42 protein-coding genes and 1 pseudogene (2 of these 43 only partly in view) are annotated in these 57,671 nt (G+C 67.5%); 17 read left to right on the forward strand and 26 right to left on the reverse strand.

Going from position 1 to position 57,671, the window contains the following annotated elements:
• The 6 genes from HGI30_RS22130 to HGI30_RS22155 all read right to left on the reverse strand — a co-directional run.
• On the reverse strand, positions 1–175 hold the 5' portion of the coding sequence (locus tag HGI30_RS22130; protein WP_168909486.1) for a lysophospholipid acyltransferase family protein. The gene continues 587 nt to the left of window position 1, outside the view; 175 of the gene's 762 nt are visible here — the first part of the coding sequence; it begins with the start codon at positions 173–175; its stop codon lies beyond the left edge, outside the window.
• Positions 144–944 (reverse strand): carotenoid biosynthesis protein, encoded by an 801-nt coding sequence (locus tag HGI30_RS22135; protein ID WP_235680250.1) that lies wholly within the window; start codon positions 942–944, stop codon positions 144–146. The genes HGI30_RS22130 and HGI30_RS22135 overlap by 32 nt, the downstream gene beginning before the upstream one ends.
• Positions 941–1,900 carry a phytoene/squalene synthase family protein gene (locus HGI30_RS22140; RefSeq protein ID WP_168909487.1) on the reverse strand — a complete coding sequence of 320 codons (960 nt, stop codon included), beginning with the start codon at positions 1,898–1,900 and terminating at the stop codon, positions 941–943. The genes HGI30_RS22135 and HGI30_RS22140 overlap by 4 nt, the downstream gene beginning before the upstream one ends.
• Positions 1,897–3,351 carry a phytoene desaturase family protein gene (locus HGI30_RS22145; protein ID WP_168909488.1) on the reverse strand — a complete coding sequence of 485 codons (1,455 nt, stop codon included), beginning with the start codon at positions 3,349–3,351 and terminating at the stop codon, positions 1,897–1,899. Before HGI30_RS22145 ends, HGI30_RS22140 begins: the two co-directional genes overlap by 4 nt.
• On the reverse strand, positions 3,348–4,997 hold the full coding sequence (locus HGI30_RS22150) for a phytoene desaturase family protein (RefSeq protein WP_235680251.1): 1,650 nt from the start codon (positions 4,995–4,997) through the stop codon (positions 3,348–3,350). The genes HGI30_RS22145 and HGI30_RS22150 overlap by 4 nt, the downstream gene beginning before the upstream one ends.
• 378 nt (positions 4,998–5,375) lie before the next feature.
• Positions 5,376–8,051 (reverse strand): ATP-dependent DNA helicase, encoded by a 2,676-nt coding sequence (locus HGI30_RS22155; protein WP_168909489.1) that lies wholly within the window; start codon positions 8,049–8,051, stop codon positions 5,376–5,378.
• Positions 8,052–8,182: 131 nt separating this feature from the next.
• On the opposite strand from HGI30_RS22155, the gene HGI30_RS22160 reads away from it, so the two are divergent.
• From HGI30_RS22160 to HGI30_RS22170, 3 genes are all read left to right on the forward strand, one after another.
• The gene (locus HGI30_RS22160; RefSeq protein WP_168909490.1) at positions 8,183–9,010 is read left to right on the forward strand and encodes an alpha/beta fold hydrolase; all 828 of its coding nucleotides are present in this window, start codon (positions 8,183–8,185) and stop codon (positions 9,008–9,010) included.
• 978 nt (positions 9,011–9,988) lie between these two features.
• On the forward strand, positions 9,989–11,557 hold the full coding sequence (locus tag HGI30_RS22165) for a histidine kinase N-terminal 7TM domain-containing diguanylate cyclase (protein WP_168909491.1): 1,569 nt from the start codon (positions 9,989–9,991) through the stop codon (positions 11,555–11,557).
• A gap of 168 nt (positions 11,558–11,725) precedes the next feature.
• Complete coding sequence (locus HGI30_RS22170) at positions 11,726–12,085, forward strand: hypothetical protein (protein WP_168909492.1); 360 nt, start codon at positions 11,726–11,728, stop codon at positions 12,083–12,085.
• 299 nt (positions 12,086–12,384) lie between these two features.
• Here HGI30_RS22170 and HGI30_RS22175 read toward each other — a convergent pair whose 3' ends face one another.
• Both HGI30_RS22175 and HGI30_RS22180 read right to left on the reverse strand, forming a co-directional pair.
• Positions 12,385–12,537, reverse strand: coding sequence for a hypothetical protein (locus HGI30_RS22175; protein ID WP_168909493.1), 153 nt, complete (start codon positions 12,535–12,537; stop codon positions 12,385–12,387).
• A gap of 84 nt (positions 12,538–12,621) precedes the next feature.
• Entirely contained in the window at positions 12,622–13,731 is a 1,110-nt protein-coding gene (locus HGI30_RS22180; protein ID WP_407945000.1) for a GTPase, read from the reverse strand.
• 429 nt (positions 13,732–14,160) lie between these two features.
• Here HGI30_RS22180 and HGI30_RS22185 point away from each other — a divergent pair, with 429 nt between their 5' ends.
• The 8 genes from HGI30_RS22185 to HGI30_RS22220 all read left to right on the forward strand — a co-directional run bounded on the left by HGI30_RS22185 (position 14,161) and on the right by HGI30_RS22220 (position 22,807).
• On the forward strand, positions 14,161–14,688 hold the full coding sequence (locus HGI30_RS22185) for a cupin domain-containing protein (RefSeq protein WP_168909494.1): 528 nt from the start codon (positions 14,161–14,163) through the stop codon (positions 14,686–14,688).
• 462 nt (positions 14,689–15,150) lie between these two features.
• The gene (locus tag HGI30_RS22190; protein WP_168909495.1) at positions 15,151–15,909 is read left to right on the forward strand and encodes an ABC transporter ATP-binding protein; all 759 of its coding nucleotides are present in this window, start codon (positions 15,151–15,153) and stop codon (positions 15,907–15,909) included.
• Complete coding sequence (locus HGI30_RS22195; protein WP_168909496.1) at positions 15,906–17,045, forward strand: ABC transporter permease; 1,140 nt, start codon at positions 15,906–15,908, stop codon at positions 17,043–17,045. Before HGI30_RS22190 ends, HGI30_RS22195 begins: the two co-directional genes overlap by 4 nt.
• Positions 17,046–17,085: 40 nt before the next feature.
• The gene (locus HGI30_RS22200; protein ID WP_168909497.1) at positions 17,086–17,745 is read left to right on the forward strand and encodes a TetR/AcrR family transcriptional regulator; all 660 of its coding nucleotides are present in this window, start codon (positions 17,086–17,088) and stop codon (positions 17,743–17,745) included.
• A gap of 101 nt (positions 17,746–17,846) precedes the next feature.
• Positions 17,847–19,340, forward strand: a complete 1,494-nt coding sequence (locus HGI30_RS22205) for an alpha-amylase (RefSeq protein ID WP_168909498.1) — start codon at positions 17,847–17,849, stop codon at positions 19,338–19,340.
• Positions 19,341–19,366: 26 nt separating this feature from the next.
• Positions 19,367–19,876, forward strand: coding sequence for a DinB family protein (locus tag HGI30_RS22210; RefSeq protein ID WP_168909499.1), 510 nt, complete (start codon positions 19,367–19,369; stop codon positions 19,874–19,876).
• Positions 19,877–20,156: 280 nt separating this feature from the next.
• Positions 20,157–21,518 (forward strand): lytic polysaccharide monooxygenase, encoded by a 1,362-nt coding sequence (locus tag HGI30_RS22215; protein WP_168909500.1) that lies wholly within the window; start codon positions 20,157–20,159, stop codon positions 21,516–21,518.
• A 320-nt stretch (positions 21,519–21,838) separates the two neighbouring features.
• Positions 21,839–22,807: a methylenetetrahydrofolate reductase gene (locus tag HGI30_RS22220; protein WP_168909501.1), complete on the forward strand. Its 969-nt coding sequence runs from the start codon at positions 21,839–21,841 to the stop codon at positions 22,805–22,807.
• A 198-nt stretch (positions 22,808–23,005) separates the two neighbouring features.
• Here the strand turns inward: HGI30_RS22220 and HGI30_RS22225 are convergent, their stop codons facing one another.
• The 6 genes from HGI30_RS22225 to HGI30_RS22250 all read right to left on the reverse strand — a co-directional run bounded on the left by HGI30_RS22225 (position 23,006) and on the right by HGI30_RS22250 (position 29,831).
• Entirely contained in the window at positions 23,006–24,118 is a 1,113-nt protein-coding gene (locus tag HGI30_RS22225) for a DNA alkylation repair protein (protein WP_168909502.1), read from the reverse strand.
• A 3-nt stretch (positions 24,119–24,121) separates the two neighbouring features.
• A complete protein-coding gene (locus HGI30_RS22230) occupies positions 24,122–25,147 on the reverse strand; it encodes a hypothetical protein (RefSeq protein ID WP_168909503.1) in 1,026 nt (341 codons plus the stop codon).
• A 342-nt stretch (positions 25,148–25,489) separates the two neighbouring features.
• Positions 25,490–27,073, reverse strand: a complete 1,584-nt coding sequence (locus HGI30_RS22235; RefSeq protein ID WP_168909504.1) for an HD-GYP domain-containing protein — start codon at positions 27,071–27,073, stop codon at positions 25,490–25,492.
• Between the two features lie 120 nt (positions 27,074–27,193).
• Positions 27,194–27,526: a YjcN family protein gene (locus HGI30_RS22240; protein ID WP_168909505.1), complete on the reverse strand. Its 333-nt coding sequence runs from the start codon at positions 27,524–27,526 to the stop codon at positions 27,194–27,196.
• Positions 27,527–27,610: 84 nt separating this feature from the next.
• Positions 27,611–28,525: a polysaccharide deacetylase family protein gene (locus HGI30_RS22245; RefSeq protein WP_168909506.1), complete on the reverse strand. Its 915-nt coding sequence runs from the start codon at positions 28,523–28,525 to the stop codon at positions 27,611–27,613.
• Complete coding sequence (locus HGI30_RS22250) at positions 28,494–29,831, reverse strand: MFS transporter (RefSeq protein WP_168910050.1); 1,338 nt, start codon at positions 29,829–29,831, stop codon at positions 28,494–28,496. Before HGI30_RS22250 ends, HGI30_RS22245 begins: the two co-directional genes overlap by 32 nt.
• Before the next feature lie 289 nt (positions 29,832–30,120).
• Between HGI30_RS22250 and HGI30_RS22255 the strand changes: the two genes are divergently transcribed.
• Together HGI30_RS22255 and HGI30_RS22260 are read left to right on the forward strand one after the other, a co-directional pair.
• Entirely contained in the window at positions 30,121–31,581 is a 1,461-nt protein-coding gene (locus tag HGI30_RS22255; RefSeq protein ID WP_168909507.1) for a catalase, read from the forward strand.
• Positions 31,582–31,878: 297 nt separating this feature from the next.
• Positions 31,879–32,493: a DedA family protein gene (locus HGI30_RS22260; protein WP_168909508.1), complete on the forward strand. Its 615-nt coding sequence runs from the start codon at positions 31,879–31,881 to the stop codon at positions 32,491–32,493.
• 126 nt (positions 32,494–32,619) lie between these two features.
• On the opposite strand, the gene HGI30_RS22265 is transcribed toward HGI30_RS22260, so the two are convergent.
• The 5 genes from HGI30_RS22265 to pruA form a co-directional block, all read right to left on the reverse strand.
• On the reverse strand, positions 32,620–33,594 hold the full coding sequence (locus tag HGI30_RS22265; protein ID WP_168909509.1) for an aromatic ring-hydroxylating oxygenase subunit alpha: 975 nt from the start codon (positions 33,592–33,594) through the stop codon (positions 32,620–32,622).
• Between the two features lie 27 nt (positions 33,595–33,621).
• Positions 33,622–34,800, reverse strand: a complete 1,179-nt coding sequence (locus HGI30_RS22270; protein ID WP_235680252.1) for a BMP family ABC transporter substrate-binding protein — start codon at positions 34,798–34,800, stop codon at positions 33,622–33,624.
• Positions 34,801–34,921: 121 nt separating this feature from the next.
• Positions 34,922–35,977, reverse strand: a complete 1,056-nt coding sequence (locus tag HGI30_RS22275; RefSeq protein WP_206109973.1) for a helix-turn-helix domain-containing protein — start codon at positions 35,975–35,977, stop codon at positions 34,922–34,924.
• A 249-nt stretch (positions 35,978–36,226) separates the two neighbouring features.
• Positions 36,227–37,558 carry an RNA polymerase factor sigma-54 gene (gene rpoN, locus HGI30_RS22280; protein ID WP_168909510.1) on the reverse strand — a complete coding sequence of 444 codons (1,332 nt, stop codon included), beginning with the start codon at positions 37,556–37,558 and terminating at the stop codon, positions 36,227–36,229.
• A gap of 59 nt (positions 37,559–37,617) precedes the next feature.
• Entirely contained in the window at positions 37,618–39,165 is a 1,548-nt protein-coding gene (gene pruA / locus HGI30_RS22285) for an L-glutamate gamma-semialdehyde dehydrogenase (protein ID WP_168909511.1), read from the reverse strand.
• Between the two features lie 1,248 nt (positions 39,166–40,413).
• Between pruA and HGI30_RS22290 the strand changes: the two genes are divergently transcribed.
• Both HGI30_RS22290 and HGI30_RS22295 read left to right on the forward strand, forming a co-directional pair.
• Positions 40,414–41,337, forward strand: a complete 924-nt coding sequence (locus HGI30_RS22290; protein WP_168909512.1) for a proline dehydrogenase family protein — start codon at positions 40,414–40,416, stop codon at positions 41,335–41,337.
• Positions 41,338–41,567: 230 nt separating this feature from the next.
• Positions 41,568–43,754 (forward strand): sigma 54-interacting transcriptional regulator, encoded by a 2,187-nt coding sequence (locus HGI30_RS22295; RefSeq protein WP_168909513.1) that lies wholly within the window; start codon positions 41,568–41,570, stop codon positions 43,752–43,754.
• A gap of 728 nt (positions 43,755–44,482) precedes the next feature.
• Here HGI30_RS22295 and HGI30_RS22300 read toward each other — a convergent pair.
• From HGI30_RS22300 to HGI30_RS22310, 3 genes and pseudogenes are all read right to left on the reverse strand, one after another.
• Entirely contained in the window at positions 44,483–45,829 is a 1,347-nt protein-coding gene (locus HGI30_RS22300) for a sugar phosphate nucleotidyltransferase (protein ID WP_168909514.1), read from the reverse strand.
• A gap of 2 nt (positions 45,830–45,831) precedes the next feature.
• Positions 45,832–47,385 (reverse strand): glycosyltransferase family 4 protein, encoded by a 1,554-nt coding sequence (locus HGI30_RS22305; RefSeq protein WP_168909515.1) that lies wholly within the window; start codon positions 47,383–47,385, stop codon positions 45,832–45,834.
• A 233-nt stretch (positions 47,386–47,618) separates the two neighbouring features.
• A pseudogene (locus tag HGI30_RS22310) lies at positions 47,619–48,413 on the reverse strand (DUF6492 family protein); the annotation flags it as partial.
• Positions 48,414–48,764: 351 nt separating this feature from the next.
• Here HGI30_RS22310 and pepT point away from each other — a divergent pair.
• On the forward strand, positions 48,765–49,997 hold the full coding sequence (gene pepT, locus HGI30_RS22315) for a peptidase T (RefSeq protein WP_168910053.1): 1,233 nt from the start codon (positions 48,765–48,767) through the stop codon (positions 49,995–49,997).
• A 254-nt stretch (positions 49,998–50,251) separates the two neighbouring features.
• Complete coding sequence (locus HGI30_RS22320; protein WP_168909516.1) at positions 50,252–51,442, forward strand: glycosyltransferase family 4 protein; 1,191 nt, start codon at positions 50,252–50,254, stop codon at positions 51,440–51,442.
• A 113-nt stretch (positions 51,443–51,555) separates the two neighbouring features.
• Here HGI30_RS22320 and HGI30_RS22325 read toward each other — a convergent pair whose 3' ends face one another.
• The 4 genes from HGI30_RS22325 to HGI30_RS22340 form a co-directional block, all read right to left on the reverse strand.
• Positions 51,556–54,594 (reverse strand): efflux RND transporter permease subunit, encoded by a 3,039-nt coding sequence (locus HGI30_RS22325; RefSeq protein WP_168909517.1) that lies wholly within the window; start codon positions 54,592–54,594, stop codon positions 51,556–51,558.
• 647 nt (positions 54,595–55,241) lie between these two features.
• The gene (locus HGI30_RS22330) at positions 55,242–56,150 is read right to left on the reverse strand and encodes a LysR family transcriptional regulator (protein WP_168909518.1); all 909 of its coding nucleotides are present in this window, start codon (positions 56,148–56,150) and stop codon (positions 55,242–55,244) included.
• A gap of 143 nt (positions 56,151–56,293) precedes the next feature.
• Complete coding sequence (locus HGI30_RS22335; RefSeq protein ID WP_168909519.1) at positions 56,294–56,725, reverse strand: DUF6526 family protein; 432 nt, start codon at positions 56,723–56,725, stop codon at positions 56,294–56,296.
• A 3-nt stretch (positions 56,726–56,728) separates the two neighbouring features.
• Positions 56,729–57,671, reverse strand: the final stretch of a protein-coding gene (locus tag HGI30_RS22340) for a catalase (RefSeq protein ID WP_168909520.1). The gene runs 1,118 nt beyond the window's last position; 943 of the gene's 2,061 nt are visible here — the last part of the coding sequence; the start codon falls outside the window, past its right edge; it ends in the stop codon at positions 56,729–56,731.

Raw genomic sequence — 57,671 nt, forward strand, 5'->3', positions numbered from 1 at the left:
CCCACCAGGACACATGGTTGGCAGCATAGACGACGGGCAGCTTGCGCGCTCCAGGCGTGGCCGGCTCCAGCTCGCCCCATACATAGACGCCGTGCAGATGCCGGGGGAACAGATAGAGGCTCTGGTAGAGCGCGAACAGCCGTCTAAACGGAACGCTCTTGGCGGCGGGAATCAAGGCGGACCCTCCCTTCGGCGAGCGCGATCCAAAAGAGGGAGAGGACGAACGCGGCGGCCAGTCCCGCGCGCAGCGCGAGCAGGCCGAACAGCAGCAGCATGAGCTGGTACAGCCGCAGCGCGAGCCGCCGCTCCCGTGGGCCGTGCGAGACGTTCGGCAGCAGCAGGCTGAGCAGCGCGCCGACGATGAACCAGCTGATGAAGTTGGCGGTCGGGATGCCGTAGTAGAAGCCGCCGCCGGCCCAGTCCCAAAAGCCGCGCGCCTCGGCGACCGGGTCGAGCACGAGGTCGAGCAGCACGACCCACAGGCCTGTCTCCAGCGCCCGCGACAGACGGCTCGTCTGCCCGGACAGCAGCGCGCCGCCGGCGATGACGCCGATCCAGGCCAGTCCCATCGTCCACGGCACGCCGGAGAGCATGCGGCCGAGCTCGTCCGTGTAGGCATACTCGCCGAACGGGAATCCCGTATGCGTGCCGACCCACTCGACCGCGAACGTGCCGGCGGCGATGAGCAGCGCCGGCGCGGCCAGACGCCGCCAGCCCGTCCGCACCGCGAGCAGCTCCAGCCCGCTGAGCGCGTACAGGACGAGGAACACGCCGCTCGCGAACGACAGCGCGGGCGGCACCTCCGCGAACACCTGCAGCACGAAGCCGACGGCGTACCAGACGAGGAAAAACGCGGTCAGCGGCAAGCCGCCGAGGCCGATGCGGGCGAGAAGCGGCGCGCCCGACCGCAGCGGCGCCGCTTTCGCCTCCCTCCCGCCGCTCACAGCGCCACCTGGGACGGCCCGTCTTCGTCTCCATCCCGTCGGCTGGCGCTTCGCCCGGCCTCGTCCGCGACGCCACGCTCGCCGCCGCGCGCCGTCTCGGCCGTCGCCATGTCGAGCAGCACGGCTCTCAGCAGCCGCTTGCGCCCGTCGTCATCGACGTAAGCCCGCTGCGTGAACACCTGGCAGCCGATCGCCCGCACCGCCTCGACGATCTCGCCGTAGTAGGCGGCCGCCAGCCGGATCGAGAACGCGCTGTCGGCCGGATACGTATGGATGCCCTCCAGCCCTCGGCGGAACCACTCCCCCGCGATGGATGCGAGCTCCTCCGCTACGCGCAGGAACGCCTCGTTGACTTCGCCCCGCTCGAACTCCTCCTCGCTGTAGCCGCAGCGCGCCATCAGCTCCAGCGGCACGTAGCGCCGGCCGAGCCGCTGGTCTTCTCCGACATCGCGCAGGATGTTGACGATCTGCATGCCTTTGCCGAGCCAGACGCCCGCCTCGGTGATGGCCGCTCCGGGCCGCTCGTGCAGCACCGGCAGCAGCATCTCGCCGACCGAGCCCGCGACGCGGTAGCAGTAGTCCTCCAGCTCCTCCAGGCTGCGGTAATGCGTGCGGATCCGATCCATCCGCTGGCCGCTCATCTGCGTGCGGAATGGCTCCTTGCCGATCGGGAAGCTCGCCAGCAGCCAGCGCAGCGCCGGCCAGATGAAGTGGCCCTCGGCGCGCTCCAGCCGCTCGAAGCGCTCCTCCAGCTCATCCAGCGTATACGGGCTCGTGTCGGGCTCGTCCACGCTGTCGTCGATCATCCGGCAAAAGGCGTACAGCACGTACACCGCCTCCCGGCGAGGGGAGGACAGCAGCCGGAACGCCTCGTAAAAGCTGGCGGAGCTTCGCTTCATGACCGCCTCGCATTCGGCGGCGAGCGCCGCATCCAAAACCGTCGTGCCGTTGTTCATGTCCCCAACTCCTTCGCGATGATTCGCCCGAGCAGGCGGGCTCCCTGCATGACGATCGGGATGCCTCCTCCCGGATGGACCGACGCTCCGACCGCGTACAGCCTCTCGATCGGGAGCGGCTTCACTTGCGGGCGGAACCCTCCGGACTGGCCCAGCACCGGCGCGATGCCGAAGCTGCCGCCCCGGTACAGGCCGGAGCGGGCCGCCTCGCGCGGCGTGCGCACGCGCCGCCAGCGGATCGCCTCCCGCAGGCCGGGGAAGCGCAGCGCTTCGGCGCGCTCCAGCACCCTTTCGACCAGCTCGGCTCCTGCTCCTTCCCAGTCCAAGCGCTCGTCCGCAGGCACCGGGATGAGGACGTACAGCACGCTCTCCCCCGGACGGGCCGCGTCGGAATCCACCGCGACGGGGTTGAACGCGTAGAACGACGGCGTCTGGCTGAACCGTCCGTGCCGGAATACGTCCTCCATATGATCCAGATGCCGCTCCGGCAGGAAGAACTGATGCGCGCCCGCCTCCTCCCAGCGCCGGTCGAGGCCGAGGTAGACGAGCAGGCAGCCGGATGACGGCTGGTAGCGCTTCGGCCGGGAACGCCATCCGTCCAGCAGTCCCGCCATGCCCGGATAGTCGCCGTTGTAGACGACCGCGTCGAACGTCCGCCGCTCTCCGGCCGCCGTCAGCCCGGTGCAGCGTCCTTGCTCCACCTGCACGCTTTCCACGGGACAGGACAGATGGACGCGCACGCCGGCGCTGCGGCACGCCTGCTCCAGCACCTCGGCCAGACGTCCGTATCCGCCCTTCACGTACCAGATGCCGTGCTTATGCTCGCTGTAGGGGATGAGGCCGTACAGGGCCGGCGCCTGCAAGGGCGAGCCCCCGATGTACAGCGACTGCAGCGAGTAGGCGTCGCGGATGCGCTCGTCGCGGAAATAGGCCGACGTCCACGGGCGCAGGCCGCGCCAAGCGCGGGAGCGGAGCAGGAAGCGCAGGTTGGCGGGCGTTAGGAACGAGCTCGGACGGCTGAACGTGCGCGAGAGGAATGCCTCGAAGCCGTAGTCGAACAGTCCCTCCATGTCGCGCATGTACCGGCGGAAATCGGCTCCTCCGCCGGCATAGGCGGCCTCCAGCTCCTGCTCCTGCCGGCCGGCGTCCTGATGCTTGGTCCAGCGGGTGCCGTCCGGATAGTAGAAGTCGTACAGCGGATCGACGCGCGTGAGCTCGATCGCCTCCGGCGGCACGCCGGCTTCCACCAGGATGTCCCGCAGCAGATCCGGCAGCAGCACGATCGTCGGCCCCTGGTCGATGCGGAACCGGCCGGTGCCGTCCTCCTCATAGCCGAGCCGCCCTCCGGCGCGGGCTTCCTTCTCGTAGACGTCCACCTCCAGCCCTTGCCGCCGCAGCAGCAGCGCCGTCACGAGGCCGCCGACGCCGGCTCCGACGATCGCGGCCTTCATGGGCGGACCTCCGGCGGAGCGGCGGCAGGACCGCGCGTCCCGCGAGCGGGCGAGCCGCCGGGAACCGGGGCTTCGGCGGCTCGGACCGCCTCGCCGGTGCGGCCGGACCGCCTCCAGCCGCTCCAGCCGCGGCCGCCCTTTTCGGACCGGCCGAGATGCTCCTCCTCCAGCAGCTGCGCGCTGATGATCGCCGACTGGATGATCGTCGGCAAGCCGCTGCCGGGATGCGTTCCACCTCCGACGAGATAGCAGCCCTCCAGCTCCTCGAAGCGGTTGCGGGGACGCAGATGCATCATCTGATCCAGGCTGTGCGCGAGATTGAACGTCGCGCCTTGATAGACATACGCTTGCTTTTCCCAGTCCTCCGGCGTATACATCCGCTCCTCCTCGATCAGCGCCTCCACGGCAGCCGCGCCGGGGAGGCCGCATTCGGCCGCCAGCCGCTCCAGCATGAGGGCGCGGACCTTCGGCGCTTCCTCGCGCCAGTCGAGGCCGGAGCGGTTGTTCGGGACGGGCAGGAGCAGATAGAGCGCCGACTTCCCCGGAGGAGCGAGCGTCGGATCGAGCCGCGACGGATGATGGATGTAGAGGGAAGGATCGTCCGACAGCGTCATCCGCTTCGTCATGTCGTCGACGTTGCGCCGGTAGTCGGCCGCGAAGACGATCTTGTGATGAGGCAGCATCGGCAGCTCCGCCCCGATGCCGAGGTAGAGCATGAAGGTGGACAAGGACAGCTTTTTCTTCTTCAGCTTGGCCGGCGTGTAGGACTTCAGCGTGCCGGGGTCGAATAACGTGGACATCGCATGGCCGAAGTCCGCGCCGATGACGACCGAGTCGGCCGCGATCCGCTCTCCGCCCTCCAGCTCGACGCCGACCGCGCGTCCGCCGTTCGTCAGCACGCGGCGCGCGCCCACTCCGGTGCGGATGACGGCGCCGTGCTCGCGGGCGACGTCCGCCATCGCCTCGCTGATGCGGTTCAGCCCGCCGATCGGATGGTAGAGCCCGTATTCATGCTCGAGGAAGCTCAGCATCGTGAACGTGCCGGGACACTCCCAGGGCGACATGCCGAGATACTTGGATTGGAACGAGAACGCCCAGCGGAGCCGCTCGTCGGTGAAATAGCGCGAGAGGCGCTTATGTACGGTATCTGCGGCGTCCAGCTTGGGCAGCGCCCGCAGCACGTCGGCCGCGAGGTAGCTGCCGATAGAGCCGAACGGCCGCCGCAGCAGCGGCAGCACGCGGCTGAGCTTGTCCCGCTCCCGGGTCATGAAGCGCATATACCGCTCGCCGTTGCCCGGGAACAGCTCCTCTACCCGGCGGGCCGTCTCTTCGTGGCTGCCTCCGGGAGAGAACTCCAGATCGCCGAACTTCAGCGTATACAGCGGATCGACCCGCTTCAGCTCCAGATAATCCTCCAGACGGCGGTCCGACCGCTCGAACAGCTCCTCCAGCACCGGCAGCATCATCAGGAACGTCGGCCCCCGGTCGAACGTGTAGGCTCCGAGACGGAGCGCGGAGGTCCTGCCTCCGACATAGGGCTGCTTTTCCAGCAGCGTCACTTCATGGCCGCGAGCCGCCAGCAGCATCGCTGCAGCCAGCCCTCCCGGACCGGCGCCGATGACGGCCGCCTTGATTCGTTTCCCCACTTCTCGCACCTGCTTCCTGCTTGGCGTCTACGGGCTGATCCCCGTTCCCCGGCCGGAAAGGGACAGAGGCCGTCTCCTAATATTAACCCAGCGGTATAATTATTGAATCAAGTTGCCTTGTCCTTTATTTCTATGCGGCCAGGCCGTCCGGACAGAACGGGGATTCGTCCGCTTGCAGCAAGCAGAAAAACCCCCTTCCCGCCGAAGCAGGACAGGGGGGTGGAGAGGCCGTGCGGAGCGGGTCATAGGCCGATGGCCCTGATCTGCTGCTGCAGCCTGTTGCCGCTGAATCGTCTATGGCTCCAGAGGCTGCGCGCAGACTCTCCCGCGAAGCCGGCTTCTCAGAAAATCGCTATGATCTTCTGTCGATCCCTCCGCTCATAGGACCGGGCCTCCATCATCCGGAATCCCTCCTCCGCCGTCAGGTATGACAGGCGATTCCCTCCGTGGACATGCCAGCCATTCTTCCGGCAGCAGCCGCCGGTAGCGGGGCTGCGCGTAGCGGTCGTCGACGAGCAGCAGCGTGCCGCGGTCCGTCTCGCTGCGGATGAGGCGGCCTCCGGCCTGCAGCACCTTGCTGATGCCGGGGTAGACGTAGGCGTAGTCGAATCCGCTGCGTCCCCGGCGCTGCTCGTAGGCGGCCAGCAGGTCGCGCTCCGGCCCGAGCTGGGGCAGCCCGACTCCGATGACGGCGACGCCGGTGAGGCGGTCGCCCGCCAGATCGACGCCCTCGGAGAAGATGCCGCCCATGACCGCGAAGCCGAGCCGGATCGGCCCCTTCTCTCCGGGCGGGTCGGCATAGGCGGCCAGGAATCGGTCCCGGTCCTCCTCCGTCATGGCCGGCCGCTGAAGCTGCAGCCGCAGCTCCCGGCCGTCCGGCAGCGTGATCGCCCGCTCTCCGCCGAACGGCTCCGGCTGTACGCCGCCCTCTCCGCCAGCCGCCGGGGACGGCGGAGCTTCCGCCGGACCTGCAGGGCCGGCGGAGGGGGCGCGGCCGGAATCCATGCTCCGGCCCCCGGCCTCTGGGGCGGGCCCATCGGCCCTGCCGGAGCGGCTCCCCTCCCCGCCGAGCTCTGCCAGCAGCTGCCCGTAGGCCGCGTTCAGATAGGCATAGGACGGGAAGAAGGCGAGCCAATGCCCTTGCTGCTCCAGCACGGTGCGCAGGAGCTCGCGGGCGAGCGGCGACAGCGTATGCGCGCGGTCGGCGTACCTCGTGGACAGCGGCAGCACCCGCACGTCCAGCTGCGCCGGATCGAACGGCGACGGCAGCGTCAGCGAGCGGTCCTCCTCGTCCGCTCCGAGCTGATCCATGTAGAAGGGCAGCGGCGACAGCGTCGCGGAAAACAACACCCGCCCGCCGTACTGGCGGCCGGTCTGGCGCAGCAGCGCCGACGGGTCGAGGCATCGGAGCGTCGCCTGCACCGACGAGCCCCGCTGGCGCTCCAGGACGAGCGTGAACCGCTCGTCGAACCATTCGCCGGCCGCGGCGAACGCCTTGGCCGCGTAGTACGCGTCGAGCAGCCGCCGCTGCCCGTCCGCGTCGCCGCTTGCCTCGCCGGCGGCCAGCAGCTCTCCCGCCGCTTCGACGAAGCCGCGCGCCGCCGCCAGCAGCTCCGCCGGCGCTTCGTCGGCGGCGAACGCGCCGCCGCCGGCCGGCCGCAGCCCTGCCGCGCCTCCTCCGCCGGCGTCCATCTCCTTGCGCAGCGCGATGAACGCGGCGTTCACGGCCTTGGCTGCCGCGGCGAGCGCCGGCGCCGACGACTTGCGCTCGCGCTGCAGCGCGAGGAACGGGTCCTTCTCCAGCGCGGCGGAGTACATCGCGCGGGCGCGGTCCGGCAGGTTGTGCGCCTCGTCGACGAGCAGCGCGCTGCGGCGCGCCTGCTCCGCCGGCAGCCGCTTGAGCGAGACTTTGGGATCGAACACGTAGTTGTAGTCGCCGATGACCGCGTCCGCCGCGTAGGCGGCGTCGAGCGAGAACTCGAACGGGCAGACGCGGTGCTTGAGCGCATACCGCTCCACCGTCTCGCGCGTGATGAGCGTCTCGCGGCCGAGCAGGTCGAGCACCGCTCCGTTGATGCGGTCGAAGTATCCGTCGGCGAACGGGCATTCCGCCCCGTCGCAGCGCATTTCCTCCTGCGGGCAGATCTTCTCCTTGGCGGTGAGCGTCACCGCATGCAGCACGAGCCCTTGGGCCTCCATCCGCCGCAGCGCGTCCTCCGCTGCCGCACGGGTCGTCGTGCGCGCCGTCAGATAGAACAGCCGCGAGACGCCCGAGCCTGCGCCCTTGCCCTCGTCCGTACCCTCCTCGGCCTCGCCGAGCGCCCGTACCGCCGGCCAGAGCACGCTCATCGTCTTGCCGATGCCCGTCGGCGCCTTGGCGAACAGCCCGGCGCGCGTCTCGAGCGTGCGGTAGACGGCGGCGGACAGCTTGCGCTGCCCCGGCCGGAAGCGGCCGAACGGAAAGTCCAGCGCCGCAAGGCTCGCGTCCCGCCGCCGGCGATGCTCCGCCAGCATGCGGGCGTACGGCGCGTACGCCTCCAGCAGCGCAAGCAGCGAGGTCCGCAGCTCCGCCCGCGAACAGACGCGCGCGAAGCGGACCGAGGCTCCGCTGTCCCGATGCACGTAGGTGAGCTGCACGCGCATCTCCGGCCGGTCCTCCCGCTCCGCATAGATGGCGGCGTAGCCCATCGCCTGCGCCCAGTGGACCGTCCAGCCGCCCTCCGGTAGGTCCGCGAGCGGCCGCGAGACGGACTTGATCTCGTCGATCGTCTCCTTCCCGTCCTCCCGCAGCAGGCCGTCGCAGCGCCCCTCCACCGTCCAGGAGACGCCGGCATGCTCCAGCCGCTCCCGCAGGAACAGCTCCCTCTCGTCCTCCTCGCCGTACGCCGCCTGGATCTCCTTATGGATGCGGGCTCCATCGGCGAGCGCGGCCGAGCTGCGGAATCCGTACTCGATGCTGCCGCCTCGGCAAGCGTACTCCGCCAGCGCGCGCACAGCGATGCGCAGCCGGCCTTCGGCCAGCTCCGGCCCGCCTTGCTTTTCCAGCTCTTCCATGCGGGTCCCTCCGAACATTCGTTTGCCTTTCATTGTAGCATGCGCGTCCGAGCGCGTCGATGAAGGCGGGCACGGGTAAGAGGGGGGACAAGGCCGCGATGGTGAGCGGACCCGATCGGAGGATGAGAGCTATGGGAAAAAGGATTGAAGTCGAACCGGGCGTCATGCTGAACGTCGAGGATGTCGGACAAGGGGACGCCGTCGTCTTCCTGCACGGCTGGCCGGCCAGCTCGCGCATGTTCGAATACCAGGCGATGCTGCTGCCGCGCCACGGGCTGCGGTTCGTCGGCATCGACTTCCGCGGCTTCGGCAAGTCCGACGCGCCGTGGGAAGGCTACGGCTACGACCGCATGGCCGACGACGTGCGGGCGGTCGTGGACGCGCTCGCGCTCGAGCGCTTCACGCTGGTCGGCTTCTCGATGGGCGGCGCGATCGCCGCGCGCTACATGCACCGCCATCGCGAGCACGGCGTCGCCCGCTTGATCCTGGCCGGCGCCGCCGCGCCGCGCTTCACGCAGGCGAGCGACTTCACGGACGGCACGCCGGCGCAGCAGGTCGACGCGATGCTCGACGACGCGCACAAGGACCGCCCGGCGATGCTCGAGGCGTTCGGCAAGACGTTCGCCGACAAGAAGCCTTCCGCGCCGTTCGCCCAGTGGATGAGCTCGATCTGCCTGGAGTCGTCGGCGCACGGCACCGTGCGGGCGATGGAATCGCTGCGCAACGAGGACCTTCGGCAGGATCTGCCTGCGATCACCGTGCCGACCGCGCTGCTCCAAGGCATGAAGGACAAGATCTGTCCGCCGGAGCTGGCCGAGCGCACGCATGAGCTCGTGCCGCATGCCGAGCTTTATCGGTTCGAGGAAAGCGGACATGCCATGCTGTTCGACGAGCCGGCCAAGTTCAACGAGACGCTGCTCGCCTTCGCGAAGCCGGACGCGGCGGTGCCGCGCCTGTAAGCGGCGGGCGCCGCGCCGCTCTTGCAGGCAGCCGGCGGAGGCTGTGGCATGCCCGCAGGCGGCCAGGCGGAGGCTGTGGCCATGGCCGCAGGCGGCTAGGCGGCGGCCAGCGCGGCTCGCCGCCAGCCGGCGGCTGGCGCGCGGACGGCACGGCCCGCTCGCGGCCTCCATTCCAGGTTCAGGGCTGTTCCGAAGTGTCCGTGAGTCGGACCTTTGGGACAGCCCCTTTTTGTCATGGCTGCCTGTCTGCGGCTTGCCGGGCGTGCGGAAATTCGCTGACGGGGTCCAGACTGCCTTCATTCGGCTCGCCGGGCGTGCGGAAATTCGCTGACGGGGTCCAGACTGCCTTCATTCGGCTCGCTGGGCTTGCGGAGATGCGCTCACGGGGTCCAGACTGCCTTCATTCGGCTCGCTGGGCGTGCGGAAATTCGCTGACGGGGTCCAGACTCCCTTCATTCGGCTCGCTGGGCTTGCGGAGATGCGCTCACGGGGTCCAGACTGCCTTCATTCGGCTCGCTGGGCTTGCGGAGATGCGCTCACGGGGTCCAGACTACCTTCATTCGGCTCGCTGGGCGTGCAGAGATGCGCTCACGGGGTCCAGACTCCCTTCATTCGGCTCGCTGGGCGTGCGGAGATGCGCTCACGGGGTCGAGACTCCCTTCATGCGGCTTGCCGGGCTTGCGGAAATGCGCTCACGGGGTCCAGACTACCTTCATGCGGCTCGCCGGGCGTGCGGAGATGCGCTCACGGGGTCCAGACTCCCTTCATGCGGCTCGCCGGGCGTGCGGGGAGGCGCTGACGGGGTCCAGACTGCCTTCATTCGGCTCGCTGGGCTTGCAGAGATATGCGCTGACGAGGACTGTCGGCGTTCCCTCCCGCTCCCCCCTTTGACACCAATCGCCGCAATTTTCCGTTTCTAATCCCCAGCCGCTATGCTACCCTGAAGATACGACCAAATTACGACAAGGATGTCATGCGATGCCTGCGTTCACCGCCGTCTATATCGTGCTGTCCTCGCTGAGCGGCGTGCTCAACCTCCTGATCGCGATCTATGCCTTGTTCATCCGCGGCATGGTGTCGCTTCGGCGCATCTACTTGCTGCTCTGCGGCTCCTTTGTCCTCTACACGCTCGGCGCTGCGTTCGAGAAGGCTTCCGACACGCTCACCGGCGTCCTGTTCTGGACCGCCGTCCAATATGCGGGCATGCCGTTCGCCGCTCCCCTCACGCTGCTGATGGCGCTGGAGCTGATCGGCAAGCCCGATCTGCTGCCCCGCTGGGCCAAGCGGCTGCTGTTTGTCATCCCGACCGTCAGCTTCGCGCTCGTCTCCACCAGCTCCTACCACTCCTGGTTCTATCGGGAGATGCGTTTCGAGACGGTCGACGGCGTGCGCAGCATCGCGTTCGACATGGGCCAGTGGTATATCGTCCACGGCATCTTCACGTCCGGCACGCTTATGCTCAGCCTCGTGCTGGTGCTGATCCGGCTCGCCCAGCGCTCTCGCGGCTTCAAGCTGCAGCTGGCGGCCGTCGCGGTCGGCATCGCCGTACCGGTCGCCTCCTCCCTCGCCTATCTGCTCGGCCTGAGCCCTTACGACGTCGATCCCGTGCCGATCGTGCTGTGCCTGACGAGCGCCCTGTACGCCTGGGCCTTCCTGCGGGCAGACCTCATCACGATCGTGCCTGTCGCTCGGGACAGCGTCATGGAAAGCATGGGCGAGGGCGTGCTCGTCATGGATGCCGACTGGCGGCTGCTCGATACGAACCGCTCCGCGCGCCTGCTGCTGCCCGAGCTGGAAAACGCCGCCGTCGGCGGCAGCTTCCGCGAGTTCGGCTTGCCCGCGGAAGCGTCGGCCGCCTTCCACGCGGCGCTGGCGTCGGCCGGTCAAGCGGTTCCGTTCTCCCGAGGCCAAGGCGACGACGCGCTGCACTACGAGGTGTATTCCGCGCCCGTGCCGCGCGGAGCCGGACGCAGGGGCGGGCATCTGCTCGTGCTGCGGGACACGACCGAGCGCCGGCGGCTGCAGGAGGAGCTGCATCGCCTGGCCTCGGTCGATTCGCTGACCGGCATCCTCAACCGCGGCGCTTTCCTGTCTCAATCGGCGGAGGCGCTGGCCGGCTGCGTCCGGGCCAAGCAGCCCTGCTCGCTGCTGCTGTTCGACCTGGATCACTTCAAATCCATCAACGACACCTACGGCCACGAAGCCGGGGACATCGTCCTGCAAGGAGCGGCCGCGCTCGTCCGGCAGCGGCTGGAGCCGGGCATGCTGTTCGCCCGCTACGGCGGCGAGGAATTCGTCCTGCTCCTGCCGGGCTGCGGCGAGGAGGAGGCGGTCCAGTTCGCGGAGCGGATCCGCGCCGCCGCCGAGCAGACGCGTCTCGCTCTGCCGGACGGCCGCCAGATCGGCATCCGCGCCAGCTTCGGAGCCGCGGCTTCGCCTGCCGGCAGCCTCCCGGATTACCTGGAGCTGTACCGCCGCGCCGATCAGGCGCTGTACCAGGCCAAGGAGCAAGGCCGCAACCGCGTCGTATCGGCCGGCGCGGTGTAATCGCCCGCTGCGGCGGCGCAGATGCGGCGGCTCCGTCCCAAAGACGTTCTCCCGTCATGCAAGCCTCCGCTTCCGAATAAGATTCAGAGCGGAAGGCATTGCAGGTTTCGTATATCCTAGTATAATAGTAGGTATATAGGGAATTAAAATGAGACGGGAGTGGTAGGGATGGACCGCATCTCCAGGCAAGCCAGATGGACGAACGATTGGCTCGATCTGCTCAATTATGCCTCCTCGATCGGCGACGAGGCTTGGCGGCAGTCCATTATGCACGAGCTTCGCCAAGGCGACGCCCTGCGCGAGCTCGAGGAGCAGGAGGAGCGGCGGCTCCAGCTGCAGCTGGACCTTGAGGAAATCTCCCGTCAGATGGAGGGCATCTACCTGCAGCTGCGCGAGGAGGAGAGCGGCTCCATCCGCAGCAGCCTGTGGAACGCCGCCTGGCAGCTCAAAAAGGAGCGCGCCCGGCTCGTCTCCTTGCTTCGCGGCGACTCCGCCTCCCGTCACAGAGGGCAGCGGCTCGGCGGTTGAGCCAGCGGAGCCGGCCGTCGAGCGAGCCGGCTCCGCTGCCGAAGGGCCGGCTCGCTCGACGGCCGGTGCGCTGCAACGGGCGGCACGCTTGATGACCGTCTCCGTCCTGGCCATAAGCTGATGGGCGGAGCGGCGGCCGAGGGCCGCGGGCTCCGTCCGGCGCCGATCGCCTCACCCTTTCCAGAAAGGCGCGCCTGGCTCTTCCCAGCCCGCCCGGATGCGCCGCTGCCCCCTGCGAAAAGAGGCCGAGCGCGATGCCGGATACCCGGCGCCGCGCTCGGCCTCTTCCACATTTTCCTTTAGCCGCCGAGTCCCGGCTGGCCGCTGGCCTTGCCGCCCTCCGGCTCGGGGTCGTCCTGCTGCTCGACTGCTTCCTCCGGCACCTCGCGTCCGCCTTCCCGATCTTGCTGCTCGCGGATGGCTTTGTCCTTCTCCTCATCCGGCCTTGGCATAGCTTTTCCCTCCCTTCGTTTCCTTCGCTGCTCTAGCTTGCCCGCGCCCGGCTCCTTCGAATCCGCCCCGATGGCGGCCAGGCTCTAGGCCCCGGCCGAGCCCTGCTGCTTGCGGAACATGCCGTACAGCTTCGTCACCGTCGCCGTGCTGATCTCCATGTCATGCTCGTACGCATACTTGACGGCGTAGCCGAGCGCAAGCGTCATCGCTCCTGCGACGGACGCGCCCGCAATCGAGCCCGCTCCCGGGAACAGCTTGACCACCTGCCGGAACACGCTCTTGCCGATGTTGCCGACGACGGTCGCCAGTACGAGCTCGCGGGCCGTCTCCTTGCTGATCGGCCGTCCGTACAGGACGGCGAGCCGAGTCAGCAGGCCGATCTGCACGGCCGTGATCGGCACGATGTCCGCGCCGGGGATCGGCGCGGCCCCGATCGCCCCTGCGGAGGCGGCCGCTCCGAGGATCCACTTATTGGCCGCCGCCGACTTTTCCTTCATGTTGCGGGCGAACAGCAGATCCTTGGACTTTTTTCGCAGCAGCTCCAGGATGGACGCCCGCAGCCGGTCGATATTCTCGCCCGTCCGCGAGGACACCGGCACGACCTCGAAGCGCCCGCCCGTCTCCATCCTTACGCGCTCGACGATCCGCTCCACCTCGTCGGCGGCGTCGATCTTGTTGAGCACGATCACGATGTTCGCGTTCGCGTCGCGGATCGCCTCGAAGCTGCGCTTCTCCGCCTCGGAGTAGACCGTGCCGGCTGCGTTCAGGAAGAACAGGATGATGTCCGCCTTGCGGTAGTAGTCCATCGTCAGCTGGGAATTCTCTACCCGCACGTCGTTCAGCCCGGGCGTGTCGACGAAGAAAATCCGGTCCTTGAACAGGTACGGCTTGATTATGGCCGTCTCTCCCGGCTCCGCGCCGACGCCGGCGACCGGCTCGCCGACGATGCGGTTGAGCGTCGACGATTTGCCGGCGTTGACGTCTCCGACCAGAGCGATGAGGATGTCCTGGTCGAGCTCTCGGCCGATCTCGCCCATGTGCTGGTCGTACTGGGCTTCCGCCGCCCGCCGCCACTCGCGCTCCCAGTCGGAGCCGGACGGCAGCAGCGCTTCGATCCTTCCTTCCCGGGCCGACATGCCGTCATGCGCCGGCCCGTCAAGGGACGGCTCGCGTCCTGCATCGCGCTGAAGCACAACGGGGTCCTTTCCCAGAGAAGTCCCTTCGCTCTGGAGGGCACCCGGCTGGCATCCTTCGGCAGAGGCCTCGCCGTCTACCCTTCCGGGCTTCATGGAGGCCGGCTCAACCTCAAAGGAGGACGCATAAGCGGCCGCCGCCTCCTTTTGGACCGCCTCTGCCCCCGTCGACGCCAAGGCCAAGCTTCCCGATTGCTCCTGCACGCCGCCCTCGTCCCGCTCCTTCATTTCCGCCGCCTCCCTTTCGCCTGCTTCGCTGGAATAGTCGTATTGCTTCCTCTTACCTCCCGGCAGGGGGGCCTGAATCGCGCGGCTGGCCCGGATTCGAGTCCCGATGCCGAGAAGCGATGCTCCAGGCAGGGTTGCGGATAAGGCGCGACGGGTAATCCATACAGACCAACCCATAATCTGAAAGCGAGGCGGCAGACGATGAAGGATCGTGACAAAGCCTCCCCCGGCGGCGTGCAGACCTATCGATTCAAAGACGACGGAACGATGCCGAACCACCCGTTCCTGCCTGTCCTGTATTATGCGGGAGCGATCGACGAGCCGGCCCGAGCGACCGTCCGCTTCGAGGCCAGCGGCTGGGGCAACACCTGGGAGAACGGCGTCTACCCCTATCACCATTACCATAGCAACGCGCATGAGGCGCTCGGAGTCGTGCGGGGCAGCGCCCGCCTCCAGCTCGGCGGCGACGGCGGACGCAGCCTTGAAGTGCGGGCAGGCGACGTGCTCGTGCTGCCGGCCGGCACCGGGCACAAGCGTCTGTCCGCGAGCGAGGATTTCCTCATCGCGGGCGGTTATCCCGGAGGCGCGAAGTACAATGTGAGGACGGGCGAGCCGGACGAGAGACATCGCGACCTGGAGGAGATCCGGCTCGTGCCGATCCCGCAGAGCGATCCGGTATTTGGCCCCGGCGGTCCGCTGACCGAGCTTTGGCGGCCGGACGGCAGGTAGGGCTTGTCAGCCTTTACACCAAAGGAAGCGGCGGACCGCTCCGCTTGCCGAGCAAGCTTCCGGCAACGACCCTTGCGATACGGAGAGACGCTATTTCGCTCAAAAAGCCTCTTTAAAACGTTTAACGATACGCACAGGCGCTATTCCGCCTCAAGAGCTGCTGATTCGGCATTTCAGCCTGCAATAGCGCTCCTCCGTATCGTTACGTTTTTCAATAAGCTCATTTATGGCAAATAGCGTCTCGGAGTTTCGTTGGCGCCGCAGCCTCCTGAAGAGGGAGCAAGCTCGCCTAGCGTTTCGCGCTTGGCGAGCCGCCTTAGGATTTATCCTCTCCCTGTCATGGCCTCCTGTCCGCCGGCCTTCATCCCGGCAGCCACCGACGGACGCTTCTAATCGGCTCCCCTCTCGCTTATACTGAATGTGAGTACTCACTCATTTTAAGTCGAAAGGAAGCGAGCTCCGATGGCGATCCAACATCCTTCAGCCGCGACGTCACCCGTGCCGGCCGCCGAGCTGCGCGGCGTCGCGCGCCGCTTCGGGGGCAAGGAGGCGCTGAGCGGCCTCAGCCTCGTCGTCCCGCGCGGCATCCTGCTCGGGCTGCTCGGCCCGTCCGGCTCCGGCAAGACGACGCTCGTCAAGCTGCTGACCGGCCTCGACCGCGCCGACGAGGGCGAGGCCTTCGTGCTCGGCGAGCGCATGCCGCGCCTGTCCGTGCTCGGCCGCGTCGGCTACATGGCCCAGTCGGACGCGCTCTACGGCGAGCTGACCGCGCGCGACAACCTGGTCTTCTTCGGCGGGCTGTACGGCCTCTCCGGCAAGCGGCTGCAGGAGCGGATGGAGGCGGTCATGAGCCTCGTCGACCTGCAGGCGCATCTGCGCAAGCCCGTCGCCGCCTACTCCGGCGGCATGAAGCGCCGCCTGTCGCTGGCGATCTCGCTGCTCCACGAGCCGGAGCTGCTGCTGCTCGACGAGCCGACGGTCGGCATCGATCCCGTGCTGCGCCAGTCGATCTGGCGAGAGCTGCTGCGGCTGCGCGAACGCGGCATGACGATCCTGCTGACGACGCATGTCATGGACGAGGCCGAGCGCTGCGACTCGCTCGCCTTCATCCGAGAGGGCCGCATGACGGCATCCGGCACGCCTGCCGAGCTGATGCAGCGCAGCGGAGCGCAGACGATCGAGCAAGCGTTCATCGTTCTCGGGGGAGGGGCCACCGCATGAGAATCCGCTCGCTCGCTTGGCGCATCATCCGTCAGTTCCTGCGCGACAAGCGGACGCTGGCGCTGCTTTTCCTCGCCCCCCTGCTCGTGCTGTCGCTGCTCTACCTTGTGTTCGGAGGCGACGCGTCCGCTCCGAAGATCGGCGTCGCCGGCAGCGGCCCCGTCGCCGAAGCGGCCGCCCAGCGGCTGGAGCTGGCCGGCGCGGCGGTGACCGCATACGCGGACCCGGACGAAGCGCTGGACGCGCTCGGCAAGCAGGAGCTCGATGCCGTGCTGGACGCCGCCTCAGCTCCGCCGCAGGCGACGCTGGAGGGAAGCGATCCGACGCGCTCGCGAGCCGCTCTGGCGCTGCTGCGCCAGGCCGCAGCCGGCTCTACCGCTTCTGGAGCGGACGCAGCCGCTCCGACGGGAGGCGCCGCAGACGGCGCCGGAGCGGATCCGACGCAAGCGGCGGCCCCCGGCGAAGACGCAGCCGGCCCTGCCATCGGAGCCGCCGGCATGCTGGAGCCCGCCTACCTGCACGGATCGGCGGAGCTCACGGCATTCGACTCGCTCGGTCCCGCCTTGATCGGGCTGTTCGGCTTCTTCTTCGTCTTCCTGCTGGCGGGCGTCTCCTTCCTGCGAGAGCGCACGACCGGCACGCTGGAGCGGCTGCTGGCGACGCCGATCCGCCGCCATGAGGTCGTCGCGGGCTATCTCGGCGGATTCGGGCTGTTCACGCTCGCGCAGGCCGCGCTCATCGCCTGGTACTCCGTGTCGGTGCTCGGCCTCCACCGCGAAGGCCCGTTCTGGCTCGTCCTGCTCGCCTGCCTGCTGCTGGCGCTGACGGCGCTCACGCTCGGGACTTTGCTGTCGACCTTCGCGAGCAGCGAGTTCCAGATCATCCAGTTCATCCCGCTCGTCATCGTCCCGCAGGTGTTCTTCTCCGGACTGTTCCAGCTGGACAGCATGAACGAAGCGGTGCGCCAGATCCGCTGGGCGATGCCTCTCTACTACGGCGCTGACGCGCTCAAGGGCGTCATGCTGCGCGGGGAAGGACTGGCGGAGGTCTGGCCGCCGCTTGCGGCGCTGCTCGGCTTCGCGCTGCTGTTCGCGCTGCTCAACGTGCTCGCGCTCAAAAAGCAGCGATCCGCATAATGCGTGCGCTCCGCTGCCACTTCAAGGGAGGGAACGATAGATGAACCGACATGAACCGTGGCTCGAAGAGCTGCTGCAGGGAGCCGCGGACGAAGGCAAGACGACCGCCAGGCAGGCGAGGATCGTCGAGGCGGCCGTCGAGCTGTTCGCCGAAAAAGGCTTCGCCGCCGCTTCCACGAGCGAGATCGCCGTTCGCGCCGGCGTCGCCGAGGGCACGATCTTCCGCCATTTCAAGACGAAGCAGGAGCTGCTGCTGCGCATCGCCAAGCCGGCGATCGTCAAGCTGCTCGCTCCGTTCCTGCTCCGCGAGTTCAAGGACGTGCTGGACGTCCGCTACGACAGCTATGGCGAGTTCGTGCAGGCGATGCTCGCCAACCGGCTGGAGTTCATCCGCCAGAACCCGCGGCTCGTCAAGATGATCGTCCAGGAGCTCCCGCTGCAGCCCGATCTGCAGGAGCAGGTCAAGCAGACGCTCGTGCCGCTGCTCTACCCGCGCCTGAAAGCGGCCGTCGAACGCTTCCAGGAGCAGGGGCAGCTCGCGCCGCTCCCGCCTCCGACCGTGCTGCGCCTGACCGCCTCCGGCATCCTCGGCTATATCGCCGGGCATCTGGCCGCCGCCGCAGGCCGCTTCCCGGACTGGGACGACGAGGCGGAGCTGCAGGCGACGATCGCCTTCATCGTGAAGGGTCTGTCGCCATAGCGGACATGACACCGCGTCCGCATCGGACCCTTTCTGATTGATCCTCCCTCGCGCCGGGGTAATGACTCGCAAAATCCGAGCCGAAGGGTGATCCGAGCTAGATGGAACGCAACCATACGATGATGCAGTTTTTTGAATGGCATGTGCAGGCCGACGGGAAGCATTGGCAGCGCCTCAAGGAGCGTGCCGGCGAGCTGAAGGCGGCCGGCATCGACGCCGTCTGGATTCCCCCTGCGACCAAGGCCTCTTCCCCCGAAGACAACGGCTACAGCGTCTATGACCTCTATGATCTCGGCGAGTTCGACCAGAAAGGCGCCCAGCGGACGAAATACGGCACCAAGGAAGAGCTGCTGGAAGCGATCGCCGCCTGCAAGGAGCAGGGCATCGCCGTTTACGCCGATCTGGTCATGAACCACAAGGCCGGCGCGGACGAGAAGGAGAAGTTCAAGGTCATCGAGGTCGACGGCGAAAACCGCCAGGAAGAAATCTCCGATCCGCGCCACATCGAGGGCTGGACGAAGTTCACCTTTCCCGGCCGGGGAGACGTGCACTCCGCGTTCAAGTGGAACTTCACCCACTTCAACGGTACCGACTTCGACGCCAAGCGCGATGAAACCGGGGTATACCGCATCTTGGGCGAAAACAAGCAGTGGAACGAGAACGTCGACGACCAGTTCGGCAATTACGACTACCTGATGTTCGCCAACATCGACTACAACAACCCCGAGGTTCGCGAGGAAATGATCCGCTGGGGCAAGTGGCTCGTCCGCGAGACCGGCGTCGACGGCTTCCGCCTCGATGCGATCAAGCATATCGACCACACGTTCGTCCGCGACTTTTGCCGCTCGGTCAAGGAAGAGGCGGACGGCCCCTTCTATATCGTGGGCGAGTTCTGGAACAGCATCACGGAGGATTGCTTGGCTTATCTGGACGCGGCCGAGCATGAGCTCGACCTGTTCGACGCTCCGCTTCATTACCGCTTCAAGGAAGCCTCCGAGGGCGGAAGGGACTTCGACCTGCGCACGATCTTCGACGGCGCGCTCGTGCGGGAGCGGCCTCAGCACGCGGTCACGCTCGTCGACAATCACGACACCCAGCCCGGAGAAGCGCTGGAGTCCTGGGTCGGCGACTGGTTCAAGCAGAGCGCCTACGCCCTCATCCTGCTCCGTCTCGACGGCTATCCGGTCGTCTTTTACGGCGATTATTACGGCATCGGAGGCGAGGAGCCGATCGAGGACAAAAAGGCGGCGATCGACCCGCTGCTGTGGGCCCGCTACCACCGCGCCTATGGAGATCAGGACGATTACCTCGACGATCCCCATGTCATCGGCTGGGTGCGCCGCGGCGCGCCGGACATCGAGCGCTCGGGCTGCGCGGTCGTCGTCTGCAACGCCGACGACTGCGCCAAGCGCATGTTCGTCGGCGAGGAGCGCGCAGGCGAGGTGTGGGTCGATCTGACCAACACCCGCGAGGAGCGCGTCGTCATCGGCGAGGACGGCTTCGCCGAGTTCCCCGTGAAGGGGGGCAGCGTGTCCGTCTGGGCGCTGCCGGAATTCGATCTGGAGCACCCCCAACAAGAGCCGGCCGAGGGCTGACCCTCGCCGCAGAGAGGAAGAGAGAGATGAGCGAACAGGTGCTGAATCGATTGGAAATGACGAGGTCCGAGCTGCTGGAGGCAGTGCGCGGCTTGCCGCAGGAGACGCTCGAGGCGCCCCGCCCGGGCGGAGGCTGGTCGGTGCTGGAGAATCTGGAGCATCTGGCCGCGCTCGAAGGCGCGATCGTCCAAGGCCTGTCGGCCGCGCTGGCCGGCCCGGAGCGCGCCGATCTGCGCCGGGCGCCGCTTGAGCTGGTGAAGGACCGTACCCGCCTTGTGGAAGCGCCGGCTCATGTGCAGCCCGCCGGGCGCATCCATACGGCCGCAGAAGCGGAGCAGGCGATCGCCGACGTCCGCCGGAGGCTGCTCGAGGCGATCGCCGCCGATTACGGGACGGAGCGCATGGAGACGCGCGGCTTCGAGCATCCGCTGTTCGGTCCGATGAGCGCGGCGCAGTGGGTCGAGCTCGTGCCGCTGCATGAAGCGCGGCATCTGGAACAGATCCGCGACACGCTTCGCCGCCTGAACGATCGCTAGATCGGTTAGAATGAACACGACATCTTTTCCGATGTCGTGTTTTTTTGTCCGTTTCCACTTGTTTACAGACTATTCTCCCCCTGCCGCCAGGAAAATTCCCCCTATTGTTTTACCGGTATTTCCCTTACATTGGGATCAAAGGGAGGCATATGCTCGGCCCCGCTTCCCTACTCTTCCGCAAAGGAGGCTTGTCCGGCCGCATCGCTGACCGCAATCGATCGCTCAGGCTGAAGATTCACGTTGGCATCATCAATCCCATTCGAACCAGGAGGCATGAATAATGACGTTACGCTTGACTGAAAGCCGCTCGCTTGTCCTGAAGGTGCTCGCCGCCTTCGCCCTGATGGCGCTGGCCATCGTCTGTACGAAGGTATTTGCTGGAAGCGCTTCCGCGCATGGCTACATCGACTCGCCCGCCAGCCGCGCCAAGCTCTGTTCCACCGGAGTGAACACGAACTGCGGCAATATTGTGTACGAGCCGCAAAGCCTCGAGGCCAAAGGCAACTTCCCGGCCGGCGGTCCGGCTGACGGCCAGATCGCCGGCGCCGGCGATGCGTTTCCGCAGTTGAACGCTCAAACGTCGACCCGCTGGTCCAAAGTAAACATCAACAGCGGTACCAACACGTTCACTTGGAAGATTACGGCCCGCCATGCCACTGCCGAGTGGAAATACTACATCACCAAAAAGGGCTGGGATCCGAACAAGGCGATCGCCCGCGCTGATCTGGAGCAATTCTGCTACGTCAAGGATACGGGCGCTCAGCCTCCGGCGACCGTCACGCATACGTGCAACGTGCCGTCCGACCGCACGGGCTACTACGTCATCCTCGGCGTCTGGGAAGTCGCCGATACGGGCAACGCGTTCTACAGCGTCGTGGACGTCAACATCGGCGGCGGAACCAACCCTCCTGCCGACACGACCGCTCCTACCGTTCCGACGAACCTGGCTTCCAGCACGATCACGCCGAACAGCGTCGCTCTGTCCTGGACCTCCTCCTCCGATAATGTCGCCGTTACCGGCTACAAGGTCTTCCGCGGCTCCACGCTGCTCGCGACCGTATCCGGCACGAGCTACACGGCAACCGGCCTGACGGCCGGCACGAGCTATACGTTCACGGTGCAAGCCATCGATGCGGCCGGCAACACGAGCGCGGCCAGCAACGCCTTGACGGTGTCCACGCCAACCGGCTCCACGCCGGACACGACGGCACCTACCGTGCCGGGCGGCATCCACGTCCACGCCACGACGTCGAATAGCATCTCCATCATGTGGACGGCTTCCACCGACAATGTCGGCGTGACGGCTTACCGCGTCTACAACGGCTCCACGCTCGTCGCGACGCTGTCCGGCTCCGTAACCGACTACACGATTGCGGGACTGAGCACCGATACGAGCTACACGTTCACGGTCCGCGCCGTCGATGCGGCCGGCAACGTCAGCGCCGCCGCTACGGTCACGGGCAAGACGGCCGTCGGCACGACCAATCCGAATCCGGGCGCTCAAGCCTGGGCTCCGGGAATCGCCTACAAAGTCGGCGACCTGGTTACCTACGGCGGAAAGACGTACTCCTGCCGCCAGCCGCACACGTCGCTCGCCGGCTGGGAGCCAGCCACGACTCCGGCTCTGTGGCTTTTGCAGTGACGAAGCTCGGCTGATGCCGGCTAAGGGCGGCGGAGGGCTTGGCCCGTCCGTCCGCTCCTCCCGATCCCCGTCCGATTCCGGACGGGGATTTTCCTGCTTCGGCACCGGCCGCCCCCTTCTCCCGACCGGAATTTGGAAGGCTCCGGTACGCCCGCTTGCTGCCTATAGCCGGCGATGATAGCCAGCTCCCGCAGATCGCTATAGCCGGTTCCGCCAAAACCGCTACAGCTGACGATTCCGGCATGGTACACTAGGAGAAAAGCTGCGGGGCGCGGCAGCGCGTCAGCGCGGGATACGGACCATCACCCGAGGAGGCCCCTATGAGCTCGACCCTGAGAGAAAAGCTGCTCCGCAAGGAAAGCGGCATATTGACTTACGGCATGACGCCGCCCAAAAGCAGCCATCCGCCGGAAAAGATCCGGGAGATCGCAGACAAGCAGATCGAGCGCCTGAAGGGAAGCGGCATCGACGGCCTCGTGCTGTACGACGTGCAGGACGAGGCCGAGCGGACGGACGAGAGCCGGCCGTTTCCTTTCCTCCAGGCGCTCGATCCGACCGAATACTACGAGGGCTACCTGAAGCAGGAGCTCGGCGTGCCGGCCATCATCTACCACTGCGTCGCCTGCGAAGGGCCCGACAAGCTCGCCAGCTGGATTCTCCGCGATCGCGACGAGCAGCGCTATTCCGTCTTCGTCGGCGCGTCCTCCAGCCGCCAGCAGGTGCAGATCCGGCTGCCCGAGGCGTACCGCATGTGCGGCATCCTCAACGAGCGGCTGCTGCCCGGGGGCGTCGTGATCCCGGAGCGCCACCGGAGCAAGGGGGACGAGCACGAGCGGGCGCGCGCGAAGCAGGAAGCCGGCTGCGGCTTTTTCGTCTCGCAAGCGACCTTCGACGTGGAGGCATCCAAGAGCTTCCTGTCGGACTATTACTACTCCAGCCGCGAGAGCGGCACGGAGATGGCGCCGATCCTGTTCAACCTCGCCCCGTGCGGCTCCGCCAAGACGCTGGAATTCATGAAGTGGCTCGGCATCAGCATTCCGAAGTGGCTGGAGAACGAGCTGATCCATTCCGTCGACATCCTGGACAAGTCGGTGCAGCTGTCCCGCCAGGTGTTCCGGGAGCTGTACCGCTTCGGCCTCGAGAAAGGCATCCCGATCGGCTGCAGCGTGGAGAGCGTCTCCACCCGCAAGGTCGAGATCGAGGCGTCCATCCAGCTGCTTCGCGACATTCGCGAGGACATGGCGCAGATCGGCGCGGAGCTCGCTCCGGCCGTCGTCCCTGCCCCTTGATCGTGTTCCACACCTCAAGCGCGCCTTCCGGCGCGCTTTTTCTTTATGCTTCTGATTCAGCAAGGTCGCGGACCGCTCGGCGCAGGCAGCGGCCGGGCAGGCGGGGATGCAAGCCTGCTCGGCTCCTTGCTTGCCGCAGCTCCTATCCGCCTCGTCCGCCTCGCTGCCCGGCAGCGAGCAGCGGGAGGCAAGGCTCGGCTAGCCCTCCGCCTCCTGGCTGCTTCCTTCCGCCGGCTCCATCGTGAGCTCGAATCCGAGCTCGCCCTGGGGCTCTCCATTGACCAATAAAGTAATGCTGTGCAATCCCGGGTAATACTTTCGCGTCGTGATCGGCTTGATCGCATGGGAGCGGACGACCGGCGTCGAGCCGCTCGGGTAGGCCCGCTCGGACAGCTTGAATCGCTTGCCCGCCAGCCGTCCGCTCGCCTTGACGAACCCGATCTCGTACTCCAGCCGCAGCGGCACCGGCTCGCCGGAGTTGTGGATCTCGAACGCGAACTCCAGCCGTCCGCCGAACGGCACGACGGGCGTAAGCACTTGCAAGTTCCGTGCGGATGCCTCCGTCGCCGGCGCGAAGCCGAACAAGCGCAGCGCCTGCGGCTCCCCCTGCTTGAGCAGCGTGCGGCTCGCATGGCGCAGCGTCCAATCGGAGCGCGCGTCACGGCCGAGATGCCGCTCCGCCAGCTCCAGCACCCGCTCGGGATGATCCTTGGCGATGTCGTTGAGGTGGTTGGCGACGCTGCGACGCACGTACTCGCTCTCGTCGGCCAGCATCGGCTCCAGCAAGGCGAGCGTCGGCTGCGGATCGCGGACGAACATCGGCAGCCGCTGCCCCCACGGCAGGCGCGGACGGGAGCCCTCGGTGGCCAGGCGGCGCACATGCTCGTCCGAGTCGCGCGACCAGCGGCCCAAGCGTTCCATCGCCCAGGCCGGATCGGCGAGCAGGAACGCCCGGACGGCGAACTCCGAGGTGGAAGCGCGGGTCAGACGCGCCAGCGCGTCCATCGCCGCTTCCCGGTCTTCCAGGCCGAACCGCTCGACGAAGTCGGGAAAGAAGATGTACTCCAGTCCGCTGAAGCGCTCCGCCGCCTGGCAGACGAGCTCGGCCGCCTCCGGAAAGGACGGCGGCAGGAAGCGCCCGAGCGCCTCTGCGGCGAGTCGCGTCCGTTCCTTGAACGAAGCTCCTTGCCACGGCTCCTCCATAGCCGATGCCGCGAACCGCTCCGGATCGAACGGCGGATGCAGCTCCTTCAGCGCCTCTCCGACTTCCAGCAGCATGCGTTCGTGGTACAGGTCTCTTAGGGGCAGCATGAATCATTCCTCCTTGATGGTTTTAGGCGGAACCACAGCCCTCTCCTGTTCGAAGAAGCGGTCCAGCCTGTCCTTGATCTCCGGAAAAGCCCGCTCGAACTGGACGAACCGGTGTCCGTTCGCGCCCGACGGATGCGGGAAGCCGCGCAGCAGCCGCTCCTCCGGCAGCAGGCCGCGGCGGACCAGCTCGGAGGCGGCTTCCTCTGCCGCCTTGCCGAGCGGCAGCAGCAGCGCCGGCTGCCTCAGCCGCACGAGCTCATCCTCCATATGGCGCATCGCCGTCTCCCATAGGAGCGGGCTGCGCCGGAGCGGCGGCTGATGGCCGCTGTAGTTCTCCCCGTCCCGGAACGCCGGGCACGGCAGCACCGAGGTCGTGTGGACGAGCGGATGGTCAAGCAGGCTTCGGTCCGCCTCGTCCGGTCGCGGCGGAGCCGCGGATGCGGGATGGCGGTCGAGCTGCGGCCGATCCGAACCTGCGGACGCTGCCGATTGTGGCGTCGAGGCCGCGCGGGCGGGCGATGGGCCGGGCGGCGGGTTTGCCGCCGAGCCATGGGGAGGCGCGTCCGATCGGACGAATGCCGCATCGAGCGCTTCGGGCAAGCCGAGCCGCTCCAGCATGTCGAGCAGTCCGGCCCGCATCGGCCCCGCGAAGCGCGCTGCCCGACGGGCTTGCCGGCAGGCTTCGGCGGGCGAGGCTCCGGCGGCCAGGCAGGCGCGCATGGTGCGGAGCGACAGCTCCATCTGCCGCCAGCCCGGCGTCAGGCCCGCCAAGACGAGCCTCGCCTCGGGCGCGGCCAGCTCGTTGTGCGGAGCGTAGTAGATGGCCAGCGGTCCTTCGCGGCTCAGCAGCAGCGGCTCCGCGAGCAGCTCCTCGCGGCTGTAGCGGTCCTTTGCGGGCAGAGCGGCCATGTAAGCGGCCGCCGCCGCGAAGCGCTCCGGCCAGCGCAGCTCGTCCATGCGGTCCCGTGCGAGCCGCGATGCCGCTTCTGATTTCCTATTCCACGCTGCCGCGCGCTCCTCCTCTTTCATCGCCGATCCTCCCTCTGGCTCACTGGATTCCCATTCGATCAGTATACCCCTCATCGCTGACAACAGCCTGTCAGCAAGTTGACGGCGATTGCGGCGCAGAGACCAAAAAAAGGGCTGTCCCGGCGCTGCCATCCGGAGGATGACAGCGGGGACAGCCCTTTTCACGGCTGCGGCTATGCCGCGCCGGCCGGCGAAGCGGCAGCGGAACATCCGCTCCGCCGCTTCCGCAGCGGAGGCTCCGCCTCCTGCTCCGTGATCCGCCGCAGCGGACGGCATCGCCCGCCGCTCGCCCAAGCGTCGCCTGCGGAGGCTCGACTCCTCTGCAAGCAGCGGAGTGCCACGCTACGAGCTCTTGCTGCGCTCGCTTTCCGCCGCCTGCGGAGGCTCGGCCTCGGCCTTCGCTCCGTCGGGTCGGCGCGGCAGCAGCGTCACCTGGCCCGGCTGCTCCATGCCGCCCATCGCGTTGATGAACGTCCGCGCGAACCTCGGGTCCCACTGGGTGCCGCGGCCGTCCTCCAGAATCGCCAGCGCCTGCGCGGTCGGCATGCCCTTGCGGTACGGCCGGTCGGACGTCATCGCGTCGTAGGCGTCGGCCACGGCGATGATCCGGCCCATGAGCGGAATCTCTTCGCCGCGCAGGCCGTCGGGGTAGCCTTTGCCGTCATAGCGCTCGTGATGCGAGCGCACCCCCGGCAGGAAGGCCGCCATCGCCTCCTGCGGCTCCACCTGGCGCAGGATGTTCTCGCCCATCACCGTATGCACCTTGATCTGGGCGAACTCCTCCTCGGTCAGCTTGCCGTCCTTGAGCAGCACGCTGTCGCGGACGCCGATCTTGCCGATGTCGTGCAGCAGCGCCGTCTTGTGCAGCACGTCCAGCTGGTCGCCGTACATGCCCTCCGCCCGGCCGATCATGAGCGCGTAGGCCGCCACCCGCTGGGAGTGGCCGGCCGTGTACGGATCGCGGGCGTCGAGCGCCGCGGCGAGCGTCGAGAAGTAGCTCTGGAGCAGCTGCTCGTTCATGCGCTCCCGCTCGCCGAGCCCCTGCACCATATGGTTGAACCCGTCGACGAGCCGCGAGAACTCGTCCGAGTACAGGTCCGGCACGCGCACGGACAGGTTGCCCTTGCGCACGAGCCGCATCATCGTGTAGAGCTCCTCGATCGGCTGGCGCACGTTCTTGCCGAGCAGCCAGGCTGCGAAGGAAGCGAATCCGAGGGTGACGAGCAGCATAAGCGCGCTCCAGGCCCAGTAGCTGAGGCTCGACTCGCCGCGTACGGACAGGCGGACTTGGGTGGATAGGATGAAGATCATGACCGGAAGCGCCCCGATGACGAAAATGCTCGCCTGGAACTTCACCGGAATCGGCACGATCACCTTGCCCCGCAGGCTTATCTCCTCGCTGCCTGCCTTCGAGAAGCTCTGGATGTCGAGCAGCAGCGGCCGGATCGCCTGGGCGGTGAGGAAATACTCCACCATCGCGTGCAGCGACGCGATAAGCGCGGACGCGAGCGCCGCGATGAGAAGATACCCGCCGGGCACGTCGAGCCAGCCGAGCGGCCGGCAAGCCAGCGTCAGCAGCAGGGCCGGCAGCGTGAATCCGAACAGATGCGGGCCGAGGATGCGGCGCACCGCCAGCAGCGGCAGACGATGGACGCGGAAATAGGCTTGGCGGGCCGTCGCCGCGTCCGGCTCGGCCATCCGGTACAGCTCGCGCACTGGAGCTACATGCCGCCGGAAAGCCGTTCCTTCGCAAATCAGCATGCAGACGACGGACAGCAGCAGAATGATCGCGACGATCGCCGGCTGGCCCGGCTCCAGCCGTAGGCTAAGGGCGATGATCGCCCCGCCGACGCCGACGACGGCGAGCGACGAGCCGATCAGATAGTTCAGAATCAGCCGGTATAGGAATTTTTTATAAATAGGCATAGGACCTCGGTTTCGAGTCTTTTCCTACCTATATCGCCCGCTCTACCGGTTTTTGTTAGATTATGTCGAATAAAATCCCTTTTTGTCATGAATATTCCTGTTTTTTGCTGCATTCGTTCATCAGGGAGCGCCCGACGCCTTGACAAAATGCAGCGGGCCGACCTTCCTGACATAAAACCCGTTCAAGCTGTTGCCGGTCTGCCGGTCCCTGCCCCGATCGATGCCGTAATAGCGCATGCCTCGGTAGACAATGTGGGTCTGGCGGATTTCCGCGAGCAGCGCCGCCTGCGGATGAAGCTTCAGCAGCAGGTCGGCGCGGATCGCCAGCTGCGGCGACAGCAGCGAGCCGAAGCCTGCGGTCAGAACGGCCGCAAGCGCCAGCAGGATCAGCCGGACCGCTCTCCGCTCACGGCGCCCTTCCGCGATCTTTGTCGAATCGGCTGCGCTCTCCATGACCGCTCCACCTCTTTCCTCGCTGGATTAGACGAATTCCATTTTCATAAAATTCCTATCCAGTTCGTAACACTCCGCCCCTTCTCACCCCAGCAGCTTGCCGATGCCCATGAGCGCGCCGATGCGGGAGCGCTTCTGCTCGCGGGCGACGTCGCGGTACGTCGCGAGCCCGACGTCCGCGTCCCGCAGCGCATAGCGGAAGTCCTCGTCCTGCAGCAGCCGGAACTCCCACACCCGTTTCTCCCAGGAAGGCACAATCCGCTCCATGTCGCGGTCGGACACGGCCGGATGGACGTACGTCTCCGTGATGCCGTCCGGCAGCTCATAGAGCTTGGCGCACAGCATCCCCTTGAACGAGGCGTACGTCTCTCCCGGCTCTACGTGGTACGGGTGGCTGACCAGATAATCCGGCAACGGCACGCCGAGCAGATCGGCGAGCAGCACGACCTTGCCGAGCGTCTTCTCCGCGCCAGGGATCGACGCGAGGAAGGCGTCCTGCTCCCAGATGCGGCGAAACAGGCGGAACGGCAGGCGCCGGGCCGAGCATTCGCGCAGCGTCAGCGGCAGATGGCTGCGCCCGGCCGCGAGGCCGTACAGGCTCCCCATATGGTTGTCGGCATGGGTGACCTCTACGCCGGCCTCGCGGATCGCGCGGAATTGCGCCTCCATCTCCCGCTTCACGTCGCGGGCCTCCGCCCGGCGCTCGAACGCCTCCACGTCCGGATGGAGGAAGCCCTCCCCGTCCTGCAGCGAGGCCGCTCCGGTCAGCGGGCTCCAGCGCCAGCCGGGGAACTCGCTGGTGAACGTCAAGTGCGCGCCGATGCTGACCTTGCCGCCCTCGCGCCGCGCCCACTGCGCCGCCTCGCGGAACGCCGGAGCGGGAGCCATGAGCGTCGCCGAGCTGGCGAGTCCTTCCTCCAGCAGGGCGATGATCGCCTCGTTGGCGGCGCGGCACTGGCCGAAGTCGTCACAATTCAGGATGAGCCTGCGGCTGGTCATGCGGTTCCTCCTTTTCTTCCCGATACAACAAGGATATGGCGACGGACAGGGCCAGCAGACCGATCGGCACGAGACTGATGAGCACGCGGAAGGTCAGCTCGGGATTCGGACCGGGATCCGCGCCGCTGCGGTAGCCGAGCGCGAGGCCGACGATCCAGAACGCCGCCGCGGACAGCAGCCCGCTCGAGCGGGTGATGAAGCCGCCGACGGCGGTGTAGACGCCCTCGCGCCGGCGCCCCGTGCGCTCGGCGTCGAGATCGATGATGCGGCCGCTGAGCACGGCCGGCGTCACGAGGAACCCCGCCAGGCCGAAGCCGATGCAGATGCCGGCGGCGATGCCGCCCCCGAGGCTCTGCGCGAACCAGAGCGGCGCGGCGCTGACGCCGTAGGCGATCAGGGCGAGCCGCCAGCTGCGCAGGCCGCCGAGCCGGCGGGCGACGACGTACCAGACGGCGACGAGCGGGATGACGGGCACGAACACCGAGGCGAGCAGCAGCGACACTTGGCTTTCCGGAATACCGAGCGCGTATTTGGCATAGAACGGAATCATGGAACTGAGCAGCCCGTTCACGGTCTGGGCGAACGAATTCGCGAGATGGAAGATCCAGAAGTTGCGGTTGGACAGCGTGATGCGGAACGCTTGGAGAAAAGGAAGCGGCGGCTGGAGGCGCGATTCCGGAGGCTCGCGCAGGCGGCGGAGGAAGGCGAGCATGCAGACGAGAAAGACGGCGGCGTAGACGAAGGACATGCCGCCGAAGCCGAGCCGCTGGAACAGCAGCGGCGTCGCCGCCGTGCCGATCAGGATGGCGAGCATCTGAAAGCCCTGCTGGACGGCGGACGCCTTGGCCCGGGCCGCGGCGCCGGCGAACAGCTCGGGCAGCAGCGCGCCGTAGTTGACCCAGAGGACGGAAGAGGCCGTCTCGAACAGGACGAGCGCCGCGAGGAACCAGTAGAACAGCGCGAGGCCGCCCTCGGCGGCCGTCGCGGCGACGCTCTCCGGCACGGAGAACAGGCCGATGAAGACGGCGGCGAACGCCGGCAGCGCGCCGTACAGCCACGGCTTGCGGCGGCCCCAGCGGCTGCGCGTGCGGTCGGACGCGTAGCCGAGGAGCGGCTGGTTGACCGCGTCCCAGACGAGGTAGATCGTGCGCGCCAGCGTCGCCAGGCCGAGCCCGAGGCCGAGCTTGTCGACATAGTAGTAGCTGTAGAACGATAGAAACGCCTGGCTCGGCACCATCATCGCCAGCATGCCGAGCCCGTAGGTCCAGCTGGAGTTGATGCCCCGCTCCGGCTTCGCCTGCTCCATTCCCGGCCGTTGGCCTGGGCCTAGCCGCGGTTCCGTCCGCATTCCGCTCTCTCCTTCGGACCGGGCGCGCGGCCGCTTGGAGACTCGGCGCGCCCGGCATGGAATTCGCAATCGGCAGGCGCTGTCGTCGTTGGTCCTTATGGATTCCGCGGCGCGGGTCCAATTCCTTCCTCGGTTCTATTTTATAATAATTATAAATAGATATTGACTATCATATAGGAACCATGTAAAGTTGAAAACAAATCTCATTGAAGCCGGATCGACCGGGGAGAAAGGGGAACTCAATTCCATGAACCGACTGACGACGAACCAAGGGGTCCCGATCGGGGACAACCAGAACTCCAGAACGGCAGGCCAAAACGGCCCGACGCTGCTTGAGGACTACCAGCTGCTGGAGAAGCTGGCGCACTTCGACCGCGAGCGGATTCCGGAGCGGGTCGTCCATGCCCGCGGCGCCGGCGCGCACGGCGTGTTCCGCACGGCCGCCAGCATGAAGCGCTGGACGAAGGCGGCGTTCCTGCAGGAGGCCGGCCTCGAGACGAACGTATTCGTCCGATTCAGCACGGTCATCCACGGCCAGCACTCCCCGGAGACGCTGCGCGATCCGCGCGGCTTCGCCGTCAAATTCTACACGACCGAGGGCAACTACGACTTCGTCGGCAACAACCTGCCGGTATTCTTCATCCGCGACGCGATGAAATTCCCGGACATGGTCCACTCCCTCAAGCCCGATCCGAGCACGAACATCCAGCACCCGGACCGCTACTGGGACTTCATGTCGCTGACGCCGGAGTCGACCAGCATGCTGCTGCATCTGTTCTCCGACGAGGGCATCCCGGCCAGCTACCGCGAGATGCGCGGCTCCGGCGTCCATGCGTTCAAGTGGGTGAACGAGCACGGCAACCGCGTCTACACGAAGCTGCGCTGGGTGCCGAAGCAAGGGGTGCGCCATCTGTCGGCGGACGAGGCGAGCGCGATCCAGGCGCAGGACTTCAACCATGCGACGCGCGACCTGCAGGAAGCGATCAACCGCGGCGAGTTCCCCGAATGGGACCTGTTCGTGCAGATTCTCGATCCGGCCGACCTCGACTCGTTCGACTTCGATCCGCTCGATCCGACGAAGGACTGGTTCGAGGAGGACATCCCGTACGTGCATGTCGGCACGATGACGCTGGACCGCAATCCGGACAACGTCTTCGCCGAGACGGAGCAGGTCGGCTTCAATCCGGGCGTCGTCGTGCCGGGCATCGAGCCGTCCGAGGATAAGCTGCTGCAAGGACGCCTCTTCTCCTACTCCGACACGCAGCGCTACCGCGTCGGCCCGAACTATCTGCAGCTGCCGATCAACTGCCCGTTCGCCCAGGTGAGCAACAACCAGCGCGACGGCGCGATGCAGCACGGCTCGTTCAGCGGCTCCGTCAACTACGAGCCGTCCCGCCACAAGGACGCTCCCCAGCAGGATCCGGCGTACGTCGAGCCGCACGCAGCGCTCGCCACCGGCGCGCAGGCCGGACGGCAGAAGATCGCCAAGACGAACGACTTCGGCCAGGCCGGCCAGGTGTGGCGCCGCTACTCGGCGGCCGAGCAGGACGCGGTCATCCGCAACCTGACCGGCGACCTGTCCCAGGTCGAGTCCAGCACGCAGCTGCGCGCCGTGTGCAACTTCTTCCGCGCCGACGCCGAGCTCGGCAAGCGCCTGGCCGAAGGGCTGGGCGTCGACCTGACGCCTTACCTGCAGCATATGGGGTAAAGCGGAGGGCAAGACAGGACGGGGCAGGCCCGCAGCATGGACTGAACTTGAGCGGCCGGCGGGACGCTTCAGGCCTGTATAAGCGTTGAGCGCCCCGCTTGCCCGCTTCCCATCGACGCTCCCGTCCGGATCGGCCGCCGCCCGGCCGCCCGGCGTTTCCATATTGCCGCCCCCCGGGGTGCTCCTTTCGCGGAGCACCCTGGGGGGGCGGCTTATTTTCTGAAACCAAAGGACATGCTTAGTCGTATAAAGATGCAACTATGTCCGCCGACGGACGCCCTTCGAAAGGATGGTTTTGTGGAAGCCTGGATTACCGAGATCATGGACCGCTTCGGCTATTTCGGCGTCGGATTCCTGATCGCCATCGAAAATCTTTTCCCGCCTATTCCGTCCGAGGTCATCCTGACCTTCGGCGGCTTCATGACCGCCAAGACGAGCATGACCGTGGTCGGCGTCATCATCGCCGCCACGCTCGGCTCCGTCATAGGAGCCGTCATCCTGTACTTCATCGGCGCCTGGCTGCATGCGGACCGCCTGGAGCGGATCGTCGGCCGCTGGGGCCATCTGCTGCGCCTCAAGCCGGAGGACGTCCGCAAGGCCGACGCCTGGTTCGACCGCTACGGCCCGTGGGCCGTGCTGCTGTGCCGGCTCGTGCCGCTCGTGCGCAGCCTCATCTCCCTCCCGGCGGGCATGTCCGGCATGAGCTTTCCGCTGTTTCTGACGCTGACGACGATCGGCTCGCTCATCTGGAACACCGTGCTCGTCACCGTCGGCGCCTCCGTCGGCGAATCGTGGGAATCGATCGTCGCCTATATGGACGTCTACTCCAACATCGTCTATGCGCTGCTGGCGCTCGGCCTGCTGGGCGGCGCGTTCTGGTTCTTCCGCAGCCGGCGCAAGGCTGGGCGCTGAAGGCGGCAGGCGAGTCGCTGAACCGACGGCCGAGATGCCCAGACCCGCACCGATCGCCGTCAAGACCGCAGGCCGCCATGCCCAAAGCCCCGCTCCCGGATGTATCCAGGGCGGGGCTTTTTCGCTTTATTCCGTGCCGATCGTCACGCCGAGCTCCTTCAGCATGCGGCGATAGGCGATCGCGACGCGGTCGGAGCGCAGATGCAGCTCGGCCTGCAGATCGAGCGGCAGCAGCTCGGGCTTCTGCGCCTCGACGATGACCTTGTCCTGAGCGAGCAGCGTGTTCTGGAAGTCGATGAACACCTGCTCCGGCACGTCCGGCGAATAATTGCGCAGCTGCAGCATGAAGGCCGTGCAGGCCGTCTCCGCCTCCGGCAAGACGATGAGGAACAGGTGGAATTCCTCGTCCGAGCCGCTGCTGCGCTTGACGAGCTTGACGCAGGTCGGGCTGAAAATCTCGTACACGTACCGGCTCTCCACGCCGATCCCCCGTCCGTCCGGGTCGGGCTGGTAAACGATGATCTCGTCCGTGCATAGCGCGCCCTCGCGGCGCCGCACGCCGTAGTCGTTGATTTCCGCATGCCGGCTGTCGCCCAGCAGCCCTTCGTGGACGAACATCAGATGCGACACGTCGAGGAAGTTCTCGACGACGCGCGGCGCGGCGGCCCGCACCGGGTACGGCCCCATCCAGACCGGGATGAGCCCTGGGTCGACCTTTCCTTGCAGCGGCAGCGCCTCCGGCTCGGACTCGCCGAAGCACACCCAGACGAAGCCGTGCTCCTCCCGGCAGCGGAACGCCTCGGCCCGCGCCTTGGCCGGAATCGGCCGGCGCGGCGGCAGCGACGGGATGCAGACGCATGCTCCTGCGCCGTCATAGCGCCATCCATGATACGCGCATACCCGCTCGACCTTGCCGAGCGACAGCGGCACGCCGCGATGGATGCACAGGTCCTTCAGCGCATGCACGCCGCTGCCGCTGCCGCTGCGGAACAGGACGAGCTTCTCTCCCAGCACCGTGACCGGATAGGGACGGTCCGTCACGTCGCGCGCGAGCGCGGCCGGATGCCAGCAAGCCGTCAAAGCGGGATCTTCCAGCCTCATTCAACCTCTCTCCTTCCGCCTCCGCGCCTACTGCGGGATCGTTCCCTCGATGCCTTCGACGAACCAGGCCATGCCCAGAATGTCCTCCACCGTCATCGCGCCGCCCTCCGGCACCCGCTCCGCACCGCTCTGATCGCGGATCGGACCGGCGAACACGTCGAAGCTTCCTTTCAGAATCGCCTGCTTCTTCTCCTCCACCAGCGCCTGCACCTCCTCCGGCACGTTCTTGCCGAACGGAGCGATGTCGGTGATGCCGTCGGCCATCGAGCCGAAGTCGCTTCCGCTCTGCCAGGTGCCGTCGATGACCGCCTTCACCTGCTCCACGTAGTACGGCCCCCAGCGCCAGACCGGGTTGGAAATGTACGTCTCGGGCGCATAGCGGCCCATGTCGGAATCGTTGCCGATGCCCCAGACGCCGCGCTCGGCGGCCGCCTGGATGCTGGCCGGAGAGTCCTGGTAGGCCGCCAATACGTCGACGCCCTTGTCGAGCAGACTGACCGCCGCCTGCCGCTCCGTCGCCGGGTCATACCAAGTATTGCTCCAGACGACGGACACCTTCGCTTCCGGATTCACGCTTCGGACCCCGAGCGCGAAGGCATTGATCGTATAGATGACCTCGGGGATCGGATAGGCGCCGACGTAGCCGAGATGGCCGTTTTTCGTCATCTTGCCGGCCGCCATGCCGACCAGATACGCGCTCTGGTACTCCTGGCCGAGATAGGTGCCGAGGTTGTCCGCCGTCTTGTAGCCGCTCGCGTGCATGAACTTGACGTCGGGGTGGCGCTTCGCCACGCTGACCATCGCGTCCATGTAGCCGAAGCTCGTGCCGAATATGACGTCGTGGTTCTGGGCGAGCTCCTCGAAGACGCGCTCGGCGTCCGCTCCCTCGGGCACGTTTTCCACCGTCGTCGCCTGGATGCCGAGCTCCTTTTCCATGAGGAGCCGCCCCTGGTCATGCTCGTACGTCCAGCCCCCGTCCCCCGGCACGCCGAGGTAGACGAACGCGACGCGCGGCTTGGCGATGCCTTCGCCGCCCGGCGCGGGCGACGCGCTCCCCGCCGGGCTCGCGCCGGCAGAGGGCGAAGGCTGCTCGCCCTCGTTGCCCGCTCCGCCCCCGCTCGAGCACGCTCCCAGCGCAAGCGCCAGCAGAAACGCGAGCAGGCTTGCCGTTCCGACGTAACCCTGTCTGTTCCTTCTTTTCCCCATTGCGCCCTTCCCCCCTGACTGCTTCTTGCCGAGAGTATAGGAAGAAGGAAGGTATATGTCAATATAACTTACATAAAATGACGAAAAAAACGCAGGTCTGGGGACCTGCGCTGATTTTGTGTCACGTTTCCTCTTCGATAATCCGTTTCGCATACGAGCCTGGCGTCATGCCGACGACGGCCTTGAAGTCGCGGATCAGGTGGGCCTGATCGAAATAGCCCAGCTCCAGCGCGAGCGCCGCCCAGTCCGGGTCGCCGCTGGCGAGGCCCATCGTCTCGTGCAGCCGGTAGCGGCGGATGACCGCCTTGGGCGGCATGCCGACATAGGTGCGGAACAGCCGCTGCAGGCTGCGCGACGACAGCCCCCAACGGGCAGCCACATCCTCGACGCTGCGCTGCCCGCGGTCGAGCTGGATGCCGGTGACGATGCGGTCGACCAGCTGCGCGGAAGCGTCCGGATCGGTCGAAACGGATGCGGTCGGAATCGGCAGGGCCGGGACGAGATCGGGCGATAGGGCAGACGGCAGGCCGGCGGCGAGGGACGTGCATCCGGATCGGTCGAACAGCGTGCCGGCAGGCGCGGGCAGGCCGGCGGTGAGGGACGTGCATCCGGATCGGTCGGTCAGCGTGCCGGCAGGCGCGGGCAAGCCGGACTCCGAGCGAGCGGGAACCGTACCGGAAAGGGAAGGCGGGCCCGGCATCTTCACCCGTTCCATCCAGAACGCATCGACGAGCGCGGCTCGGCGGCCGGAGTCCGGCTCGGCAAATACGGCGCGCTCCAGCTCCAGTACGGTTGGCCCGAGCACCTGCTCGGCCGGCAGCCTGCGCCCGGCCAGCTCGCCGGGATCGCAGTCCAGCCAGCGGCGGAACAGGCCGGGGCGGAACAGCATGCCGAAGACTTCGTCCCGCCCCTCGAGCCGCTGCCGCGAGCGCTCGGCTCCGGCGACGCTGACGACCGAGCAGCCCCGCTGGAGCACGACGTTGACCGTCGGATGCTCCAGCACCTCCTGCGTGTGGACGATGCCCGGCGGCAGGTTCCATTCAATCAGCCAGTAGTGGCGGATATAGGCCGCCGCCGCCCCTTGCGGCAGAATCCGCTGCAGGCGGAAGCTCTGCGCCGCCGCGCGCGGCTCCAGGATGGCGCGGTTGTTGAGCGGCAGCAGCTCTCGATCGTCCATGGGCCGACCTCCTTTTCCTTATTATGGCGAGCCCGCAGCTCTCGCGTCCAGAGCAACGCATTAAAAAAGCCCAGGCGCCTCGGAGAGGCCCTGGACTTCTTGACTTTCCGGACGGCGCGGCAGGCAGGCGCCGCTCCAAGGGCGTTGCGCCCTGGGGGAGCCGCTATCGCCTGAGGCGGGCGCCGCTCATCCTCGGAGGAGCGGCTCGCACCGGGGGAAAAGGCTTGCCCATCGTGGCATCTCTGCCGCTCAGCCGCCCCGCCGCGAGGAGGAGCTGGGGATGCGCAGCTCGCCCCGATACTTGGCGACGGTGCGCCGCGACAGCGGGATGCCGAGCTCCGCCAGCCGCTCCGCGAGCTGCTGGTCGGACAGCGGCCGCTCGCGGCACTCAGCCGCGACGAGCTCGGCGAGCCGCTGCTTGGCGGCGGCGGCCGACACCTCCTCCGCTGCTCCGCCCCGACCGAGCGCGGCGCTGAAAAATGCCTTCAGCGGAAAGGTGCCGAGCGGCGTCCGCACATGCTTGCCGGAGACGGCGCGGCTCACGGTCGATTCGTGCACGCCGAGGCGCAGCGCCACATCCGCGAGCGTGAGCGGCCGCAGCGCCGGCCAGCCGCCTTCCAGGAAGGCGGCCTGCTCCTCGAAGACGGCGCGCACGACCCGCGCGAGCGTCTCCCGCCGCTGCGCCAGCCCGCCGATGAGCGCGCGCGCCGCGCGTCGGCAGCCCTCCACGTAGGCGTAAGCCTCGTGGCCGCGGGCGACGGCCGCGAGCGGGCCGGAGCCGGTATCGGCGAGCGACAGCCGCGGCTCCCAGGAGGCGGCCAGCTCGACGAGCAGCTCGCCGTCTGCGGCGATCCGGACGAGGGCGTCGGGCACGACCGCCTGCGTCCGGATCGCTGCCGCGCCCGCCAGCCGCTGGCCGGGCCGCGGGTCGAGGCGCAGCAGCGCTTGGCGCGCCAGCTCGAGCTGCTCGCGGCCAAGGCCGGTGCCGGCCGCGATCTCTTCCCAGCGGCGGGCCGCCAGCTGGGGCAGCCAGCGCGCGGCGAGCTCGCGCGCCCCGGGAGCCGGCTCCGGCTCCCGGTCCAGCTGCAGCAGCAGGCATTCGCGCAGGTCCCGCGCGCCGATGCCGGCCGGCTGCAGCGACTGCAGCAGCCGCAGCGCCGATTCGGCCTCTGCGGCGGATAGGCGCAGCCGCTCCGCCGCTTCCGCGAGCGGCAGCGCCAGCCAGCCGCTCTCGTCGAGGTTGCCGGCGAGCCAGGCGGCGGCGCGGCGCTGCGGCGCGGGCGCGCCGCTCAGCCGCAGCTGCGCGAGCAGCTCGGCTTCGAGCGTGGGCGGCGCGGCTGCGGCGCGCTCGAGCGGGTCGGCGGCCGAGGCGTCGCCGCGGCCGCCCGCGCGGCGCGAGGCCGCGGGCTCGCGGATCTCGAGCAGCGGATTGTCCGCGGCGAGCTCGCGCACGGCGCGGTCAAGCTCGGCCGCGGGCAGCGCGAGCAGCGCCAGCGACTGGCGCATCTGCTGCGTGAGCGCGAGCTTCTGCCGCTGCTCCTGGCGGAGCAGCGCCTGGGGCTGCAGGACGGGACCCGGCATGGCGGCGGCCTCCTTCGAGCGTTTTCTTTAGTATACCGCGCGCGGATCGCGGCGCGGGATTACATTTTTTCCGAGACGAGCTTCGCTTGGGTGAACAGCAGCAGGTAGTCGCGTCCGCCGGCCTTGGAGTCGGTGCCCGACATGTTGAAGCCGCCGAACGGATGCACGCCCACGAGCGCGCCGGTGCACTTGCGGTTGAAGTACAGGTTGCCGGCGAAAAATTCGCGGCGCGCCTGCTCCAGGCGGCTGCGGTCGCGGGAGATGACCGCGCCCGTCAGGCCGTAGTCGGTGTTGTTGGCGATCTCGAGCGCCTCGTCGAACGAAGCGGCCTTGATGAACGCGACGACCGGCCCGAAAATCTCCTCCTGCGCGAGACGCGCTTCCGGAGCGATGTCGGCGAAGATCGTCGGCTCGATGAAGAAGCCCTTCTCGTCGCCCGTGCCGCCGCCGTGAACGAGACGGCCTTCGTTCTTGCCGATCCCGATGTACTCCTGGATCTTGGCGTACGCCTTGTCGTCGACGACCGGTCCGAGGTTCGTGCCGCGCTCGGCGGGATCGCCCAGCGTCAGCTTGGCGGTGCGCTCGACGACCTTGGCCAGCACCTCGTCGTACACGTCCGCATGGACGATGGCTCGCGAGCAGGCGCTGCATTTCTGGCCGGAAAATCCGAACGCCGACGCTGCGATCGCATCCGCCGCCAGCTCCAGGTCGGCGTCGGCGTCGACGACGATGGAGTCCTTGCCGCCCATCTCGGCGATGACGCGCTTGATCCATTTCTGGCCGGGCGCCGTCTTGGCAGCCCGCTCGTTGATGCGCAGGCCGACGTCGCGCGAGCCGGTGAAGCTGATGAAGCGGGTCAGCGGATGCTCGACGAGGAAGTCGCCCACCTCGGAGCCCGGACCCGGCAGGAAGTTCACGACGCCGGCCGGCACGCCGACCTCCTCCAGCAGCTCGACGAACTTGGCCGCGATGACCGCCGTCGGGCTTGCCGGCTTGAGCACGACCGTGTTGCCGGAGACGAGCGCGGCCGTCGTCATGCCGGCCATGATGGCGAGCGGGAAGTTCCAAGGCGGGATGACGATGCCGACGCCGAGCGGGATGTAGTACAGCTCGTTGTCTTCGTCCGGGATGCGGGTAAGCGGCTGCGGCTCGCTCAGGCGCAGCATCTCGCGGGCGTAGAACTCCATGAAGTCGATCGCTTCCGCCGTATCGGCGTCGGCTTCGGCGCGGTTCTTGCCGGACTCGACGGTCAGCCACGCGGAGAACTCATGCTTGCGGCGGCGCATGACGGCGGCGGCCTTGAACAGATAGCCCGAGCGCTCCTTCGCGCTCGTATGGCGCCACCAGCCGAACGTCTCGTAGGCGGTGCGGATCGCCTTTTCGGCAAGCTCGCGGTCGCCCTGGTGGACGACGCCGACGACCTCGGCCTTGTCGGCGGGATTGATCGAGTCGAGCGTGCGCCCGGTCTCGATCGCCTCTCCTCCGATGACGAGCGGGTACGTGCGGCCCAGCTGCCCGTGGACGGAGGCCAGCGCGGCCTCGTAGGCGGCGCTTTCCTCTTCCTTGCTGAAATTCGTGAACGGCTCGTTGACATATTCCATTCTCATGCGAATCCATCCTCCTCGGAAAGGTCTCCTTGGCTCCCGCTGCTGACCGGAGCTCTTCGCCGTAAAAGATAAGCAAGAAACGTGCCACTGATCCGGGCTGGTGTAAGGAGGCGCAGCCTTGTTCAGACGGGTTAGCCTCGGAGAATCCGGGCTCCAGTAACTCGATTTATTCGACTTAACGCCTCCCAAACGCCACCTCCGGCTCCAGTAACTCGATTTTCTCGACTTAACGCCTCCCAAACGCCCACCTCGGGCCACAGTAACTCGATTTATTCGACTTAATGCCTCCCAAACGCCCACCTCTGGCTCCAGTAACTCGATTTTCTCGACTTAACGCCTCTCAAACGCCCACCCCGGGCCCTATTAACTCGATTTTCTCGACTTAATGCCTTCCAAACACCTACCTCCGGCTCCAGTAACTCGATTCATTCGACTTAACGCCTCTCAAACGCCTACCCCGGGCCACAGTAACTCGATTTATTCGACTTAGCGCCTCTCAAAAGCCCACCCCGGGCCACAGTAACTCGGTTTTTCCGCGCTACTGCCCCGTCCGACCACCCATTTGAGCCGAGTTAGTCGGGTTTTCCGCGCAACTCCCCTGTCCGACCACCCGTTCGAGCCGAGTTAGTCGGGTTTTCCGCGCAACTCCCCTGTCCGACCACCCGTTCGAGCCGAGTTAGTCGGGTTTTCCGCGCAACTGCCCCATCCGACCACCCATTTGAGCCGAGTTAGTCGGGTTTTCCGCGCAACTCCCCTGTCCGACCACCCGTTCGAGCCGAGTTAGTCGGGTTTTCCGCGCAACTCCCCTGTCCGACCACCCATTCGAGCCGAGTTGCTCGGTTTTTCCGCACAACTGCCCCGTCCGACCACCCGTTCGAGCCGAGCTGCTCGGTTTTTCCGCGCAACTCCCTATCCGACCACCCGTTCGAGCCGAGTTGCTCGGTTTTTCCGCGCTACTGCCCCATCCGACCACCCGTTCCAGCCGAGCTAGTCGGTTTTTCCGCGCTACTGCCCCGTCCGCTCATCTGCCCCATTCTACCGCCTATGTGAACCCGCAGTCGGCCCATTCGCGCTCCGTCGCGCGGTACAGGCAGCTTGCGCCCCGTCCGTGGCGCAAGCTATCGCCCGAGCCGCGCCAAGCCGCCGTAGCGCATGCGCCTCGGATGCCATAGCCTATACCGTTGGCACGAATATTGCTACTACACCACCATAAGAACGCCATCATCCGCATAAAGGGGAAGGGATCACATGGACATCGGCTCCGAGCTGTACCGCAAGACGCTGCTCACGATCTCCGGCAATTCGCTCGTCGAGAAGCTTACGCTCAAATACGGCGGCAAGCTCGCCGCCAAATTCATCGCCAGCCAGGAGCTCGGCGGCGCGCTCCAGGTCATCGGCGACCTGAACCGCAAAGGCATCCTCGTCACGCTCGACCATCTCGGCGAGGGCATCCGCGCGCTCAGCGAAGCCTCGGGCTACCGGGAAGAATACATCCGGCTCGTGCGCGGCATCGAGCAGGCCGGCGTGAATTCCAACGTGTCGCTCAAGCCGACGCAGATGGGCCTCGCGCTCGATCCGGAAGCCTGCTACGCCAACATCCGCGCCGTCGTGCGCGAGGCGGCGGCAGCAGGCAACTTCGTGCGCATCGACATGGAGGACTCGCCCTACACGCAGGCGACGATCGACATGGTCAAGAGGCTGCACGGCGAAGGGCTGACGAACGTCGGCACCGTCATCCAGGCGTACCTGCGCCGCACGCAGGCCGACGTCCGCGACCTGATCCAGAGCGGCGTCAACCTGCGGCTCGTGAAGGGCGCCTACAAGGAGCCCGCAGAGGTCGCCTACCAGAAGAAGTCCGAGGTCATCGACAACTTCAAGGCGATCATCCGCATGCACCTCGACCAGGGCGTCTACACCGCCATCGCCTCCCACGACGACACGATCATCCGCTGGGTGCGCGAGTACGCCTCCGAGAACCGCATCAGCCAGGATAAGTTCGAATTCCAGATGCTGTACGGGCTGCGCATGAACGAGCAGGCGCGCCTCGCGTCCGAAGGCTACCGCGTACGCTGCTACGTGCCCTACGGCAAGATGTGGTACCCCTACTACACGCGCCGCCTCGCGGAGAAGCCGGCCAACCTGATGATGGTGCTGCAGAACATGTTCCGTTGAAAAATTCCGGCCACCTGCCCTGACGCAGGCGCCCGCCAAAAAAGCTTCCGAGGAGCGGCCCGCCCGGCGGGTCCGCTTCTTTTTTTCGGCATCCCCTACCGCTCGGACTCGGTTGGGCGGAAGGGGGAGGGACATGCAGGAATCATGTCTCGTGTGTCTAATTAAATAGACATAGATGTCCATTAAACCAGACACGACTTAGACACCGACACCCTAAGGAGGAACCCACGATGAAGCTTACCCTCCCCCGCCTGATCGAGCTGCCCCAGACGAGCTATGAGCTGGCGGAGCCGCCGAAGCCGGCTGCGGGCCAGAAGCTGTCAGATCGACCGGTCTTGAGCCTGGAGGAACGGCACGGGACGGCCCCCTCTGATGCGGCCGAGACGCGCAGGTCGGAGTCCCCGCTTCGCGAAGCCGTCCCGGCAGGGCGGCCGCTCTTCCTCCAGGAAGCGGACGGGAGCTGGAGCTGGCTGCCTGCTGCCCTCTCCGCCCCCACGCCTGATGCGGCAAGTCTCTCCGCCCGGTCGAGAGCGGCCGCTTCGCCGCACGCGGCGGGGAACCTGGACAGCCCGCCGGATTCCGCTGTGCGCGCGCTGGCGCTCCCGAACTCGCTGCAAAGGGATGCTTCGCCCGACCCGCTTGCGGACCTGGACGGTCCGCCGGATGCCGCCGTGCCCGCGATGGCGCTTCCCGCCTCGATGCGGCTCGACGAGCTGCCGCCGCTGCCGGCGGGCTGTCCTTGGCTCCTGCTGCTTGGCGACGACGGCGAGCCGTGCGGCTGCGTCTCCGCGGCGGCGGCGCTGGAGGAGCTGCGCCAGTCGTTCCGGCGGCTGCGGGCCGGCTTCGAGGCGACGTTGGAGACGGTCGACAGCGCGATCACGGTCATCAACGCCGACAGCGAGGTGATCGCCTGGACCGGCGAGGCCGAGCGGATGTTCGGCATTCGCCGGGAGGAGATCATGGGGCATCCGGCGGATGCCTTTTTCCAGAAAGAACGGCTCCAGGTGCTGCGAGCGCTGACGACCGGGGAGGTGCTCCGAGCAGCGCAGCATCAGCCGCGGCCCGACATGCACGCCGTCATCCACGCCCGGCCGATCGAACTGGGCGGCGAGCGCATCGGGGCGGTGGCGGCCGAGCAGGACATCACGTCGCAAATTCGCCTGAACCAGCAGCTGTTCCGCATGACGGCCAAGATGCAGCATCTGGAGCGTAAGGTCGAGCGGCTCGATCCGAGCGGCGCCGATCCGTTCTCGGCCATCCGGGGCGGCAGCCCTGCGGTGCGGGCCTCGGTCGAGACGGCACGCAAGCTCGCCTCCGCCAAAGCGCCCGTGCTGCTGCTCGGGGAAAGCGGCGTCGGCAAGGAGCTGTACGCCCGCGCGATCCACGATGCCGGCCCGGGGCCGGACGCGCCTTTCATCGCGATCAACTGCGGGGCGATCTCGCCGACGCTGTTCGAGAGCGAGCTGTTCGGCTACGAGCGCGGCGCCTTCTCCGGAGCGGACCCGCGCGGCCGCAAGGGCAAGCTCGACCTCGCGGCGGGCGGCACGCTGCTGCTCGATGAGGTCGGCGAGATGCCGCTGGAGCTGCAGGTGAAGCTGCTGCGGGTGCTGCAGGAGCGGACGTTTTACGCCGTCGGGGGCACGACGCTGCGGCGCGCCGACTGCCGCATCCTCGCGGCGACGAACCGCGATCTGCTGGCGATGATCGCGGACGGCCGCTTCCGCGAGGATCTCTACTACCGGCTGAGCGTCGTCACGCTCGACATCCCGCCGCTTCGCGAGCGCACAGGAGACGTCTACGAGCTGCTTCCCGCGTTTCTCAGCGAGTTCGCCCTGCTGTACGGCCGCTTCATCGAGGCTTGTCCGCATGAGGTCGTGCAGCGGCTTGCCGCCTACGATTGGCCAGGCAACATCCGAGAGCTGCGCGGCGCGGCCGAAAGGCTTGTCCTGCTGGCGACCGACGGCGTCATCCGCATGGAGCATCTGCCGCCAAGGCTGCTGCAGGAGATGGGGCGCGAGGGCACGCTCGTCAAAGAAGGTGCCCCTCCTGCCGCAGCGCCCGTGCGCAGCTGGACCGGGGCGCCGCCAGCTCCAGCCGAAGCTGCCTCGGGCGGGCCTGTCTCCGGCGGGCCGTCTCCGGGCGGGTCTGTCTCCGGCGGGCCTGCTTTCGGCGGGCCACCCCCAAGCGGACCTGCCCCAGGCGGGCCGTCTCTGGGCGGGCCTGTCTCCGGCTACGGCTACGGAAGCCATCCGCTTCCTCCGGCTCGCTGGCCCGACAGTCCGGAGGACTACGAGCGCGAGCGCATCCGCCGGCTGCTCGAGGCCGAGCGCGGCAACAAAAAAGCGGTTGCCCGCCAGCTCGGCATCTCGCGAGCGACGCTGTACAACCGCATGAAGAAGCTGGGCATGCCGCTTTAGGCCGCCGAGCTTTTCACCAACAAGCATGGACAAATGAAGCTTGAACCAGGCGCCACGCTGCCTGGACAGCTCCACCCCGACTAGAGGATGCTTTATGGCCGATAAGTCGGGCTTTTAATTTGTCGCCGCTTTGAAACGCCGCCTTTTGGATGCGCCACCGAAATTCTTGCGACTCGTCAGACGCTTAGAGGGCCTTTTTCCCGTCTTCCGTTACGCTTACGACTCCTCAAACGCTTAGACGCTCCGATGCGCGTGTTCAGCCCTGATTCATCGTCCTTTGCGGCTTCTAAGCGTTTCACCCGTCGTTACCTTTCTGATGGGACCGAATCTGGTGCCCTAACGAGCTGATTCGTCGCAAGAGGCAGCGGCAGGCCCGCCGCCGTCGCGCTGCTGTCGAGGTAGAGATTCCATTCGGGATTGGGGCAAGGCTCCGAGGTCCGTGTTAAGCTGATTTGCTGCAACTCCCCATGCCGGTCGGCCTGCAAGGACGGGCGAACGCGTCAAGAGCTGCAGCCCGGCCTGCTTGCCTGGCGCCCGACCTGCTCGCCTGGCGCCCGGCCTGCTCGCCTGGCGCCCGACCTGCTTGCCCGGCGCCCGGCCTGCTCGCCTGGCGCCCGACCTGCTTGCCCGGCGCCCGGCCTGCTTGCCCGCTGCCGCCGGCATCCCGGCAGGCCGCGCAGCCCTTCCAGCTCAGCAGCAGCAGCAGCTCCAGATCATGTCCGCGCGCCTTACCAGCTCATCAGCAGCCGCTCGATGTCCCGCTCGTCGAGCACGCGGCCGATCTCCACCTGCATGCAGGTCAGCTCCGTCACGGCTTTGACCCCGTGCCGCGAGCCGGGCGGGAAGCGCATGACGCTGCCGGGTCCGACCGGAAAAATCTCGTCCTCCAGCATGAAGCGGCCGACGCCGGACAGCACCGTCCATATCTCCTCCTTGGCCTGGTGCAGATGGTAGCTCGTGCACTTGCCCGCCTTGAACGAAACGCGGCGCGTCAGCACCTGGTCTCCGCTCTCCAGCCGATCGATCTCCAGCGTGCGGCAGCTGCCCCAGCGCTTCTCCTCCTGCATCGGCAGGCTCGGCAGCGTGCGAAGCGCTTCCTTGATGCGGTCGGAATGCTCCTTGCTCGCGACGAGGATGCCGTCCGGGCTGGCCGCGACGACCGCGTCGGAGATGCCGATGATATGGATCGGGCAGCCGAGCTCATTGATGAGATGCGTGTTGCGCGCGCCGGCCGATACCGCCCCCGGACCGAGCTGCACGTCGCCGAGCTGCCGCAGGAACGTCGTCCAGCTCCCAAGATCCTGCCAGCTTCCCCCGTAGCGGAGGACGGCGGCATGGGCGGCTTTTTCCGCGAGCTCCTGATCGAAGCTCTTCTCCTCCCACCCGTCATAGCCCTGCAGCAGCTGCTCGTACGCGGCCGGGTAGCCTTTTTCCCGGAGCTTATCCAGCAGCCATCCGAGCCGAAACGCGAAAACGCCGCTGTTCCACAGCGCGCCGCGCTTGATGAGGCGCGTCGCATCGGGCGGATCGGGCTTCTCGGCGAAGCGCTCCACCGCCAGCCACCCGCCCTCCTCCGAAGGCGGACGGCGGCGCTCCGGCACGATATAGCCATACTGCGAAGACGGATGCGTCGGCCCGACGCCGATCAGGCCGAGCTCGGCTCCGCGCGCCGTCGCCTCCGGCAGGCGCCGCAGCAGCGCGAGGAAGTCGGGCTCCACGAACAGGTCGACCGGCAATACGACCGCCGTCTCCTCGATCGAGGCTCCAGCTCGGCCGGCCAGATAGGCCGCCGCGAGCGCCGCCGCCGTGAACGTGCCCCGCTTGGACGGCTCCTCCACGATCGGCACGTCCGGTCCGGCATGCGCGCGCGTGATCTCCGCCTGGCTGCGATGCGTCACGATGACCGCGCCCTCCAGCAGCCCCTCTTCGCGAAGCTGCCGGCACAGCCGCTCCATCATCGATTCCAAGCCCCCGTCCGGAGCCGGCAGCAGCTTCAGGAACAGCTTCGACCGGATTTCGTTGGAAAGCGGCCACAGCCGCTTGCCCGAGCCTCCGGACAATAAAATGAGTCGCATGTCTAGCTTCGTCCTCCTTTTCCAGCGCGCGGCCCCGTTGGCCGCGATCCGGTCGAGCGCCTCGAACGCCTCGGCAAGGCCGACCGCAGCAGGCGAGTCGATGCTCGGCGCCGCGTGTTTGGTCCGAGGCCTGCAAGCCTCCGTCCCCGCTTGCCGCGCTTCCGAGAGGAAGCCCCCGGCCTTCGGCCGCCTTTGCGGGACACGATCTCCGTCTCCGGCTCCAGCGCGCCTCCCCGCCGGGCCGTCCCCCGCTTCCGCACGCCCTCACGGGACACGATCGCCGTCCCCGGCTTCCGCGCGCCCTCCCGAGACACGTTCGCCGTTTCCCTCGGCTTCCGCGCGCCCTTCCGGGACACGATCGCCGTCCCCGGCTCTCTGGCGCCTCTCCTCGGCCCGCCCGCCGCTCCCGGCTCCGAGCCGATCCGCTCGAGCGCCTGGCGCAGCTTGCGCCCTGCCGCCTCCCAGCTGAACGCCTGCATGTCCCGGCGTCCCTGCCGCCCCTTCCGGGCGCATAGCGCCCGATCGCGGCTCGCCGCGCGCATCTGCCGCTTCAGCCCGGCCAGATCGGCTTCGGCCCACAACTGTCCCTTCTGCGCGAACAGCCCCCTGAAGCTTCGCGAGATCGCTCCGCGTCCCTGCATGCTTTCGGCGGGAGGACGCAGCCGATACGGGACGGAGAACGAGTTGGCGTCCGTCAGGAAATCGGCCTGCCCGCCCCAACGCGGGGCGATGACCGGCACGCCGCTCGCCAGCGCCTCCATGAACGGCATGCCGACGCCTTCGCCGCGAGTCGGCAGGACGAACGCGTTCGCCGCTGCGTACAGCCCCTGCAGCCGGCCTTCCCCGATCTGGCCGGAGATGACCCGGACCGGCGCCGGCCGATGCGGCAGCCGCAGCGTGTCCAGATAGCGGCGGATGCGGCGCTCCGCGCCGACGGCTCCCCCCTCGTCCTTCCAGCCGCTCGTCTTGACGACCAGCAGCACGCGGTCCTTGTCGCTGAATTCCTCCGCATACGCCCGCAGCAGCGCCTCCGGATTCTTGCGGTGCTGAAAGCTGAACACCGACAGGAAGACGAAGCGTCCGGACGCTTCCGGCACCCCGGCCGGACGCCGACCCGGACGGAACCGCCGCGAGTCGACGCCATGCGGCGCGAGATGGACCGGCACCGTGACGCCGCTGTCGCGCAGCGCCTTGACGTTATGGCGCGAGGGCACGATCACGGCATCGTACCGGTCGATCGCTCCGCGCCAGCGGGCCGGAACCCGCGTCGTCTCCCAGACGGTGTTGAGCACGACGCGATCGTAGCCGCGCCGTCGCGCCTCGTCCGCATCCAGCGTGTGCGGCGGATGGTGGTAGACGAGCATCCTCCGCCCGCTGCTGCCCGCGCCCCCGCCGGACGAACCGGAGGGCGGCAGCCCGATCCGCGCCGAGGCCCGCACCGGCAGGCCGGCCCGGCGCAGCGCGCGCACGTACTGCCGGCTCGCGCCGCCGAGTCCGCCTGGGCGTCCGATCGGGCCCTGCCAGTCGACGCGCCAGCGCCCGCCCGGCCGGCTCATCGGCCGTACCGGCGGCCCGGACCGGCCGCGAGCGGCCGCGCCGCGCCGCGCGGCGCCGCGTGGCGCGCGGCGGCCGGAGCCGGCCGGCCGGCGAGGTTCGCCCGACGCTTCGACGCGCCTACGGCCACCGCCGGCCTGGCGCCGCCGCCCGCCAGGCGCTTCGCCACGGCGCCGGCCGGAGCCTTCCCGGCGCTTCTTCCCGCCGTCCCTGCGGCGGCGGCAGCCCGGCGCACGTAGCCTTTGCGCTCGTGAAAGCTCACCGAGCGGTACTTGGCGGCCAGCCGCTTCCGCCGCTCCGGCGTCAGGCTGCCGACCCTGCTGTGCAGCGCGCGGTTCTGCGCGGGGCGCAGCCGGACGGCCGCAGGATTGCGGCTGTACACGTAATTGCCGTACGTCTCGTACTCGCTGAAGCCGAACTGCTGCGAGCGGTTCAGCTTCGTCAGGATGGCGCGGTGCCAGCTCATGCCGTGGCGCTCCTCGATGTCGCGCTTCATGTCGCGCAGCTTCGCCTTTTCGAACAGCATGTAGTGGGTGACGAGCGAGCGCGGCGACGCCGCCTTGCGGCCCATGAGCCGCTCGTGCATGCGCAGGTACTCCGGCTGCGTCCAGCCGCGGGTGTAGAATGTCGTGCGGCCGCCGGAGCGGAACGTGTGCGGCCGGATCAGCACGGTGTCGGCGTCGATGACGAGGAAGTAATCCGCCGAGCACAGCTTGTCGCCGCTCAGCTTGAGCAGCTGCTGGAACAGCCAGCCGGAGCGCTCCCAGCGGGCGGAGCGGTAGTGGATGTCCTTTTTCGTCAGGGGAAGCACGGTGTTCTCGTCGACGAACCTCCACCCGTGCTCGCGGCAGAGGGAGAGGATAGCGTCCTTGCGGGGGGCGACGATGACGATCTCGCCGATCGGATGGCGCACCTGGGCGCGCGCGGCGCGGATGACATGGGGAAGCGTCGGAAGGTCCTTCTCGATCGCGGGGATGAGCACATCGATGCGGGGGAGCGCTGCGGCTCCCGCCGCCTTCGGCTTCGGCATGGGTTCGGTCAACTCCTGTACGGTCGTCGTCAAAAGCTCTGCCACCAGCATATGCCGCCCGCAGGAGCCGGGGCTGGGCAAGCCGGCGGAAGGGGCCGATGCCACGGGAATCGTCGGCCGCAGGGGAGGACAGCCGCTCCCATCCGCCGCTCCCCAGCCTCAAAAATGAGCCGGCTCCGCCCGCCTCGCTGGATTACCGCCCTTCGCACCTGCTATAGTGGACGCATGACGAACCCGCTTGGTCGTCCTTGCGGCGGCAAGGCGGGTCGAACGACAGCATGCGCTCAAGGAGGACGGGCTCCCCGAGCTCTCCGGCGCCATAAAGGAGTCTTTTCCATGGACAAGAACGATCTGAAACCCGAGCTGATCCGCCGCTTCACCGCCTACGCGGCCGTCGATACGCGAAGCGACGACAGCAGCGAGAGCTGCCCGTCCACCCCCGGCCAGCTGGTGCTGGCGCGCCAGCTGAAGGACGAGCTGGAGGCGATCGGGCTGACCGAGGTCACGCTCGACGGCAACGGCTACGTCATGGCGACGCTGCCCGCGACGAGCGCCAAGCCCGTGCCGACGATCGGCTTCCTCGCGCATATGGACACCGCCTCCGACTTCTCCGGCGCGAACGTGAAGCCGCAGCTCGTCGAGAGCTACGACGGCGGCGACATCGTGCTCAGCGCGGAGCTCGGCATCACGCTTTCGCCGCGCGAGTTCCCCGAGCTGGCCGGCTACAAGGGCCAGACGCTGCTCACGACCGACGGCACGACGCTGCTCGGCGCGGACGACAAGGCGGGCATCGCCGAGATCATGACCGCGATGGCCTATCTGGCCGCCCATCCGGAGATTCCGCATGGACGGATCCGCGTCGGCTTCCTGCCGGACGAGGAGATCGGCCGGGGGCCGCATCGCTTCGATGTCGCGGCGTTCGGCGCCGACTTCGCCTATACGATGGACGGCGGTGCGCTCGGCGAGCTGGAGTACGAGAGCTTCAACGCCGCCGAGGCCCTCGTCACGATCCAGGGCAAGAACGTGCACCCCGGCTACGCCAAGGGCAAGATGCTCAACGCGCAGACGATCGGCATGGCGCTGCACGGCCGGCTGCCGGCCGGCGAGGTGCCGGAGTTCACGGAGGGCTACGAGGGCTTCTTCCACTTGATGGAGTTCGAGGGCACCGTCGATCTCACGCGCATGCGCTACATCATCCGCGACTTCGACCGCGAGAGCTTCGAGAACCGCAAGAGCCTGCTGCAGACGATCGCCGAGGAGTTCCGTCAGACGTACGGCGCGGGCAGCGTCACGCTCGAGCTGAAGGACCAGTACTACAACATGCGCGAGAAGATCGAGCCGGCGATGCACATCGTCGAGCTGGCGCGCCAGGCGCTGGAGGACTGCGGTGTCCAGCCGGACATCAAGCCGATCCGCGGCGGCACCGACGGCTCGCAGCTGAGCTACATGGGGCTGCCGACGCCGAACCTGTTCGCCGGCGGGGAGAACTTCCACGGCCGCTACGAATACGTGTCCGCCGACACGATGGTCAAGGCGGCCGAGGTCATCCTGCGCATCGCCACGCTGGCGGAGGAGCAGGCTTAGGCAAATGCAGGCGCGAGCGTCCGGGAACGAGATGGACGCGGACGGGAACGCCGACCGGCAAGGAGCCGCGCTCCTTGCCGGTCGGCGTTTTTGGAGCGTTCGCCTGCCGGATCCCGCCGAACTCCCCCTCGTTTACAACCTCTACAAGTCCCGCTGATCCGGCGCTGACAGTCGCCCTGTAGGCTCTAGCCGAGAGCGCGGGACGGATCGCCGGGACCGCCGTTTTCGCCACGACCGAACCGGGAGGGATCGCCATGCGCCTCGCCTTGTTTACGGATACGTTCGCCCCGCAGATGAACGACGTCGCCCGCACGCTCGGGCGGCTGACCGCCCATCTGGAGCGCCGCGGCATCGAGCATCTCGTCTTCGCCCCTGCCTCTCCCGAAGAGGCGAGCCCGCCTCTGGCCCTGCATCCGCCGCCGCTGTCGCTGCGGCCGTCTCCGAGCGTCCCGTTCCTGCTCTACCCGGAATGCCGCCTCGCCTTGCCCAACGTGCTGTCGATGCGCCAGCAGCTCGACCGCTTCCGTCCCGACCTGCTCCATCTGGCGACGCCGTTCAACATCGGCCTGTGCGGCCTCCGGTATGCCCGGCGGCGCGGCCTGCCCCATGCGGCGTCCTACCACACCCACTTCGACCGCTACTTCTCTTACTACGGCATGGCCAAAGCGGTCCCGCTCTACTGGCGCTACATCCGCTGGTTCCACCGCAGCTGCGGGGCGACGTTCGCGCCGTCGCGCGAGACGCTGCTCGCCCTCTACCGTCAGGGCGTCGGCGGCCTCCGGCTGTGGACGCGCGGCGTCGACAGCGAGCGGTTCCATCCGGCCAAGCGCCGCGCGGCGGCTGTCCGCGAGCGGTTCGGCATCGCCCCGGACGAACGCATCCTGCTCTATGTCGGCCGCATCGCGCCGGAGAAGGATGTCGCCACGCTGGCCGAGCTGCTGCGCGGGCTGCCCGCTTCCCGGGAAGGGCGCGCGCGCTGGCTGGTCGTCGGCGACGGGCCCGCTCTGCCGGAGCTGAAGGCCGGCGCGCCGGACGGCGCCATCTTCGCCGGCTACCGCGAGGGCGAGGAGCTCGCCGAGCTGTATGCGTCGGCGGATCTGTTCGTCTTTCCGTCCTCCACGGAGACGTTCGGCAACGTGGCGCTGGAAGCGATGGCGAGCGGATTGCCCGTCATCGGCGCGGACGCCGGGGGCATCCGGGAGTCCGTGCGCCACGAGGCGACCGGCCTGCTCTGCCCGCCGGGCGACGCCGCCGCCTTCGCGGCCGCCATCGAGCGGCTGGCGGCGTCTCCGGACGAGGCGCGCCGCATGGGCGAGGAAGGGCGCAAGCATGCCCTCAGCCAGTCGTGGGAGGCGATTCTCGACGATCTGCTGGACCAGTACGGCGAGGTGATCGAGCGCTCCAGGCACGCGCGGGCTGCCGATCCGTCGTTCGGCACCGGCTGACCCGCTCGGGACGGCTGGGCATCGGCCTGCAGCGTGAAAAAGCCGTTCCCCGGCCCTTCAGCGGGGGGAACGGCTTCTTTTTCGTCTGACCCGAGTTCTACGGCCCGTGTCCGTTACAGAGGGAGCGCTTCGGAGGCTTCCTCCGGCTTCCGCTTCGCGCCCAGACCTTCGCGGCGCTGGCGGGCCGCCTTGCGGAAGAACAGCAGCTCGTAGATGCACGGCACGATGACGAGCGTCAGCACGGTGGCGACGATCAGGCCGCCGATGACGACGATCGCGAGGCTTTGCGAGACGATGCTTCCGCTCTCCGCCGAGCCGAACACGAGCGGAAGCATGGCGCAGACGGTCGCGATGGCCGTCATCAGGATCGGGCGCATGCGCGTGCCGGCCGCCTCGAGCAGCGCCTCGCGGATCGGCATCGTCTCCTCGTTGTGCTTGACGCGGTCGAGCAGCACGATCGCGTTGGTGACGACGATGCCGATCAGCATGAGCGCGCCGAACATCGCCGTGAAGTCCGGCGTCACCTGCGTCACGACGAGGCCGAGCACCGCGCCGATGGCCGCGAGCGGCAGCGTGAACAGGATCGCCAGCGGAGTCCGCAGCGTCTTGAACGTCAGCACCATGATGAGGTAGACGATGCCGATCGAAATGAGCGCGATCATGCCGAGATCGGCGAAGTCCTGCGACATGTCCGCTGAGGCGCCGCCGACAGAGGCGTGCGCGCCGGCGGGCAGCTTCAGGCCGTCGACCGCCTTGGAGATGTCCGCGCCGACGACGGACAGCCGGCTCGGCTCCGCCTCGGCCGCGATGCGGACGTAAGGCTTGCCGTCTTTCAGGTAGTAGACGGTCGCCTTCTCTTCCTGAACCCACTTGGCGACCGCCGATACCGGCTGCGGACCGGCGTCCGTCAGCACGGTCAGCGCATCCAGCTCCGCGGCCTGCGTCGGAGCGAGCGCCGGCTGCAGCACGACCGGCGTCTGCCGGCCGTCCTCGCCGGCCAGCTGCCCGATCGGCACCGGGTTCAGCATGCCCTGCAGCTGCTGGGCCAGCTCCGCCGACTTGGCTTTTGCCGGATCGACCTCCAGCGTGTAGACGGCTTTCTTCGCCTGCTCGTTGCTCTCGACCTTGAGCACGTCCTGCACCGGCTCGATAGCCGCCATGACAGTCGCCGCCGCAGAGCTCGCCGTCGCCGCGTCCGGACCCGTCACGTCCACGTACACCTGGGAGCCGCCGCTGCCGCCCATCAGGCTCGACGTCTTCACCTCCAGCTCGGCGTCCGCAGGGATGCCCGCCTGCGCTTTCACCTGCTCGGCCAGCGCCTCCGCGTCCGTTCCCTTCTTGAGTCCGAGCAGATAGCGGATCTGCGTGCGGGAAGCGATCTCGCCGTACTGGGCCGACTCCTCGTTGCCTCCCGCCGTCATGTACACCCACTCCTGCTCCGGCAGGCTCTGCAGGTACGATTCCAGCTTTTCTCCGTCCGCGGCCATCCGCTCCTGCGTCGCATCCGCCTGGAAGGCCAGCGTTACGGACAGGTTGGAGGCGTCCGACGTATCGAGCGCGCCCTTGGGCATCGCTGCGTACGCTCCGATCGAGCCGGCGAGCAGCACGACGGCGGCCGTCAGCGGCAGCCACTTGCGGCGCAGGCTCCAGTCGAGGAACCGCTGGAAGCGCCGGGAAGGCTCATGCTCCGTCAGGCGCACGTTCCGGAACAGCCCGGCACCGATCAGCGGAACGACCGTCAGCGCGACGAGCAGCGACGAGAGCAGCGAGTAGCTCACGGTCAGCGCGAACGGCAGCAGGAACGCCTGCAGCGAGCCGCGCAGCAGGCCCATCGGCAGGAAGACCGCGACCGTCGTCAGCGTCGAGGCGGTGATGGCGGTCGAGACTTCGCGCGTCGCGTCGATGACGAGCGGAATCGAGAAGCGCTCCTTCTGCAGCCGGCGGAAAATGTTCTCGATGACGACGATGCTGTCGTCCACGAGCCGTCCGACCGCGACGGCGACGCCGCCGAGCGTCAGGATGTTGAGCGATACGCCCGACAGGTCGAGCAGGTACAGCGTCAGGCCGAGCGACAGCGGGATCGACACGATCGTGACGAGCGTCGCGCGGATGTTCCGCATGAATACGAGAATGACGAGCGTCGCGAACAGCGCTCCGAGCAGCACCTCTTTCATCATGCTGTTCACGGAATTCACGACCTGGTCCGAGCTGCTCATGAGCACCCTGAGCTCCGCGCCGGGAATTTCTCCGTTCAGCCGCTCGGCTTCCTTCTCCACGTCCCTCCCGACCGCGACCGCATTGGCGCCCGGAGCCTTGGTCACGGTCAGCACGAGCGCGTCCTGGCCGCCGAGCCGGCTGATGCCGCCGGCCTCGCTCTGCGCCTCGACCCGCGCCACCTCGCCGAGCGCCACGCCCGGAGCGACCGGCAGCTGCCGCAGCGTCTCGACGTCGCGCAGCGTCGACGTCACGTTCAGGTTGACGGCGCTGCCGCCGAGCTGGCTCTCGCCGATCGAGGCGGAGCCCGTGCGGCCTTGCAGCACGCCATACAGCGCCTGCAGCGGCACGCCTTTGGCGGCGAGCTTATCCGCGTCCGGGGACACCGTCACGGACGGCTGCGGACGGCCCGACAGCTGGGCGGCGCCGATGCCGTCGATGTCCCGGAACGCTTCGAGAATGTCCTTTTCCGCCTCGGCGCGCTTCGCCTCGGCCATCGTCTCGTCGAACGTCAGCGTCACCCAGCTCACCGGGATCATCGACGTGTTCAGCTGGATCACGTACGGCGGAGCGACCCGCTCCGGCAGCGGCACGGAGGCGATGGCCCGCTCCACATCCGCCCTTGCCTGCTTCATGTCCGTCGACGAGTCGAAGTTCAGATTGAGCTGCGAGTAGCTGTCGCCGGACGTCGCGAACGCAGCGGTCTTGCCCTGGATGCCCGCCGTCGCCTCCTGCAGCGGCTTCGTCACGAGCGCCTCCATCGACGCCGCGTCGTAGCCCGGCCCGATCGCCGTCACCGTCACCTGCGGATTGTCCGCCTCCGGCAGGAACTCCATCGGCAGCTTGAGGTAGCTTGCCGTCCCCATGACCAGCACGAGCACGACGCACAGCCACACCGCCGCCTTGTTTCGAAATGCTCCTTGAATGAATGACCTCATCCCCATCTTCCTCCCCATGGTCGCTTTCTCTTTGTCGGATTAAAGTGCCATAGAGAGTGTACCTTGAACTCGACGCGGGCTGGAAACGGCTGGAGAACGGTCTTCGATCCCATCTGCGGGAGGGCGGCGGAGCCGGTCTGAAGTCCAGGAGCAGGCTCCGACGGAGGATGGAGGGCGGCGGCGAGGGGCGCAGCCAAGGGGGCCAGGCTGAGGGCTGAGCTGGCGCGGGCGGCCTTCTTTTTCCGCATGCAAAAAAGGCCCGGGAGATCGCCCTCCCGGACTAGACCGTCGGCACAGCCTCGTCCGTGTCCCCTTCTCTGCATATGCTGACGAAACTCAGACACGCTATTCGGCGAAAAATCGGACCTTCTCCACGCTAACGAACCGGAGACACGTTATTGCGCCAAAACAGACCCTTATCCCGTCGTGAACAAGCCAATAAGGCGTCTCCGGTTCGTCAGCGCTCAAGAAGAGTTCCCTAGGGGCAAATAAGACACCTCAGGTTCGTTACGTCCTGCCTATTCTGCCGTCGACGAACGACCTGTCGCCCCCACTCCAGAGCACCCGCCGCGAGGCGATACTGGCGACTCGCTGTGACCCGGACCTCTCGCCCATTCTGGCGCCTTCTCCCCCCGCCCCGCACGGCGTCAGTCCTCTCGCCGCACCGCCCGCTCCAGCTCCTCGACGTAGGCGGCTCCCAGCCGGGACAACGCGCGCTGGCGCTGGCTGATCCAGCCGACCTCGATCGTCTCGTCGCATTCCAATGGCACGGGGATGATCTCGTTGCCGTTCAGGTCCTTGCTCAGCACGCCGGTCGAGATCGTATAGCCGTTCAGGCCGATGAGCAGGTTGAACAGCGTCGCGCGGTCGCTGACGCGAATGCTCTTGGGGTGGGACAGCGTGCTGAGGATCTCCTCCGCGAAGTGGAACGAGTTGTACTCGCCCTGGTCGAACGACAGATATGGATACGGCTCCAGATCCTCGACCGTCACCCTCGCCTTGCGCGCGAGCGGGTTGCGGATGCTGATGAACACATGCGGCTCGGCCGTGAACAAGGTGTGGAATTCCAGGCTGGCCGAGGCGAGCAGCTTGTGGATGACCTGGGCGTTGAACTCGTTGCGGTAGAGGATGCCGATCTCGCTGCGCAGCATCCGCACGTCCTCGATGATCTCATGCGTCTTGGTCTCGCGCAGCGCCAGGTCGTACTCCTCCTGTCCGTACTGCTCGACGAGCCGGACGAACGCATTCACGGCGAACGCGTAATGCTGGGTCGAGACGGAAAAATGCTGCGGCGCCCGGCGGGCGCTCCGGTAGCGGCTCTCCAGCAAGTCCGCCTGCTCGACGACCTGGCGCGCATAGGCGAGAAATTCCGTCCCCTCGGTGGACAGCTCGATGCCCTTGTTCGTGCGGCGGAAGATCGTGATCTGGAGCTCCTGCTCAAGCTCCTGCACCGCCTTGGACAGGCTCGGCTGCGAGATGAACAGGCGCCGGGCCGCCTCGTTCATCGACCCTCTCGCCGCGACCTCGATGATGTAGCGCAGCTGCTGCAGCGTCATGATGGCTCGTCCTCCTTGCTCGGTTCGGTTACGGCTAGTATAAAGGGTGGCCGCTCAATTCGTAAACGAGGAGCGCGCTGGGCCACAGACGAAAAAGGCATGACCAAGTCATACTTGGTCATGCCGGAATTCGTTGTCCGCTCTCAAATCCTCATCTCGTCAGGCCGAAACTCGCGAATCTCCGCCCGGATCGCCGGCGGCTCCAGCCGCTCGGCCGCCGCCCGTCCGCACAGCGCCGGGAACTCGCCGTCCCCCGCGTTGCGCAGGGCGAGCAGCTGGGGCAGCGTCAGCCGCGGGTCCAGCTCCCGGCCCGTCAGCCGGAAATGCCGCAGCCGCTCCTCCGCGCGGATGATGCGGTCCTGCGACTTGGTCGCGTACACCCGCATCCGCAGCAGGCCCAGCAGCAGCACAAGCGCGAGTCCGGCCAGCAGCCAGGCCGTCCAGGCGGCGTCCGTGCCCCAGGGCTGCCGGGCCGCATGGACGGAGCAGGCGATCAGCAGCGCGAGCCCGAGCGGCAGGTTCACGAAGTGGTGGAGCGGATCGAAGCGCGGCGGCTGCTTGCGGCGGTCCGCCATCCGCTAGACCTGGCGCGTCCAGTGGCGGTGCTCGGCGACCGCCTGGATGAACGGCTGGCCGAGCCCTTGGCCCGCGAGCAGTCCCGGATCGCCCGCCTTGGCCTTGATGCCGGCGAGCGCGAGCAGCTGCTCCGCGTCTTCGGCACGGCCGAAGCCGATCGCCTTGTAATGCTGGAACGCTTCCTTCAGGAAGTCCGCCAGCTTCGGCACGGCCGCCAGCGCCTGGACGCTCGCCTCCCCTCCGGCGACGAGAACGGCGTCGAACAGCACCGAATCGCTCGTGAGGAAGCTGTGCGCCGCCTCGACGGCCGAATCCGCGTCGCTCTTGACCGCGCCGAGCCGGACGCTGAGGAATTCCGGCTGGATGCCGGCATTCGTCAGGTCACGGACGAGCGCCTCGGTCGCTGCGCCGTCGAAGCCGTCCGCCACGAGCACCGCGACCTTGCGGCCGTTCGGCGTCTTGATCGTGTTCATCATGCTGAGCGCGGGCGAAGCGGCCGCCTCTCGGGCCTTGTCGTCCGCCTTGGCCGGCGGCGTCGCGCCGATGTTGGCGGCGATGCCCGCCGACAGCTCGCCGCTGACGTTGGCGAACATGTCGATGACGGCCTGGCGGATCGCCTTGTCCTTGACGTGGCCGAGCTCAAAGCTGAACGCCGAGACGATATGCTGCTTCTCCACGTCCGACATGCTGTTCCAGAACAGCGCCGCTTGGCTGTAATGATCCTTGAAGCTGTCGCTGCGCTCGCGCGTGACATGGCCTTCGACCTTTTCCTGATAATGCTTGTAGCCGTCCGCGGTCGGGTGCGGAGCCCCGCCGGCGATGCCGTTCTTGTGATACGCGACCGGACCGCGGTTGATCGTCATGCGGTGCATGCCGTCGCGCTGGTTGTTGTGCACCGGGCACATCGGACGGTTGATCGGAATCTCGTTGAAGTTCGGGCCGCCG

Source organism: Paenibacillus albicereus (assembly GCF_012676905.1).
Lineage (GTDB): Bacteria > Bacillota > Bacilli > Paenibacillales > Paenibacillaceae > Paenibacillus_O > Paenibacillus_O albicereus.

What these genes read in the sequence shown, in the direction of transcription:
- HGI30_RS22140 (WP_168909487.1), bottom strand. Translation starts at nt 1,900, where the DNA reads ATGAACAACGGCACGACGGTTTTGGATGCGGCGCTCGCCGCCGAATGC.
- HGI30_RS22145 (WP_168909488.1), bottom strand. Translation starts at nt 3,351, where the DNA reads ATGAAGGCCGCGATCGTCGGAGCCGGCGTCGGCGGCCTCGTGACGGCG.
- HGI30_RS22155 (WP_168909489.1), bottom strand. Translation starts at nt 8,051, where the DNA reads ATGGAAGAGCTGGAAAAGCAAGGCGGGCCGGAGCTGGCCGAAGGCCGG.
- HGI30_RS22160 (WP_168909490.1), top strand. Translation starts at nt 8,183, where the DNA reads ATGGGAAAAAGGATTGAAGTCGAACCGGGCGTCATGCTGAACGTCGAG.
- HGI30_RS22165 (WP_168909491.1), top strand. Translation starts at nt 9,989, where the DNA reads ATGCCTGCGTTCACCGCCGTCTATATCGTGCTGTCCTCGCTGAGCGGC.
- HGI30_RS22170 (WP_168909492.1), top strand. Translation starts at nt 11,726, where the DNA reads ATGGACCGCATCTCCAGGCAAGCCAGATGGACGAACGATTGGCTCGAT.
- HGI30_RS22175 (WP_168909493.1), bottom strand. Translation starts at nt 12,537, where the DNA reads ATGCCAAGGCCGGATGAGGAGAAGGACAAAGCCATCCGCGAGCAGCAA.
- HGI30_RS22185 (WP_168909494.1), top strand. Translation starts at nt 14,161, where the DNA reads ATGAAGGATCGTGACAAAGCCTCCCCCGGCGGCGTGCAGACCTATCGA.
- HGI30_RS22190 (WP_168909495.1), top strand. Translation starts at nt 15,151, where the DNA reads ATGGCGATCCAACATCCTTCAGCCGCGACGTCACCCGTGCCGGCCGCC.
- HGI30_RS22195 (WP_168909496.1), top strand. Translation starts at nt 15,906, where the DNA reads ATGAGAATCCGCTCGCTCGCTTGGCGCATCATCCGTCAGTTCCTGCGC.
- HGI30_RS22200 (WP_168909497.1), top strand. Translation starts at nt 17,086, where the DNA reads ATGAACCGACATGAACCGTGGCTCGAAGAGCTGCTGCAGGGAGCCGCG.
- HGI30_RS22205 (WP_168909498.1), top strand. Translation starts at nt 17,847, where the DNA reads ATGGAACGCAACCATACGATGATGCAGTTTTTTGAATGGCATGTGCAG.
- HGI30_RS22210 (WP_168909499.1), top strand. Translation starts at nt 19,367, where the DNA reads ATGAGCGAACAGGTGCTGAATCGATTGGAAATGACGAGGTCCGAGCTG.
- HGI30_RS22215 (WP_168909500.1), top strand. Translation starts at nt 20,157, where the DNA reads ATGACGTTACGCTTGACTGAAAGCCGCTCGCTTGTCCTGAAGGTGCTC.
- HGI30_RS22220 (WP_168909501.1), top strand. Translation starts at nt 21,839, where the DNA reads ATGAGCTCGACCCTGAGAGAAAAGCTGCTCCGCAAGGAAAGCGGCATA.
- HGI30_RS22225 (WP_168909502.1), bottom strand. Translation starts at nt 24,118, where the DNA reads ATGCTGCCCCTAAGAGACCTGTACCACGAACGCATGCTGCTGGAAGTC.
- HGI30_RS22230 (WP_168909503.1), bottom strand. Translation starts at nt 25,147, where the DNA reads ATGAAAGAGGAGGAGCGCGCGGCAGCGTGGAATAGGAAATCAGAAGCG.
- HGI30_RS22235 (WP_168909504.1), bottom strand. Translation starts at nt 27,073, where the DNA reads ATGCCTATTTATAAAAAATTCCTATACCGGCTGATTCTGAACTATCTG.
- HGI30_RS22240 (WP_168909505.1), bottom strand. Translation starts at nt 27,526, where the DNA reads ATGGAGAGCGCAGCCGATTCGACAAAGATCGCGGAAGGGCGCCGTGAG.
- HGI30_RS22245 (WP_168909506.1), bottom strand. Translation starts at nt 28,525, where the DNA reads ATGACCAGCCGCAGGCTCATCCTGAATTGTGACGACTTCGGCCAGTGC.
- HGI30_RS22250 (WP_168910050.1), bottom strand. Translation starts at nt 29,831, where the DNA reads ATGGAGCAGGCGAAGCCGGAGCGGGGCATCAACTCCAGCTGGACCTAC.
- HGI30_RS22255 (WP_168909507.1), top strand. Translation starts at nt 30,121, where the DNA reads ATGAACCGACTGACGACGAACCAAGGGGTCCCGATCGGGGACAACCAG.
- HGI30_RS22265 (WP_168909509.1), bottom strand. Translation starts at nt 33,594, where the DNA reads ATGAGGCTGGAAGATCCCGCTTTGACGGCTTGCTGGCATCCGGCCGCG.
- HGI30_RS22270 (WP_235680252.1), bottom strand. Translation starts at nt 34,800, where the DNA reads ATGGGGAAAAGAAGGAACAGACAGGGTTACGTCGGAACGGCAAGCCTG.
- HGI30_RS22275 (WP_206109973.1), bottom strand. Translation starts at nt 35,977, where the DNA reads ATGGACGATCGAGAGCTGCTGCCGCTCAACAACCGCGCCATCCTGGAG.
- rpoN (WP_168909510.1), bottom strand. Translation starts at nt 37,558, where the DNA reads ATGCCGGGTCCCGTCCTGCAGCCCCAGGCGCTGCTCCGCCAGGAGCAG.
- pruA (WP_168909511.1), bottom strand. Translation starts at nt 39,165, where the DNA reads ATGAGAATGGAATATGTCAACGAGCCGTTCACGAATTTCAGCAAGGAA.
- HGI30_RS22290 (WP_168909512.1), top strand. Translation starts at nt 40,414, where the DNA reads ATGGACATCGGCTCCGAGCTGTACCGCAAGACGCTGCTCACGATCTCC.
- HGI30_RS22295 (WP_168909513.1), top strand. Translation starts at nt 41,568, where the DNA reads ATGAAGCTTACCCTCCCCCGCCTGATCGAGCTGCCCCAGACGAGCTAT.
- HGI30_RS22300 (WP_168909514.1), bottom strand. Translation starts at nt 45,829, where the DNA reads ATGCGACTCATTTTATTGTCCGGAGGCTCGGGCAAGCGGCTGTGGCCG.
- HGI30_RS22305 (WP_168909515.1), bottom strand. Translation starts at nt 47,385, where the DNA reads ATGAGCCGGCCGGGCGGGCGCTGGCGCGTCGACTGGCAGGGCCCGATC.
- HGI30_RS22320 (WP_168909516.1), top strand. Translation starts at nt 50,252, where the DNA reads ATGCGCCTCGCCTTGTTTACGGATACGTTCGCCCCGCAGATGAACGAC.
- HGI30_RS22325 (WP_168909517.1), bottom strand. Translation starts at nt 54,594, where the DNA reads ATGAGGTCATTCATTCAAGGAGCATTTCGAAACAAGGCGGCGGTGTGG.
- HGI30_RS22330 (WP_168909518.1), bottom strand. Translation starts at nt 56,150, where the DNA reads ATGACGCTGCAGCAGCTGCGCTACATCATCGAGGTCGCGGCGAGAGGG.
- HGI30_RS22335 (WP_168909519.1), bottom strand. Translation starts at nt 56,725, where the DNA reads ATGGCGGACCGCCGCAAGCAGCCGCCGCGCTTCGATCCGCTCCACCAC.